Raw genomic sequence first — 57671 nt, forward strand, 5'->3', positions numbered from 1 at the left:
TGAGAAGCTGGAAATGCCAGCGCTCGAAGAGTTCAGTGCGCTGCTGGATGAGCAGAACAAAGAGATCTCGACCACAATCGCCTTTGTGCGTGCCCTGAACGTGATGCTGAAGAACAAGTCGATCAAGGATCGTCTGGTTCCGATCCTTGCCGATGAAGCGCGTACCTTTGGTATGGAAGGTCTGTTCCGTCAGATTGGTATCTACAGCCCGAACGGTCAGCAGTACACCCCGCAGGACCGTGAGCAGGTCGCTTACTATAAAGAAGACGAGAAAGGCCAGATTCTGCAGGAAGGGATCAACGAGCTGGGCGCAGGTTCATCCTGGCTGGCTGCAGCGACCTCTTACAGCACCAACAACCTGCCGATGATTCCGTTCTACATCTATTACTCGATGTTCGGCTTCCAGCGTATCGGCGATCTGATGTGGCTGGCGGGCGACCAGCAGGCGCGCGGCTTCCTGGTCGGCGGCACCTCGGGTCGTACGACCCTGAACGGCGAAGGTCTGCAGCACGAAGATGGCCACAGCCATATCCAGTCGCTGACTATCCCGAACTGTATCTCTTACGATCCATCTTACGCTTATGAAGTCGCAGTCATTATGCATGACGGTCTGGTGCGTATGTATGGCGAAGCGCAGGAGAACGTTTACTACTACATCACCACGCTGAATGAAAACTACCATATGCCAGCCATGCCGCAGGGAGTGGAAGAAGGTATCCGTAAGGGTATCTACAAGCTGGAAACGGTAGAGGGCAGCAAAGGTAAAGTGCAGCTGCTGGGTTCAGGTTCTATTCTGCGTCACGTGCGTGAAGCGGCGCAGATCCTGGCGAAAGATTACGGTATCGGCTCTGATGTCTACAGCGTGACCTCGTTCACCGAACTGGCGCGTGATGGCCAGGATTGTGAGCGCTGGAACATGCTGCATCCGACTGAAGAAGCGCGCGTACCTTACATCGCTCAGGTGATGAACGACGCACCAGCTGTTGCTTCAACCGACTACATGAAACTGTTCGCTGAGCAGGTTCGTAGCTATGTCCCGGCCAGCGATTATCGCGTACTGGGTACCGATGGCTTTGGTCGCTCTGACAGCCGTGAGAATCTGCGTCATCACTTCGAAGTTGATGCATCTTATGTGGTGGTTGCCGCGCTGGGTGAGCTGGCTAAACGCGGCGAAATCGAGAAGAAAGTGGTGGCCGATGCGATCACCAAATTCAATATCGATGCCGATAAAGTTAACCCGCGTCTGGCTTAAGAGGTAATAGAGTAATGGCTATCGAAATTAAGGTACCGGATATCGGGTCTGACGAAGTTGAAGTTACCGAGATTCTGGTGAAAGTTGGCGACAAGGTGGAAGCCGAGCAGTCGCTGATCACCGTGGAAGGCGATAAAGCCTCAATGGAAGTGCCCTCGCCACAGGCTGGCGTAGTGAAAGAGATTACGATCTCTACCGGTGACAAAGTTGAGACCGGCTCACTGATCATGATGTTTGATGCTGAAGGTGCTGCTGAAGCAGCACCGGCACCGGCCGCAGAGAAAAAAGCGGACGCGGCGCCAGCGCCAGCCGCTGCTGCGGCCACTGCCAGCAAAGAAGTGGCGGTTCCGGATATCGGCGGTGACGAAGTCGAAGTCACTGAGATTCTGGTCAAGGTTGGCGACAAAGTCGAAGCCGAGCAGTCACTGATTGTGGTGGAAGGTGATAAAGCCTCAATGGAAGTTCCGGCTCCGTTCGCGGGTGTGGTCAAAGAGATCACCATTGCGACCGGCGACAAAGTCAGCACCGGTTCAGCCATCATGGTCTTTGAAGCAGAAGGCGCAGCACCGGCCTCTGACGCGAAGCCAGAAGTGAAAGAAGAAGCGGCATCAGCACCCGCCGCTGCTGCGGGCGTAAAAGAAGTCAACGTGCCGGATATCGGTGGTGATGAAGTCGAAGTCACCGAGATCCTCGTTAAAGTTGGCGACAAAGTTGACGCTGAGCAGTCACTCATCGTGGTTGAAGGCGACAAAGCCTCAATGGAAGTCCCTGCGCCGTTTGCAGGTACGGTCAAAGAGCTGAAAGTCGCAACCGGCGATAAAGTCAGCACCGGCTCATTGATCATGGTGTTCGAAGTCGAAGGTGCTGCTCCGGCCGCCCCTGCGGCAGCGAAACAGGAAGCCGCCTCGGCGCCTGCTGCGAAATCTGATGCTAAGCCAGCCGACGCGGCACCAGCAGCCAAAGCCGACAGCAAAGGTGAGTTTGCAGAGAATGATGCTTACGTTCACGCGACCCCGGTGATCCGTCGCCTGGCACGCGAGTTCGGTGTTAACCTGGCGAAAGTCAAAGGCACCGGCCGTAAAGGTCGCATTCTGAAAGAAGACGTCCAGACTTACGTGAAAGATGCCGTGAAACGCGCTGAAGCAGCACCTGCTGCAGCAAGCGGCGGTGGTCTGCCGGGCATGCTGCCATGGCCGAAAGTTGATTTCAGTAAGTTTGGCGAAATCGAAGAAGTCGAACTGGGTCGTATCCAGAAAATTTCTGGCGCGAACCTGAGCCGTAATTGGGTGATGATCCCGCACGTTACGCATTTCGACAAAACCGATATCACCGATCTGGAAGCGTTCCGTAAGCAGCAGAATGCTGAAGCAGAGAAGCGTAAGCTGGATGTGAAGTACACGCCTGTCGTGTTCATCATGAAAGCGGTCGCTGCGGCGCTTGAGCAGATGCCACGCTTCAACAGCTCGCTGTCTGAAGATGCACAGAAACTGACGCTGAAGAAATACATCAACATCGGTGTGGCGGTTGATACGCCAAATGGCCTGGTTGTTCCGGTCTTCAAAGACGTGAACAAGAAGGGCATCACCGAGCTGTCGCGTGAACTGATGGCGATTTCGAAGAAAGCGCGTGACGGTAAACTGACAGCGGGCGACATGCAGGGCGGATGTTTCACCATCTCCAGCCTGGGCGGCCTGGGTACCACACATTTCGCGCCGATCGTTAACGCGCCGGAAGTGGCTATCCTGGGTGTCTCTAAATCGGCGATGGAACCGGTGTGGAATGGTAAAGAGTTTACGCCGCGTCTGATGATGCCGATTTCTCTCTCCTTCGACCACCGCGTGATCGACGGTGCTGATGGTGCGCGATTCATCACCATTATCGGCAATATGTTGTCTGACATTCGTCGTTTAGTTATGTAAATGTGAAGAAGGCCGGCGGATGCCGGCCTTCCTGTAACGATTCGTCGCGCCGCTGTTGGCAGTCTGTTAACAATTCTGTAAACTCTTGCGGTGAAAGTCCCGGTGGAACAAGGGCATTATAAGAACGTCTGACCCGCCGGATATCAATTAAGAGGTCATGATGAGTACAGAGATTAAAACCCAGGTCGTGGTACTTGGGGCAGGTCCTGCAGGTTACTCTGCAGCCTTCCGTTGTGCGGATTTAGGTCTGGAAACCGTACTGGTAGAGCGTTACAGCACCCTCGGTGGTGTTTGTCTGAACGTCGGTTGTATCCCATCTAAAGCGCTGCTGCACGTTGCTAAAGTGATTGAAGAGGCGAAAGCACTTGAAGAGCACGGCATTGTGTTTGGCCAGCCATCTACTGATATTAACAAGATTCGCAGCTGGAAAGAGAAGGTTATCAACCAGTTGACTGGCGGCCTGTCTGGTATGGCAAAAGGTCGTAAAGTCACCGTGGTGAATGGCCTGGGTAAATTCACCGGTGCTAACACCCTGGTGGTTGAAGGAGAAGGCGGCGCGACCACCATCAACTTCGATAACGCCATCATTGCTGCGGGTTCACGCCCAATCGAACTGCCATTCATTCCACATGAAGATCCACGCGTCTGGGACTCTACCGATGCGCTGGAACTGAAAGAAGTGCCGAAGCGTCTGCTGGTCATGGGCGGCGGTATCATCGGTCTGGAAATGGCGACGGTATATCACGCGCTGGGTTCAGAGATCGATGTGGTTGAGATGTTCGACCAGGTTATCCCGGCTGCGGATAAAGACGTGGTGAAAGTCTTTACCAGGAAAATCAGCAAGAAATTTAACCTGATGCTGGAAACGAAAGTGACCGCCGTTGAAGCAAAAGACGATGGCATTTACGTTTCAATGGAAGGTAAAAAAGCACCAGGCGAAGCGCAGCGTTATGACGCGGTGCTGGTTGCTATTGGTCGTGTGCCGAACGGTAAAGGTCTGGATGCCGGTAAAGCGGGCGTGGAAGTGGACGATCGCGGCTTCATCCGCGTCGACAAACAGATGCGCACCAACGTTCCACACATCTACGCTATCGGCGACATCGTCGGTCAGCCAATGCTGGCGCACAAAGGCGTGCATGAAGGCCACGTTGCGGCTGAAGTGATCTCTGGTCTGAAGCACTACTTCGATCCGAAAGTGATCCCTTCAATTGCCTATACTGAGCCAGAAGTTGCCTGGGTTGGTCTGACCGAGAAAGAAGCGAAAGAGAAGGGCATCAGCTATGAGACCTCCACCTTCCCGTGGGCTGCCTCTGGCCGTGCTATCGCTTCTGATTGTGCAGACGGCATGACCAAGCTGATTTTCGACAAAGAGACGCACCGTATTATCGGTGGCGCGATTGTCGGTACTAACGGCGGCGAGCTGTTAGGCGAAATCGGTCTGGCCATTGAGATGGGTTGTGATGCGGAAGATATTGCGCTGACCATCCACGCTCACCCGACCCTGCATGAGTCAGTCGGTCTGGCTGCAGAAATCTTCGAAGGTAGCATCACCGATCTGCCTAACGCGAAAGCGAAGAAGAAGTAAGTTTCTGCTGCTGAAAAAAGAAAGCTCCCATTATGGGGGCTTTTTTTTGGTCTGGATTATGGGCTGGGATTAGATGGGGTGTTGAGTGAAATCCGAACGTTAAATTTGGTGGAATTTTTGAGTGCGAATAAGTATTTAGTAATCAGGCAATAAATTTAGAGTGCTCCCCGCATAAGCGGGGGATAAACCGCCTGTAAATCATGGGTATCCCACGTGACACGTATTATTGCAACGGCAGATCTGCTGAATGACCGTGTATTATCATTTTATGCGTCTCAGGACCTGCTAATTCTAAGAATACTGACCGAAGGAGGCATAGAGTACTGTGGCAAAGTGGAGCAGCATGATTATCAACTTTGTCTGGCAATAAATGATATAGACCATACGAAGACCAAAGCGATGTCACCACAGACGAACGGCATCTGCGATGCGGTTCCACATGACGATATTGCAGGAATTATAACAGGTGACGTTCCGCAAAAAGCTGTATGGTGAACCCGACACATTAAAATCTGATCTTGATGACTGGCTGGCTCACTTAATAATTAGCGAACTCATCAGGGGAAAATGTGCCCTGGCCGGACGCTTATGGAAATATTACCTGATGGAAAAGGCCTCGGGGCTGAGAAGAATTCAATCCAAATGTACTCTGATAAATACCTGTATAAATAACGGGTAACTTCCAGGTGAAGTCTGAGCTGATAAAACTGAGTATAGCCCCATGAGGGGCTTACTGATTTGGCCGTTCAGGTAAGACCTTACCTATCAGATAGACAACCCCGATAGACAGACCAATCGCCATCAGCCGCTCATGCCAGGTTTCATAGTGAAAGAACCAGTAGCAGCACAGAAGGAGCAGCAACCCGCCTATGATCGCACCTGACACCTCTATAAGGCTATACATTATGCGTTTACCTAAGCTCAGCTTGGTAGACTCATTATCTCGCATTAGCGTTTACCTCCTTCTCTACCATTTCAATGATCCGTTCAAAAGCCGGTTGCCCTTGCGTTCGCTTCACATGGAGAGCTTCTAAGAACGGGTTCAGAGCTGGCTCAAGTAGGAAGTAGAGTAAATCATAGTTCCGCACGCGTAATGCATTATAGACTTCAGGATTGCTCTTTTGCAGCTTTTCAGAGGTGTAGACACATCTCTCTGTCATGCCACCGATGAGTAAAGCATTACCAATTAGGCCACCTCTGACCGCAACAAGAAACGAGCTACGCTGCGCAATGGTAGTTGCTAACCTTCCTGCTATTAGTGAGTTCGTAAGCGTCCGGCCAGCAACTGAAGCCATCGTTTTGCTATAGATAGCGTTCTGCCTGGCTTCAGGCACGTTCTTGTTGAAGATATTGAGTATAATCTCGATAGTCTTCATGAAGTTGTGATTTTCCAGAATGCCATGCCGGATAGCCCCGATCATCCTAATCTTCTCTGTTTCACGTTGATAGCGGCTGTCGGTATCGATGAAGCCATACCCAAGATAGCCAATGTCTGTAGGTACAGACAAGATACCGTGAACGAGCCCAATAGCAGATTCAGGTGATATGATGATTTTGGCTATACGCTTCGCGATCTCACTGTAGCTACGCATCCTGAAGCCCCTTATCCTCGCTTACTTTGACTACATAGTAGTCCCTTGCTCCCGGCACTATCCTATCAACCTTGATGCCGACTGTGCCATTGTTGATCGCATCGTAAGGAACACGGTCTATCTCAATGCTTTCAATATTGAGTAAGTGCCAATGACTCTCGCTGTCCTGTATTGTGATTTTATCAACCCTTGATACAGTAAAGTTGCTGTCAGCAGGGATTCTAAGAGAGTAAACCACCACTCGATCATAGCAGTGGTTAAACTCAAGCCGGTGAAGGCTGTGCCTAAAGTCTATGAGGCCTTCTTGCTTAAAGGCTTTACGAGCAGTTTTGACCTGCTCCCCGTTGATTAATAAACCGCGATGTTAGTAATGTCTTCATAAGCCACATGAGGACATCCCCATGAAGAAGCGATTTTCCGACGAACAGATCATCAGTATTCTCCGCGAGGCAGAAGCCGGGGTTTCTGCACGTGAACTCTGCCGTAAACACGCCATTTCTGACGCCACCTTTTACACCTGGCGCAAGAAGTATGGCGGTATGGAGGTGCCCGAGGTTAAGCGCCTGAAGTCACTTGAGGAAGAGAACGCCCGCCTCAGGAAGCTGCTCGCTGAAGCCATGCTGGATAAGGAGGCGCTTCAGGTGGCTCTGGGCCGAAAGTTCTGACGACAGACCAGAAGCGGGAAGCCGTGGAAGTCATGTGTGAGACAACGGGTCTGTCCCAACGCCGTGCCTGCAGGCTGGCCGGTCTGTCACTTTCAACCTGCCGTTATTCCGCTCAGCGTCCGGCTGCTGACGCGCAACTGTCTCTACGCATCACAGAGTGGCACTTGAACGCCGCCGGTTTGGTTACCGGCGCATCTGGCAGTTATTGCGTCGGGAGGGCCTTCACGTCAACCACAAGCGGGTTTACCGCATCTATCACCTTAACGGTCTGGGTGTAAAACGCAGGCGGCGCCGTAAGGGTCTGGTGATTGAACGGCTTCCGCTTCTTCGCCCGGATGCGCCGAACCTGACATGGTCGATGGATTTTGTCATGGATGCACTTGCCAGCGGCCGCCGGATTAAGTGCCTAACCTGTGTGGATGATTTCACGAAGGAGTGTCTGACGATCACCGCCGCTTTTGGGATTTCAGGTGTACAGGTCGCGCGTATTCTGGACAGCATTGCGCTGTTTCGTGGATATCCTGCGACGATAAGAACGGATCAGGGCCCGGAATTTACCTGCCGCGCGCTGGATCAATGGGCCTTTGAACATAGTGTTGAGTTGCGCTTAATCCAGCCGGGCAAGCCAACTCAGAACGGATTTATTGAGAGTTTTAACGGTCGCTTTCGGGATGAATGCCTGAATGAGCACTGGTTCAGCGATGTTCTTCATGCCCGGAAAATCATTAATGACTGGCGGCAGGACTATAACGAGTCCAGACCGCATTCATCGTTGAATTACCAGACGCCATCTGAATTTGCAGCAGGCTGGCGTAACGGGAAACATGAAGAAAAATCAACCGACATTACTAACTGAAAGTTGTATCTAATACTGGGAGCAGGTCAATTAAGATATAGATTACTATAGTCTGTACTCAATGATTTCTATTACTTGAGCAGCGTTCCGGCCTTCACCACAGCCTTATATAGCCCCAATCAGGGGCCTTCCAATGATCGACAATCTGGTGTTCCACGCTTGAGGGGGGATAAACCGCAGCTTAATCTTTGGAATGCGTGTTTTTTGCGTGTTCCCCGCGTCAACGGAAACAAACTCAGCCTCCTTAGCGCTCAGCTATGCGCTTTTCCTGCGCCACCCGCTCCACAAACATCTGCGCCAGTTCAGCGATGGCGCTGTTACCGGGCAGCCTCTCTTCATTGATGTACATCACCAGCGTACTACTGCGCCGGCGGCCCTGAAGCAGCGGCAGGGGACGGAGTTCACCGCTCTCTAAGAGGCCAGCGATATTCTGTTCTGGCAGCCAGCCATAGCCTAGCTGGTGCTGGACCGCTTCAATCGCTGCCGACAGGGTAGTGAATGACCAGTTCTCTGCCTGATCGCCACTCACCTCTGACTGCTGCTGTTGCTGGCGATCCAGAATGGTAATGCAGGGCCAGCGCGCCAGTGTGGCAGCATTAAGCGGGGCAGGTTCACTGTGCAGCGGGTGATCGCGATGGGCGACGGCGACAAAATCGACGCTCATCAGGCTTTCGCCAGCCAATGGCTCAGCGCCATATTGTGCCACCAGCCAGAGATCGGCCTGTTGTTCCGCCAGCCTGTCTGGTGTTTCGCTGCGGACAATTTCGCTGAACCAGATGCGCACATGTGGATAGCGTTGCTGAAATATATTGAGCACATCAAACAGCAGAGGTTTAGGAAAGGTGGCATCCACCATTAAATCAATACGCGAACGTTCACCCCGTCGCAGGGCACTGGCCTTAGCCTCAAGCGCGCTAAATCCTTCCAGTAGTGGACGTACCTGTGCAAGTAACTGATGTCCTTGAGCACTCAGGACGGCACGGCGTCCCACCTGCTCCAGTAGTTCTATGTCCAGTCGTTGTTGAAGCAGACTCAACTGATAGCTCAATGAGGACTGGCTACGATTATTCTTCTCCGCTGCCAGCGCAAAACTCCCTTCCTTTACGACGGCGTCGAGCAGATACCACTGTTCCAGCGTTGTTTTGTACATGGTGAATCATCTAAAAATTGAATTATTCAGTACTAAAAATAGCGTTATTTATCGACTTTGTAACGCGCAATAATCACCTCAGGGAAAACAAATGAGGAATTAATCATGAGCACTTTTGATAAACATGACCTGTCTGGCATCGTTGGCAAACATCTGGTTTACACTTATGACAACGGCTGGAACTACGAGCTCTACATTAAAAATGCCAGCACCATCGACTATCGCATTCACAGTGGCATGGTCGGCAATCGCTGGGTTAAAAATCAGCATGTTTATGTGGTTCGGCTGGCGCAGGATGTCTATAAAGTCTCCTGGACTGAACCCACCGGCACTGATGTCAGCCTGGCCGTTAATCTGGCGGATAAAATTTTCCACGGCACCATTTTCTTCCCACGCTGGGTCATGAACAATCCGGAAAAAACCGTCTGCTTCCAGAATAATCACCTGGAAGAGATGGCGAAATTCCGCGAAGCGGGTCCGGCTTATCCAACTGAAGTGATTGATGAGTTCGCGACGCTGACCGTGATTCGTGATGTCGGTGAAAACAACGAAAGCGTGATTGACTGCCCGCCTGATCAGCTGCCCGCCAATTTTCCGAAAAACCTGAAAAATCAACCTGCCAGAGAGTGGTCATAATGGCCTCTTTCTGATCGTTCCGGCCCCCTGCAACGTCAGTCGTTTCAGGGGGCATTTTCGCGGACGCACAGGCTGGTATGGCTGATAACCGGCGGCGAACCGCAGGGAACGCTTTACTGAGCCGCATGCGGGCCAGGTTCTATTCCTTTCGGTTATCGATCGCACCGCATCACTTCGCTTAAAATGCGGCAATATTGATCTCATCATCCTGACATTTCAGTGGAATACGCTACGCTGCCGGGAGCCATTTCAGCTCACTTCGCTGGCTGAACAGGGAAAACAGGCGGAAAGAATCGCGGCAGTGGATTATGTTGTATTTTTGTAAACAGATTAACAAACAGACGAAATCCTGCTATTCTGCCCTCCGCGAAACCGGGCACCTCAACCTGGACGAGAAAGGGAAGTGTGTTCTCCATAAGTGAGCAAGGTGGTCGGAAAGCCCTACATAATGAGAGCGAGGATAACGTCGTGCTAGAAGAATACCGTAAGCACGTTGCCGAGCGTGCTGCCCAGGGAATTGTACCTAAGCCTTTAGAGGCTTCCCAGATGGCCACGCTGGTTGAACTGCTGAAAAATCCACCTGCGGGTGAAGAAGAATTTCTGACCGATTTATTGGTCAACCGAGTCCCACCTGGCGTCGATGAAGCGGCGTATGTCAAAGCCGGTTTCCTGGCGGCTGTCGCCAAAGGCGAAGCAACCTCTCCTCTGATATCTCCTGAAAAAGCGGTTGAACTGCTCGGCACCATGCAGGGCGGTTACAATATTCATCCGCTGATCGAAGCGCTGGACGATAGCAAACTGGCGCCCATCGCGGCGAAAGCCCTTTCACACACGCTGCTGATGTTCGACAACTTCTATGATGTTGAAGAAAAAGCGAAAGCGGGTAATGAATACGCGAAGCAGGTGATGCAGTCCTGGGCCGATGCGGAGTGGTATCTGTCACGCCCTGAGCTGGCTGAGAAGATCACCGTTACGGTGTTCAAAGTTACTGGCGAAACCAACACGGACGACCTCTCTCCAGCCCCGGATGCCTGGTCACGTCCTGACATCCCTTTGCACGCCCTGGCGATGCTGAAAAATGCCCGTGAAGGTATTGAGCCGGATGAAGCAGGCAACATCGGCCCGATCAAACAGATCGAAACACTCAAGACCAAAGGCTTCCCGCTGGCGTATGTCGGTGACGTTGTCGGCACCGGCTCTTCTCGTAAATCCGCCACCAACTCGGTGCTGTGGTTTATGGGCGACGACATCCCGAACGTGCCGAATAAAAAAGGCGGCGGCGTGGTGCTGGGCAGCAAAATTGCACCCATCTTCTTCAATACCATGGAAGATGCGGGCGCACTGCCGATTGAAGTGGACGTCAATGACCTGAACATGGGCGATGTCATCGACATCTATCCGTTTAAAGGCGAAGTCCGCAACCATGAAACCAACGACCTGCTGGCCAGCTTCGAACTTAAAACCGAAGTGCTGATTGACGAAGTCCGCGCCGGTGGCCGTATTCCGCTGATCATCGGTCGCGGTCTGACCACCAAAGCGCGCGAATCGCTGGGTCTGCCGCATAGCACCGTGTTCCGTCATGCGAAAGATGTCGCGGAAAGTACCCGTGGTTTCTCACTGGCGCAGAAAATGGTTGGCCGTGCCTGTGGCGTCGCCGGTATTCGTCCGGGTGCCTATTGCGAACCGAAGATGACCTCAGTTGGCTCGCAGGATACTACCGGTCCGATGACCCGTGATGAGCTGAAAGATCTGGCCTGCCTGGGCTTCTCGACCGATCTGGTGATGCAGTCCTTCTGTCACACCGCCGCGTATCCTAAGCCGGTGGATGTGAGCACGCACCATACGCTGCCTGACTTCATCATGAACCGTGGCGGTGTCTCACTGCGTCCGGGCGACGGCATTATCCACAGCTGGCTGAACCGTATGCTGCTGCCGGATACCGTGGGCACCGGTGGTGACTCCCATACCCGTTTCCCTATCGGCATCTCTTTCCCGGCGGGCTCAGGCCTGGTGGCATTTGCTGCGGCGACGGGCGTCATGCCGCTCGATATGCCGGAATCAGTGCTGGTGCGCTTCAAAGGTAAGATGGAGCCGGGCATTACCCTGCGCGATCTGGTTCACGCCATTCCGCTGTATGCCATCAAACAGGGTCTGCTGACCGTCGAGAAGAAAGGGAAGAAAAACATCTTCTCAGGCCGCATCCTGGAGATTGAAGGTCTGCCGGATCTGAAAGTCGAGCAGGCGTTTGAGCTGTCCGATGCGTCAGCCGAGCGTTCCGCTGCGGGCTGTACCATCAAGCTGGATAAAGCGCCGATTATCGAATACCTGAACTCCAACATCGTACTGCTGAAGTGGATGATCGCAGAAGGCTACGGCGATCGTCGTACGCTGGAGCGTCGCGTTGAAAGCATGGAGAAATGGCTGGCCGATCCTCAACTGCTGGAGCCGGACGCCGATGCTGAATATGCTGCTGTGATCGAAATCGATCTGGCTGACATCAAAGAGCCGATCCTCTGTGCGCCAAACGATCCGGACGATGCCCGTCTGCTCTCCGACGTTCAGGGCGAGAAGATCGACGAAGTGTTCATCGGCTCTTGCATGACCAACATTGGTCACTTCCGTGCTGCTGGTAAACTGCTGGATAGCCACAAAGGCCAGCTGCCAACCCGTCTGTGGGTGGCTCCGCCAACCAAGATGGATGCGGCACAGCTGACCGAAGAGGGCTACTACAGCGTATTTGGTAAAAGCGGTGCGCGTATTGAGATCCCGGGCTGTTCACTCTGTATGGGTAACCAGGCACGTGTGGCTGATGGTTCGACGGTGGTCTCCACTTCGACCCGTAACTTCCCGAACCGCCTGGGTACCGGCGCTAACGTCTACCTGGCATCTGCAGAGCTGGCGGCAGTGGCTTCACTGTTAGGCCGTCTGCCAACGCCGGATGAGTATCAGCAATTTATGGCGCAGGTCGATAAAACGGCCAGCGACACCTATCGCTATCTCAACTTCGACCAGCTGGCGCAGTACACCGATAAAGCTGACGGCGTGATTTTCCAGACTGCGGTCTGATTCTTCACTTGCCAGTCATGACTAAGGGGCGATGATTCGCCCCTTTTTTACGTCTGTGCATTGAGGGCGGTTTGATCAAAAGCTGGATTTCGCCAGACAGCCTGTAATAATGCGTGACGTGTCACACTATGCCGCGCAGGCAGCGCTGACACGCATTTAGTGACGCGATGACGTTAAAAGGAACGGGCGATGGAATATGAATTTTTACGCGATGTGACCGGACAGATTAAGGTTCGTATGTCGATGGATCATGAAGCGGTCGGCCACTGGTTCAACGAAGAGGTGAAAAACGATCCAGGATTGCTGGATGAAGTGGAAGCCGCAATCGAAGACGTCAAAGGCAGCGTGCGTCAGTGGCAGCGCATTGGCAGCGAGTACACCATCCTGCTGGATGAGGAAGAGGTGATGATTCGCGCCAATCTGCTGGCACTGGAAGATGACGGGATGGAAGAGGGGATGAACTATTACGACGAAGAGAGCCTCTCCTTCTGCGGCATTGAAGATTTTCTGCTGGTGATCGCCGCCTATCGCCAGTTTGTGAACCAGTACGGTAAACCCGTTCGGTAATTCTTACGCTGATACAGGCCGGGCCACCCGACTCACCCGGCCTGTTCATTAACTCAGCGACGCACCGCCGCACATCACCAGCTGCTGACCGGTGATCGCCGCGGCCGCAGGCGAAAGCAGGAAATTGACCAGCCCGGCCACTTCCTGCGGCTGAATATAGCGCCCGATTGGCGGCAAGCGCGGTGGGGAACTGGCCCGGTCCGGCTGTTTCAGCATCGGCGTTTCGGTAGCACCGGGCGCCACGATATTGGCTGTAATGCCGCGCGGTGCCAGCTCTGCCGCCCAGCTGCGCACCATGCCGATCATCGCCGATTTGGTGGCCACATACTGACTGCGGCCCGACGCGCCGCCTGACGTGCGACTGCCCAGCAGCACGATTCTGCCGCCCGCGCTCATCCGGGGCGCAAAATGATTGGCCAGCTGTTCTGCAGCGGCAACATGCAGTTGCCACAGGCGTGTGCTGATGTTCAGATCCAGCTCCCCGAGCGGCGCGGCCTGCATCATTCCCGCTGCATGGATCACCGCCTGCGGCACCGGCAGTTTGTCCAGTAAAGCCTGCAATGCCGCACTGTCGCTGATATCGATCTGATGGCTCTGCCAGCCCGTGTCTGCCCGGTTTATCGCCGAGCGGCTCAGGCCGGTAACCTGCCAGCCCTCATCCAGCAGGTGCGCCACAATCGCCTGGCCGATGCCGGAACTGGCTCCGGTCACCAGCGCCATCTTTTCAATCACGCATCACCTCCCTGCACCCAGGACTCCCCGACCCGCACATACTTGATCGCCTGGCGATACCAGGTGTAGGCGATATGCAGTTCGCCGTTCACGCCCTGTTTGATGCTGGGATAAGAGAACTCACGGTTTAACTTCTGCTGAGAGTTATTGGTCATGCAGTAGCCGTCGCCCTCGTCCAGATTGCGCTGCAGCGGCCAGCTTTTGCCGCCATCCGTTGAGATAGCCAGCGTCATTGGCGCTCGTGGCGCACCCCAGAAGGCGGTGCACCCGCTATGCACCACCGGCTCGGCGGCAACCGCAACGTCACCGTCTTCTTCATCATCTTCAATTTCGTCATACAGTGACAACCGGCGCTCGCTGGCCCCTTCGGCGCTCATGGCGTTGAACACCAGCGCCAGATGACCGTTACGCAGCGTCGTGACCTGAATGGACGAGTTATTGTTGGGCAGCGACAGCGGTTCAGGCGCACTCCAGCTTTCACCCTGATCAAACGAGCGGCTCTGGTAGATATGGTCGGCCCAGCGGCTGCGGTAGAGCGCCAGCAGCGAGCCATCATCCAGCAGGGTCACGTTCATATGAACGCAGCCGGTGCTGTCAGGTACGCTGACGTCGCGCCAGCTCTGGCCTTTATCTTCTGAGATTTTTACCGCGCTGACGTCATAGCTACCGACCCACTTTTCGCCGGGCTGCGTCAGGCAGTAAAACACCGGCAGTAACCAGTTGCCGTTGGACAGCACGACAATCGGCTGACGAATAAAGGTGCCGGGCTTATCCAGCAGGGTTTTGATTTCGCCCCAGCGCTTGCCGAAATCGTGAGACTGGCGATAGCGCACAATCGCGGTATCCTGATTGCCCGATTTCTGCGCCGTCCAGAGCAGCCACAGTACCTGATCGGGATCGAGAAACAGCACCGGGTTCTGTTCTGAGCGACCCGGATCGTCAGAGAGCTTCTGCGCGTCACTCCAGCGATTGCTGCCTTTTGGCAGCCGGGAACACCAGACTGAGATATCGGCGATCCCTTCCTGTGTCCCGCCAAACCAGACGCAAAGCAGATCCCCATCGGGCAATGGCAGCAGGTTAGCCGCATGGTTCTGTGGGCAGGAGGAGGGCAGCATCGCAACCTGCTGCGCGCTATCCTGCGGGTGCGGCGCAACCAGGCCGGTGCGTTCTGCGGTGATGGTATCCTGAGTCATATTAGGCTCCACTATTTTGTGCATTGTGTTGCGGCTGGGACTGGCGTGACGGGATACAACGGTCAATCACCATAATAATGGCCGGCGTAATCAGCGCCACATACATATTGTCGATACCGAACGGGTTACCCATCAGGAACCAGACGGACGTGACCACGCAGGCACCAATCAGACCGGCGTTGGCACCGCGCGTGCTCTTAAACCACGGCAGATAGAATGCCATGATCGCCACCACGGTGATCGACAGGCGAATCGCGCGGGTAAAGAACGAGAGCTTCAGCACTTCCGGGAAGAACAGGACAAACAGCAGCGGGAAGAAGCCGATGCCAATGGAGATCCAGCGCGTCATTTTAAATTCGCGCTCGGGTGTCGGATTACGGTAAGGCACGTAAAAATCTTTGACGACCAGCGAGGCGATGGCCAGCGCAACGGTGCCGACGCTGACGAAAATCGAGGCCACCAGCGAGGTGGTGACAATCCCTGCCAGCCACGGTGACATATCCTGCAGAAACACTGGCAGCGCATAGAGGCTCTTGATATCGGGATGCGCAAACTTCGCCGCTACGCCAATCAGCGCCATTGCAAGACCGATCGGCAGGCAGAAGATGAAGGCGACCCAGGTGGCGCGCTTCGCGGACTTCACATCTTTGGTGGATGAGATCGCCTGGATCACAAACTGCGTACAGAAGATCGATCCCACGGTCCCGATCAGCCAGGCCACAATGGTACTGGCACCGACGTGACCATCCCATGTCCAGTAGAACGCCGGCATTTTCTCGATCATCGGGGCCACGCCGCCGGTCATCTTCAGTGCCACATAGAGAATAATCAGAATCCCGATGTACTTAATGGCGCTGTGCAGCAGCGTAACCCAGGCGACGCCTTTCATGCCGCCAAACGCAAAGTAGAAGGTACTGACCACCGCCGTGATAAAGGCAGCCTGCGTCAGGTCGATCTTCAGCACGGTGGAGATTGCCGCCGCACCGCTGATGTAGTTCCCGACATTCACCAGCAGCAGCGCATAGATCATGATCAACGAGATAATGTTCTTGGTCGAGCTGCCATATTTTTCGGCGATGGCACCGGAGATCGTGATTTTCCCGGTGTTGTAGATGCGTTTGACCAGAATCAGGCCAAACAGCGGGAACCCAATCGCCGCGCCAATCACCGACCAGGAGGCGGCGAAGCCATCCTCAAAGGCTGCCTGCGCCGTGCCGATGGTCGATTTTGCCCCGATATACTCTGACATCAGCATAATGCCGACGATAAAGGCGGGCATGGCGCGGGAGCCTTCCATAAAGTCTCCGCTGGTTTTACTGCGCAGCCGCCAGGTCAGCCAGGTGGTGAACAGGATATAGGCGAGCACCATGCCGACGATCAGTAAGGTGCTCTCAGTTGAAAATGCTTTCATCATGACCTCGATTATTCTGGCAGATGGCGACCATCAGGTTCGTTCTCATCTGACCGATAGGGTACAAAGGCGATGGACGTTATTGCAGGTAGTGGTTCACGATTTGACGGATCTGCTGCTGCTCATCGGCGCTGAACTGCACCGCATAGCGGCTTTCACCCACCTCAAAGCCCTGCAGGCTGACTGCTTTTTTCACGGCGGCTGGAGAGAAACCGATGCTGTACAGCGCGGTGCGCAGACCAGTGACGTTCTCCTGTGCCTGATGCGAACCGGCAATATCGCCGGCACTGAAGCGCGCCCAGATGGCGTTAATCGCCTCCGGTGCCACGTTTGCCAGCCCGGAAATGGAGGCGGAGCAGCCATCGACGAATCCCTGATGAATCAGCGAATCGGGGCCGTTCAGCACATCAAAGCCCTCACAGTCGGCGGTGGCCTGCAGGAATCCGCTCAGACTTTCATAGCTGCCTGCGGAGTCTTTAATGCCGATGATGTTCGGGTGCGCGGCCAGCGTACGAACGGTCTCTGGCTGCAGGGTATTGCCGGTTCGCGCCGGAATGTTGTAGAGGAACAGCGGCACTATCAGCGCGTCCGCTACGCGCTGATAGTGGTCGATCAGTTCCTGCTGTTTCAGCGGCACAAACCATGGCGTGATCGCCGAGACGGCATCCACACCCAGGCGGGCAATCTGTTTGCCGAGCCGGATCGTTTCACGGGTCGAAATCTCTCCGATGTGCGCCACGACGGCTGCGCGGCCGTTGACTTCATCGACGCAGGTGGTGGTGACGGCGATCTTCTCCTGCTCATTCAGCACAAAGAATTCACCGTTGGTGCCGCCACAGAAGATGCCGTTTCCGGCGTTGATCTGGCGTCTGACCTGCTCACGCTGTCTTACCGGATCAAAGCCACCTTCACGGTCAAAGGTGGTGACGATGGCGGTCAGTACGCCGTTGATTTTCTTATTCATGACAATCCTCATTACGCCTGGCAGGAAGGAAACAGCGTCAGGTAGACGGCGCGCACATCGTCGGCGGTGACCGCCATCGGCACGTTTTTCATCAGGCGCTGCACGTCGAGTGCCGCTTCCACTAAATAAGGCAGGTGATCCGGACCGATGCCCAGTGCTTCCAGGCTGGCAGGCAACTTCAGCCGCGCAACCAGCGCGGTGAAGTAGTCGACGAGCGCGTGTGATTTCTCTTCATCGCTTAAACGGACGTCAGCGTCGGGCAGCAGGTCATAGGCCTGAGCGAATTTGCTCACCGCGGCCGGACGGACAACGCGCATGCAGGGGGCCAGCAGAATGGCGTTGGCGACGCCGTGTGGCAGGTGATATTTGCCGCCAAGCGGATAGGACATCGCATGCACCAGATGCGTCCCGGCATGGGCTATCGATGCGCCGCCATAATAAGAGGCCCAGAGCATCTCCAGCCGCGCCTGCAGATTCTCCGGCTCGCGCAGCGTCGTTTCGATATTCGCGAACAGCTTCTTCATCCCAATCAGCGCATAGTTGTCACTGACCGGATTGGCCACGTTGGCGGTGAAGCACTCGATCAGGTGACACAGAGCATCAATGCCGGTAGACGAGGCGATGTGCGGTGGCATGCTGGTGGTGAGTTCCGGCGCCAGTGCCACCACATCGGGCAGCATCACGGGTGAAATAATACCGACTTTGGTCTCTTTCTCCGGGATCGCCAGAATCGCATTCGGGGTCGCTTCAGAACCGGTACCGGCAGTGGTCGGGATGAGCATTGAACGGGTGCGTCGCTGCGGTTTTTCGCCTGCCAGCAGGGCGTCCAGCGACGGTGCCCCGTCGAGGCACAGCACCGAGAGCAGCTTCGCCACATCCAGCACGCTGCCACCGCCGATGCCAATCACCATGTCGGCCTGGCGCTGCGAGAGCGTTTCTATAATCGCGGCCACATCATGCTGGCTCGGCTCAGGCGGAACGCTGTTGACCACGCTGATACGCGGAATCTGATCCCGGAGTTGCCCCATCAGCGCCTGTACCGCCGGAATTGCTTCAATATTCCGGTCAGTCACCACTACCGCTGTCGTTACCCCATTCAGCAGATAGCGCATGTCGTTTAACGCCTGATAACCGCTAATCACCGTGCTGTTAATGTTCATTTCATACCTTTTTTCTGTCATGACTGAGCAGATGATTAATTTTGCTCAGCGCAATGCGATGTCAGTCACTCTCTGTGGCTAATTTTATAAGGCATATCGATTTCAATTAATTTGAACTTGCTCACATATAATCAATTATGATTGAATATAATCAAATGCAGCGGCAATAGCCTGACAGGAGTGAGGATGGGCTCATCAGTATGGAAAACCCCGGTGCTGGTCATCGCCGATGACTTTACCGGTGCCAACGATGCAGGTAGTGGACTGGCACAGGCTGGCGCCCGTGTACATGTGCTGTTCGGCACCGCCGCGCCGCAGCCCGATGAGGCGGCAGATGTGCTGGTAATCAGCACCGACAGCCGGGCTGTCAGTGCCACTCAGGCGGCAGAGCGTGTCACGCAGGTGGTACAGCATTACGCAGCACAGCTTCAGCAGGGCTGGCTGTTTAAAAAGATCGACTCCACGCTGCGTGGCAATGTCGGTGCTGAAACGGCGGCGGCACTGCGCGCCAGCAGCAAAAGGCTGGCGCTGGTGGCACCGGCCGTGCCGCGACTGGGCCGCACCACACGTGAGGGCAGGGTGTGGGTCAATCAGCGGTTACTGACGGATACCGAATTTGCCAGCGATCCCAAAACCCCGATCCTCAGCGCCTGCATTCTCGATCAGATGCAGATCGACGGCATGGTGATCGATCTCGCCACGCTGCGCAGCGATCGACTGAATGCGGTATTGGTGGCGGCGCAGGGCATCGTAGTCGTGGATGCCGAAACGGAGGCCGACCTGGCGCGACTGATCGCCGCTGCGGCGCGGCTGGCAGAGAAGCCTCTGCTGGTCGGGGCCGCCGGATTAAGCGATGCGCTGGGCGCTGGGCTCTCTGTTCGCCCGTTGCGGCCCGTGCTGGCAGTAGTGGGATCGATGAGCCGTCAGGCAGAGCAGCAGATCACCACGCTGCTTAACCAGCGCGCCGTTGAGATAGTAGATGTCGGGATCCGTCAGCTGTTTCAGCAGCCCGCCTGGCCCGACCGGGAGTGCTGGATTGAACAGGCGGTTGCCGCACTGCGCGCTGGTCGCCATACGGTGATCCGCACCTGCCAGCATGAATCCCAGCGACATGAGATAGAGGATCTCTGCCAGCTGCACCGCGTGACGCGCCAGCAACTGGGCGAGGCAATCTGTCAGCTGCTGGGTGAAATGACCCTGAGTCTGTGCCAGGCACAGCTGCCGCACGCGCTCTATCTGTCGGGCGGCGACGTGGCGATTGCCGTCGCTCAGGCACTGGGGGCCAGCGGCTTTAAAATTCAGGGTCTGGTGGCGGGCTGTGTGCCGCACGGGGTCCTGCTTAACAGTGAATTTACTCTGCCGGTGATGACCAAAGCGGGTGGCTTTGGTGATGAAAACACCCTGGTAGCAGCCATTGGTTTTATTGAGGAGAAGTCGAGTGAGTAAAATTATTGCGATCACCATGGGCGATCCGGCGGGCATCAGCCCGGAAATCATCATCAAAGCGCTCTCTGAAGGTGAGCTGAATGGCATCCCTGCTGTGGTGATTGGCTGTGCCAGTACGCTGCGCCGCATTATGGCGATGAACATCACACCCCAGGCCGAGCTGCGGGTGCTGGACCGGGTAGCCGATGCGCGCTTTGCGCCTGGCATTATCAATGTGATCGATGAGCCGCTGACCGATCCCGACACGCTGAAACCTGGCGTGGTACAGAAAGAGGCCGGGGATCTGGCGTGGCGCTGCGTGAAGCGTGCCACCGAACTGGCGCTGGCCGGTGACGTGCATGCCATTGCTACCGCGCCGCTGAACAAAGAAGCAATGCATGCGGCGGGCCATCTCTATCCGGGGCACACCGAACTGCTGGCGCACCTTACCAACACCAAAGATTACGCCATGGTGCTCTACACCGATAAGCTCAAGGTGATTCATGTCACAACCCATATTGCGCTGCGTAAGTTCCTCGACACGCTCAACCAGACGCGCATCAAAACGGTGATTGGTATGGCCGATACTTTCCTGCGTCGTGTCGGCTACAGCGCACCACGTATCGCCGTCGCGGGTGTCAATCCGCACGCCGGTGAGAACGGGCTGTTTGGCGATGAGGAGATGACCACCGTTGCCCCCGCGATTGAGGCGATGAAAGCACAGGGGATTGATGTCGCCGGGCCTTGCCCGCCGGACACGGTGTTCCTGCAGTGCCAGGATGGACGCTATGACATGGTGGTGGCGATGTACCACGACCAGGGGCATATCCCGCTTAAACTGCTGGGCTTCTATGATGGCGTGAATATTACCGCAGGCCTGCCGTTTATCCGCACCTCTGCTGACCACGGCACGGCATTTGATATCGCCTGGACAGGTAAAGCGAAGTCTGACAGCATGGCGATCTCGATTAAACTCGCGATGCAGCTCGCATAGGGAAATATGAAGGGACAGAGCCGTCTTGACCAGATTATGGATTACCTGAAAAGCCATAATCTGGTGACTGTTGAGCAACTGGTCAGTGCGATTTCCGCCTCACCCGCCACGATTCGACGTGATTTAATTAAGCTGGATAAAGAGGGCGTGATCAGCCGCAGTCATGGCGGCGTCACTCTGAATCGTTTTATTCCTGCCCAGCCGACCACGCTGGAGAAAATGCAGCGGAACCTGGCCGAGAAGCAGGCGATCGCCGAGTGCGCCGCCAGCTTTGTCCGGGCAGGCGATGCGGTGGTGCTGGATGCAGGAACCACCATGCTGGAGCTGGCGCGACAGCTCACGCATCTGCCGCTGCGGGTGATTACGGCCGACCTGCACATTGCGCTGTTTCTGTCTGAGTTTAAGCAGATCGAAGTGACGATCATTGGCGGCCGGATCGACGACTCCAGTCAGTCCTGTGTGGGTGAACATGGACGGCGGTTGCTGCGCAGCATCAATCCCGATATCGCGTTTGTCAGCTGTAACTCCTGGAGCCTCGAGCGCGGCATTACCACGCCGACTGAAGAGAAAGCGGGGCTGAAACATGACCTGCTGGCCAATGCGGCGCGCCGGGTCCTGCTGGCGGACAGCAGTAAATATGGCTCATGGTCGCTGTTCTGCGCCTCGCCGGTGGGTGACCTGACCGATGTAGTGACCGACAGCCGGTTAGATGAGGATGTCTGCCGCACGCTGCGCGAGCACGGTATTACGCTGGCGCTGACCTCTGCCTGAACTGAACGCGCCGTGCTTCTCTGACCTTATCGTAAAGCAGGGCGAGAGCAGCACCGCGCGTTTATCTTTTGCCATTGCCATTAACGCGCACAGGCGTCATGCTCTTCGCACGTCATTGCCGGTGCGTCTACCGTAACCCGCTCAAACCGCAGATTCGTTACGCCCGCTATTTCGCCAGCTCCAGCGTCATCTCACTTTTCAGAAACAGCGCACTGGTCAGAAAGCGGCCAGCCGGGATCAGCACCGTGTCGCCGGCTGATGCGCTATCAATCGCTCGCTGTATCGCCTGAGTGGAAAGTGAGGTGGCGTGCGGAACGGCAGCGAAATCATTAATGTTAATTCTTGCCATTTTTTTGCCTGTAGGGGTTGAGAAATAAGCGTTCAGCGCTGAAATCTGACAGGCAAATTATTGCTGGCGATCAGGGAATTACGGCGGTTGCCGTGATGAAAAGTCGAAGGGATAAGCGGGAAGAGACGCGCAGGTTATGGGGTGTCACGCTGCGCGTCGGATCATCAGAGGGTCTTCAGGCCCACTGAAGGGATATTTCTGCCGTAATAGATCTCACGCATCTCTTTCCACAGCAGGTCAGTAATACGCTTGTGCTCCTGCGGGCTGAGATCTTCCGGGCGGGTGTTAAACAGGTAGTGTTTCAGGTCAAATTCTTTCAGCAGCATCTTGGTATGGAAGATGTTCTCCTGATAGACATTCACATCCACCATGTCATACATCGCTTTCATATCGTCAGACATGAAGTTCTGAATCGAATTGATCTCGTGATCGATAAAGTGCTTCATCCCTTTTACGTCACGGGTAAAACCGCGCACCCGGTAATCGACGGTAACGATGTCTGACTCCAGCTGGTGGATCAGGTAGTTAAGCGCCTTGAGCGGTGAGATCACGCCGCAGGTTGAAACTTCAATGTCCGCACGGAAGGTGCAGAGCCCGCCTTCAGGATGGCTTTCCGGATAGGTGTGCACGCAGATATGGCTTTTATCCAGATGTGCCACCACCGAATTGGGCAGCGGGCCAGGATGCTCGGAGTTATCGATATCTTTGGGATCGATCGGCTCTTCGCTGACCAGAATCGTAACGCTGGCCCCCTGCGGTTCATAATCCTGGCGCGCAATATTAAGTACGTTAGCCCCGATAATGGAGCAGGTCTCGGTCAGGATTTCCGTCAGACGGTTGGCGTTATATTGTTCATCAATGTAGGCGATATAACCATCGCGTTCAGCTTCAGTATTCGCATAGCAGATATCGTAAATACAAAAACTCAGGCTTTTCGTCAGGTTGTTGAAGCCATGCAGTTTTAGCTTTTGCAATTTTGTTCACCCCCTTAAAAATGCCCTGTCAGCACGCGGCCGATAGCGCATTTAACAGATATTGCGGCAGGGCAAAGCTGCCGGTATGGATCGCTGGTGTGTAGTAACGGCAGGTCAGGCCAGCGTCCCCGAAACGCGCCTGCAGGGTGGCGGTATCGAGCTGGCGCAGCGCCGGATTATCACTCGCCCAGGCAAAGGTCATGATGCCGCCGTAATAGGTCGGAATCGCCGCCTGATAGAAACTGACATCCGAAAAGTAATGGCCCAGCTTGCGATGGCTGTTTACGGCCTCATCCTGCTGCAGGAAGCAGACGCCATTCTGCGCCACGAAGATGCCATTTTCATTAAGGGCCGCTTTGCAGCCGGCATAAAATTCGGAGGTAAACAGACTCTCGCCCGGACCAATCGGATCGGTGCAGTCTGAGATGATGACATCGAACTTTTCCTGCGTCTGATTAACGAAGTTAACCCCGTCGTCGATCACCAGCGTAAAGCGCGGATCGTCATAGGCGCCTGCGCTGTGGTTCGGCAGATACTGGCGACAAAAGGTCACCACGCCTGCATCGATTTCCACCATGGTAATCTTTTCGATGTCCGGATGACGTGACACTTCACGCAGCATGGCGCCGTCACCACCGCCGATGATCAGGACGCTCTTCGCCGCGCCGTGCGCCAGCAGCGGAACGTGGGTCATCATTTCATGATAGATAAATTCGTCGCGTTCGGTGGTCTGCACCACGCCGTCCAGCGCCATTACGCGGCCCATCGCGGCATTTTCGAAAATGATTAAATCCTGATGCGCAGTCTTTTCACGGTACAGCTCTTTATCTACCGTGAAATACTGGCCAAAACCGGCATGAAGGGTTTCATACCACGTTTCATTATGGGCCATGGTGCTCTCCTCTGATGACATCGCCATGAAGATGGGCGGCACATGATAGCTAACACTGACCGTGGTTGCACGGTCAATGTACGGCAGCAGAGGGCAGAGTAATTACCTGACGTAGGCCAGCAGGCTCAGTGAGTCGCGGGCCAGTGACTTGCACTTTTTGTCGTTGGTGATGGCGATGCCGCTGAGATCGCGATAGCTATCTTCACCCAGCGCTTTCATGTTGTAGTTGCTGTAGTTGCTTAAATCCCAGCGGTTCTGCTGAGCAAAAAAGACCAGCGCTTTGCGAATCTGTGCGTCCGGTAAATCCTGATAACCACAATCATTTTTCAGATAGACGAAAACCGCCGTGAGATCGGCCAGATCTTCCGCTTCGGATTCGCTCAGGGCAAAACTGGTGGAGGAGAAGCCAAGGAGTCCCGTCAGCAGCAGGATCCTGATACTTTGCTTCATAGTCGTTCTCTTCAATGGATATTGCTCATGACGTTAGCACAGTTATTCTCAGGTTTTCGATTAATTTGGCGCTGTAAGCTGCTGCACCGCCTTTTTTCATCAGATTCTCACGGCTAACACTTGACCTTCCCATAAGGTCAGGGTTTAGGCTGTGCGCTCTGATGCCACAAGGATGATCACCATGCAACGTCGTCACTTCCTGAAACTTACCGCCGCACTGAGTGCAGCCGGAGCCTTGCCGCTCTGGAGCCGTTCGCTGATGGCAGCCACCCGTCCGCTGCTGCCGATTCCGTCACTGCTGGAAGCGGATGCCAGGGGCAGCTATAGCCTTACCGCGATGCAGGGCACCACGCAGTGGAACGGCAAAGCGGTGCCGACCTGGGGCTACAACGGCAGCCTGCTGGGACCGGTACTGAAGTTGCAGAGCGGCAAACCGGTGACGGTGAACATCCATAACCGGCTCAGCGAAGCGACTACCCTGCACTGGCACGGGCTGGAAATCCCCGGCGCGGTAGATGGCGGTCCGCAGGCAGTGATTGCGCCTGGTGCTTCGCGTCAGGTCTCTTTTACCCCTGACCAGCCCGCCGCAACCTGCTGGTATCATCCGCATCTGCATGGCAAAACCGGGCATCAGGTCGCACAGGGACTCGCAGGACTGATTCTGCTGGAAGATAAGGAGAGCGGCACGCTGCGCCTGCCCACGCAGTGGGGCGTGGATGATGTGCCACTGATTTTCCAGGATAAGCAACTGACCAAAGATGGCAGCCGCATCGATTATCAGCTCGACGTGATGCGCGCGGCCGTGGGCTGGTTTGGCGACATGATGCTGACCAACGGCGTACAGTATCCGCAGCATGCGGTGCCGCGCGGCTGGCTGCGGCTGCGTCTGCTGAACGGCTGTAATGCCCGTTCGCTGCAGGTTGCCGCCAGTGATAAACGTCCTCTTTATGTAATCGCCAGCGATGGTGGCCTGCTGGCTGAGCCGGTGAAGCTCGACACACTGCCGATCCTGCCGGGCGAGCGTTTTGAAGTGATGATCGAGACCTCTGACGGTAAAGCGTTTGATCTGGTGACGCTGCCGACCAAACAGATGGGCATGACGCTGCCGCCGTTTGACCAGCCGCTGCCGCTGGTACAGATCCTGCCGCTGCGGGTGATGGCCAGCGCCACGCTGTCGGATAAGCTGGCGACGCTGCCTGCGCTACCGTCCACCGACGGGCTGCCGACTCGCTGGCTGCAACTGATGATGGACCCGCAGCTGGATCAGCAGGGGATGCAGGCGTTAATGCAGCGCTACGGTGAGAAAGCGATGGGCAAGGGCGGTCATCATTCGATGCCGCAGACGCCGCAGAAAACGGCGGCAGAGCCGATGGAAAACATGGAAGGGATGGATCACAGCATGCACGGCATGGCGAAGCCCGCCGTTTACGATTTCCGCAACGGCAATAAGATTAACGGCCAGGCTTTTGATATGACGAAGCCGTCATTTGCGGTGAAGCTGGGTGATTATGAGAAGTGGACAATTTCAGGGGAAGGTGACGCCATGCTGCATCCGTTTCATATTCACGGCACCCAGTTCCGCATTCTCTCCGAGAACGGCAAACCGCCCGCCCCGCATCGGCAGGGCTGGAAAGATATGGTGAATGTCGACGGCTGGCGCAGTGAAGTGCTGGTGCGCTTCAACTATGTCGCCGCCGCTGAACACGCTTATATGGCCCACTGTCATCTGCTGGAGCATGAAGATACCGGCATGATGCTGGGCTTTACCGTGAGCTGATTACGCCTGATCCAGCGCCAGCCTGATGTCTTCAATCAGGTCACCGGCGTTCTCAATGCCAATCGACAGCCGCACCGTGGCGTCAGTGATACCAATACGCTGACGCACCGCCTGCGGCACGCCGGAGTGGGTGGTGCTGCCAGGATGGCTGGCCAGCGACTCGGTTCCGCCCAGGCTCACCGCCTGCTTAAACAGCGACAGCGCATTGAGAAAACGGAACGCAGCGGGCTGATCGCCGACGATATCAAACGAGAAGGTCGAGCCTGCACCGCTGCACTGCTCGCGATACGTTTTCCCTTCGGCGCTCTCTGCATCCAGATAGGGCAGCCAGTGCAGCTTCGCCACTTTCGGTTGATCACGCAGAAACGCCGCGACCGCTTCGGCATTGTGAAAGGCTTTCTCCATCCGCAACGATAATGTTTCCAGCGAGCGGCTGAGCATCCAGCTTGAGTGCGGGTCCAGCTGCGTGCCGATGGCGCTGCGCAGGGCGCGGACTTTCGCCATCAGCGCTTTGCTGCCCATCGCCGCGCCCGCAATCAGGTCAGAGTGACCGCCCACATATTTGGTTAGCGAGTAGAGCGACAGATCCGCGCCCAGCGTCAGCGGCTGCTGGAACAGCGGGCCGAGCAGGGTATTATCACAGGCGATAATCGGTCGTGAACCCTGCTGCTGATCAATCTCATCGGCGATGCGCGCCATCAGACGGATATTGACCAGGCTGTTAGTGGGATTTGCGGGTGTTTCAATCAGGATGACCGCCACCCGGCCCTGGACCATCGCCTGTTGAGCGGCCTCACGCACTTTGACCGCATCATTCCCATCGCTGAAACCAACCGCTTTAATATCCAGATTGTGCAGCGTTTTGCTGAGCAGCGTTTCGGTGCCGCCATACAGGGGCTGGGAGTGCAGGATCACCTCGCCCGGGCGGGCAAACGTCAGCAGTGCCGTGGAGATGGCGGCCATGCCAGAAGAGAAGAGCGAACAGCTCTCCGCCTGCTCATAAACCGCCAGCCGGTCTTCAACAATTTCACTGTTAGGATGGTTAAAGCGGGAATAGACCAGCCCGCCTGATTTACCTTCCGGCGGCTCACGACGACCAGAGACGTAATCAAAGAAGTCCCGTCCCTCTTCGGCGCTGTTAAAAACAAAGGTTGAAGTCAGAAACACCGGCGGCTTCACCGCACCTTCAGAGAGGCGGGGATCATAGCCATAGTTCAGCATCTGGGTTTCGGGGTGCAGCGGCCTGTCGCCAATATGCGTCTTTTTACTTGATGATGAAGTCATTGTGATCTCCGGCCAGCGGCACGAGTAGGGTAACGATATGTTGGATAAAGGCTAGCACGCAGCGAATCATGCTGGTAAATGCCAGAATGTTCTAAGGTAATGCGCATTTCAGCCAGCCGCTGGCAGCAGGTAATAATTTTCACGACGTAATCGTTTGCTCAGCTGCCGGCACAGCCCTCATGGTTGTGTCTGTGATAGACTTCGGGGCTTTTCTGACGTAACCGGGCTGAACGCAATGAAACACACTGTTGAAGTGATGATCCCTGAAGAGGCAATCGCCACGCGCATCGCTGAACTGGGCAAAGAGATTAACGAGCACTACCGTGACAGCGGCAGCGATATGGTGCTGGTGGGGCTGCTGCGCGGCTCATTCATGTTCATGGCTGATCTCTGTCGCGCCATTGATGTGCCGCATGAAGTCGACTTTATGACGGCGTCCAGTTACGGCAGCGGCATGTCCAGCACGCGTGATGTGAAAATCCTGAAAGACCTGGATGAAGACATTCGTGGCAAGGATGTGCTGATCGTTGAAGATATCATCGACTCCGGCAACACCCTGAGCAAAGTGCGTGAGATTCTGCAGCTGCGTCAGCCAAAATCACTGGCGATCTGTACCCTGCTGGATAAGCCAGAGCGCCGTGAAGTTGAAGTCAATGTCGAGTATGTCGGCTTTGCCATTCCGGATGAGTTCGTGGTGGGCTTTGGTATCGACTACGCTCAGCACTATCGCCATCTGCCTTACATCGGCAAAGTGGTGCCGCTGGAATCCTGATACTGCTCTGACCGCACATTCTTCCAAAGCCTGCACCCGATGCCTGGTGTAGGCTATGTCGCGCTTTACGCCGCGATCGGCTCAGGCCTCGCCGTTCATCTGCAGATTAGCAATGCCGTGACGATAGCGCTGTTCAAGGATCTCCCGGCTGTTTGCCGTGACATCCAGGTTACGCAGGCAGCCATCCTGAATGCCGTAAACCCAGCCGTGCAGGGAGACATCCTTGCCACGCTTCCAGGCAGATTGCAGAACGGTCGAGTGCCCCAGGTTATAGACCTGTTCAATAACGTTGATTTCGCACAGTTTGTCCAGGCGCTTATCCGGCGGGAGTTCCCCCAGCAACACGCTATGCTTGTACCAGAGGTCGCGGATGTGCAGCAGCCAGTTGTCGATTAACCCCAGCTCGGGGTTATCCATCGCCGCCTGCACGCCGCCGCAGCCGTAGTGGCCGCATACGATAACGTGTTCCACTTCCAGCACTTCGATAGCGTACTGCACCACGGACAGACAGTTCAGATCGGTGTGGATCACCAGATTGGCAACGTTGCGGTGAACGAAGAGCTCGCCCGGTTCCAGTCCGGTCAGGCGCTCGGCAGGGACACGGCTGTCAGAACAGCCAATCCACAGGAAGCGCGGTTTTTGTGCCTGGGCGAGTCGCTCAAAAAAACTGGGATCTTCTTCAACCAGCAGTTTTGACCATTCGCGGTTGTTTCTGATCAGGGTATTGATGTCTGTCATGGCGTTGAGCGACCGGTTACTGCGCAAAGTGCGCGCGCGTACTATATGCCAGGGCCTGATAAATTTAAACGGCATTGCAATGCCATCAAAACAGGGTATGGATGCAGAATGACTTATGCACTGGAACTTTCCCGGCTGACCAAGACCTATCCCGGCGGCGTGCAGGCGCTGAAGGGCATCGATCTTAACGTTGAAGCGGGTGACTTTTATGCACTACTCGGGCCAAACGGTGCCGGTAAATCGACCACCATCGGGATTATCAGTTCGCTGGTCAATAAATCCGAAGGTAGCGTGCGGGTGTTTGGCTACGATCTGGAAAAAGATGTGGTGAATGCCAAGCGCCAGCTCGGCCTGGTGCCGCAGGAGTTTAACTTCAACCCGTTTGAGACGGTGATGCAGATCGTCGTGAATCAGGCGGGTTACTACGGCGTTGAGCGTCGTGAAGCCAATGAGCGTGCGGAAAAATATCTGAAGCAGCTCGACCTGTGGGGCAAACGCACTGAGCGTGCGCGCATGCTCTCCGGCGGGATGAAGCGCCGCCTGATGATCGCCCGAGCACTGATGCATGAGCCAAAACTGCTGATACTGGATGAGCCGACGGCTGGCGTGGATATCGAACTGCGTCGCTCAATGTGGGTGTTCCTGAAAGATCTCAATGCCAAAGGCACTACCATCATTCTCACCACCCACTATCTGGAAGAAGCCGAGATGCTGTGCCGTAACATCGGCATCATCCAGAGCGGTGAGCTGGTGGAAAACACCTCGATGAAAGAACTGCTGTCCAAGCTCAAATCGGAAACCTTTATCCTGGATCTGGCACCGCGCAGTCCGCTGCCGAAACTGGAGGGCTTCCAGTACCGGCTGACCGATACCTCAACGCTGGAAGTGGAAGTGCTGCGTGAGCAGGGCCTTAACAGCGTCTTCAGCCAGCTGAGTGCGCAGGGTGTGCAGGTGCTGAGTATGCGCAATAAAGCCAACCGTCTGGAAGAGCTGTTCGTTGGCCTGACGACGCAGGGAAAAACAGGAGCAAAAGCATGACACATTTGTACTGGGTGGCGCTGAAAAGCATCTGGGCCAAAGAGGTTAACCGTTTCGCCCGTATCTGGATCCAGACGCTGGTGCCGCCGGTCATCACCATGACGCTTTATTTCATCATCTTTGGCAACCTGATTGGGTCGCGCATTGGTGAGATGCACGGCTTCAGCTATATGCAGTTTATTGTGCCGGGGTTAATCATGATGGCGGTGATCACCAACGCCTACGCCAACGTGGCATCATCGTTCTTCAGTGCCAAGTTCCAGCGCAACATTGAAGAGCTGCTCGTTGCACCCGTGCCGACCCACATTATCATTGCCGGCTATGTAGGCGGCGGTGTGGCGCGCGGCGTCTGCGTCGGCATTCTGGTGACGGCTATCTCGCTGTTCTTTGTGCCGTTCCACGTGCACTCCTGGTCGATGGTGGCGATCACGCTGCTGCTGACCGCGATTCTGTTTTCACTGGCCGGTCTGCTCAACGCCGTCTTTGCGCGCACCTTTGACGATATCAGCCTGATCCCGACCTTTGTGCTGACGCCACTGACCTATCTGGGCGGCGTATTCTATTCGCTGAGTCTGCTGCCGCCGATTTGGCAGGCTGTCTCTAAACTGAATCCAATCGTTTATATGATTAGCGGATTCCGTTATGGCTTCCTGGGTATTAATGATGTGCCGCTGGTCTTTACGCTCTCGGTACTGGTGGCCTTTATTCTGGTGTTCTACTGGCTGGTCTATGCGCTGATTCAGCGCGGACGCGGACTGCGCACCTGACAATATGTTGAATGGTAAGGGCCACGCTGCAATGAGGGCGTGGCTTTTTTTTAGTGAGTGAAAAACAATCCGAGCTACGGTGCTCCCTGGCCTTAAAAACGACGTTAAAACCTGCCTGGTCATCTCTTTTCTGTCTCTGAAGCCGCTCACGGCCTCGCTTTCATCCTTTTTCACAAAAAATAACCCTAAGTATTATCTGATAATAATCAGTCATCTTTCGCTATCTTAATGATTCTTAACTGTTAAATATTTTTTAAGAATAGGCCTAAAGTCTGGCTGTTGTTTATTTGATTATGAATTATCAAAATACTGCCGGATTAAAGTTATTCCTCTGCTCAGGGATGAACGAGTGGGTTAAGAGTCTTCTTAATAAACAAAATGGCATCTTAAACAGGGCCAGTTTTTAATCAAAGGCAGGAAAAGATGAATCGTATAACGTGGATCGATAATCTGCGGGGATTGAGTATTCTCGCAATTATTTTTTTGCATAGCACTATTGCCGTACATAATAATGCCGGACATTTTACCGCCTTCAGCAGCCTGTTAAATGAGATGCTGGCACCGGTAAGACTGGGGCTGATGTTCTTTGTTTCGGGCCTGTTTGTCGATGCCGGATTGAGAAAAGGCCTGGGTCCTTTTTTTAATAACAAGGTGCGCAGTATTCTCTATCCGTTTATGGTTTGGGTGGCGGTCTATGGCGGATTAAAGATTCTGTTCAGCTCGATGGCAAATACGCCGCAGTCACCGATGAATATTATTCTTTCGCACCTGACTGGCGGCGGGGATATGACCTGGTTCCTGCACTCGCTATTTATCTTCTTTATAGTGATTATCTTTGCCCGCCACCTGCCATTCCTGCTGGTGTTTGCTATCTGTATGGCGCTGAGCTGGGCGCTGCCGGCCATCGATCCGGATGGCGTATTGGCCAGCTTCGACAATACGCACATCAACAAATCGCTTTATCTGTTTGTCTTTTTCTACCTGGGTGATTACGTGGTGCGTAAGCAGGTGGATATCGCAGAGAAGGTACAGCATGGCCCGACGCTGTTAATCTCAGCGATCAGTTTTGTGCTGCTCTCCTGCCTGAATATCTTTATTCTGGAGCGTCATTCCCAGGCGTTATTATCACCGCTTGCACTCTTATCGGTGCCATTCTTTGTCTGGATTGCGCTGAAGCTGAAATCTGAGCTGGTCTACTACATTGGCGTCAATTCTATCGTCTTCTACCTGTCGCATTATCTGGCGATTCAGTTCTTCAGTAAGATTGTGAAGTTTGAAAGTCCGTCAGCCTGGGTGAATGACCTGAAATTCATTTCAGCGTTTCTGGTGGCGCTGGCGCTGCCATTGGCATTATGTCTGATGAGAAAACGCGGCTGGTTTAATTTCCTCTTCACGATGAAAAAGTCATCGAAGCCGATGACGACCAAAGCGGTTTAATTGCAGAAGCAGAAATAAAATGGCCGCCCATGTTAATGGCGGCCCTTTTATTGTCAGGCGATCAATTAATCAGGCAATTTGTACCGGCAATGCTTTCGCCAGACGCTTCATCTGGTTATCACCTTCAAAATAGGCGACTTTAGGCTGCCACTGACGCGCTACGGCATCCTCTACCTGCACATACGAGCAGATAATTAAAATATCGCCTTCACAGGCGCAGCGGGCAGCCGCACCGTTGACCGAAATAATTTTCGAACCACGCTCAGCCGCGATAGCGTAGGTGGAAAAGCGCTGACCGTTAGTGACGTTATAAATATCGATCGCTTCATATTGCAGAATGCCGGAAGCCTCCAGGAAATCCTGATCGATAGCGCAGGAGCCTTCGTAATTGAGGTCCGCCTGCGTCACGTTTACGCGGTGCAATTTGCCTTGCAGAACTGTGCGAATCATAGCCAGAAACCTTATCAGAGAAATAAAATAACCTGCAGCGGGCGTACTTACAGCGTCAGGTCAACAGTTTGATTATCAATCAGTCGGGCTTTACCCAGCCAGGCGGCCATCAGCACCACCGCACGCTGACTGTCCACCGTCAGCGGCTGCAGCGTTTCCGCATCACAGATTGCCAGGCCATCAGGACGCAATCCCTGTGACAGCAGAGACTCGCTGGCGGCCTCGATGATCTCTTCAATATGACGCTCGCCGTTCTCAAGTCGCTGAGCCATCTGATGCATCACCTCACTCAGCACCGGGGCCAGCTTGCGCTCATCGTCTGTCAGGTAGCCGTTGCGTGAACTCAGCGCCAGGCCATCTTTGGCCCGCACGGTTGGCACGCCAACAATCTCAATGTCGAAGCCCATATCAGCCACCATCTTACGAATGATAGCCAGCTGCTGAAAATCTTTTTCACCGAAACAGGCAATATCGGGCTGCACCAGATTAAACAGTTTGCTGACGATGGTTGCCACGCCGCGAAAATGGCCTGGACGCGTCGCCCCTTCCAGCAGGGAAGAGAGCACCGGCACCTCAACAAAGGTCTGATTCTGCGCGCCCTGCGGATAGACTTCAGCCGGGGAGGGGGCAAAGACGACATCCACCTGGTGGCGGTTCAGCTTTTCACAATCTTCCTGCAGCGTGCGCGGGTAGCGCGCTAAATCATCTGCACGATCGAACTGCATCGGATTGACAAAAATCGAGACAATGACGATGTCGCCGCGCGACCGGGCTTCATCCACCAGCGTCAGATGGCCTTCATGCAGGTTGCCCATGGTCGGCACCAGCGCAATGCGTTTACCCTGCTGGCGCCAGCGACGGACTTCCTGGCGCAGCATCAGCAGCGTTTCAATGATCAACACGGTGACTCTCCTGAATTACTGGAAACTGTGCTCTGCCGCCGGATAGGTTCCGGCCTCGACTTCGGCGATATAGTGGCGAATCGCCGCACGAACGTCGCCGGTCTCCGCCAGGAAATTTTTGGCAAATTTGGGAATGTGACCGCCGGTCACCCCCAGCGCGTCATGCATCACCAGAATCTGACCATCGGTCACGTTACCGGCACCGATGCCGATCACCGGAATGGTAAGCGCCTCGGTGATCCGCTGTGCCAGCGACACCGGCACGCACTCCAGCACCATCAGCTGTGCGCCTGCCGCTTCCAGCGCCAGCGCATCGGCCAGCAGCTGATCGGCACCGGCCTCATCACGGCCCTGCACTTTATAGCCGCCAAAGATATTCACCGACTGCGGGGTCAGCCCAAGGTGGCCACACACCGGCACGGCGCGTTCGGTCAGCATCTGCACGGTCTCTGCCAGCCAGCTGCCGCCTTCCAGTTTCACCATATTGGCACCGGCACGCATCAGCTGTGCGGCACTCTCAAAGGTCTGCTCTGGTGTGGCATAACTCATAAAGGGGAGGTCGGCGAGCAGCAGGGCCTGTGGTGCACCACGGCGCACGGCGGCGGTGTGATAGGCGATGTCGCTGACCGTGACCGGCAGGGTGGAGTCGTGCCCCTGGACCGTCATCCCTAAGGAATCACCAACCAGCAGCACCTGGATGCCTTCATCGGCAAACAGGCGGGCAAAACTGAAATCGTAGGCGGTCAGCGTCGCGAATTTTTTACCGCTGGCTTTCGCCTGACGCAGATGTGAAATCGTGGTGGGTTTCATGGCGCTCTCAACTCAGGAATTCAGATGGGCGCAGTTTACTGGATAGCGTGAAAGAGCGGAATCAGAGATGTGCGTTTGTCTGATCAGTCGTTCCATAGCGCGATGTTGCTGCTGTCGAGGGTGGCGAGAAGGGCGCGGAGTGCGCGGCCATCGGGCAGGCGGGCATCCGGCACAATCGCCAGCAGGGGCACCAGCATAAAGGCGCGATTCAGCAGGTCGTAGTGCGGCACAATCAGCCGTTCAGTGTTAATGACTGCGTCGCCAAACAGCATCAGATCGATATCCAGCGTGCGGGGCCCCCAGCGTTCGGCCTTTCGCACCCGGCCATGATCGCGTTCAATCTGCTGGGTATGGTCAAGCAGGGCTTCAGCGCTGAGATCGGTTTCCAGCGCCACGGCGGCATTGAGAAAATCGGGCTGATCGGGCGGGCCATAAGGCGGCGTGCGGTAGAACGGCGAGGTCGCGATGCGTTGCGTCAGCGGCAACGCATCCAGTGCCGTCAGCGCTGCATCAATCTGATGCAGCGGATCCGCCAGATTACTGCCTAACGCGAGGTAAACCCGTGTCATGACACGTTTTGATTGTCACGACGTGGCGCAGAAGAGCGGCGGCGCGGACGGCGCGATTTATTGCGCGGCACCGGATCGTCACCCAGATTATTCAGCATGTTTTTCTGATGCGGCGGTGCAGCGACCTGGAATTCACCCCACCACTGGCTCAGACGCAGCAGTTCCGGGTTGTTTTCCACTTCTGCGCGCAGCGCCAGCAGATCGTATGCGGCGCGGAATTTCGGATGCTCCATCAGTTTCCAGGCGCGTTTACCATGACGGCGCGACATGCGTAACTGCAGCAGCCAGATATCGCGGATCAGCGAGGTAATACGTTTTGGAATCGCCAGCGCACGGCAGGCTTCGTCCAGCGTATCATTCATCGCCATCGCAAAGGCTTCGAAGTAGGTCAGGCCACTCTCCTGCGCAATGCGTTCGGCCGCTTCAAGCTGCGGATACCAGAACATCGCCGCAAACAGGAACGCCGGATTCACGCGCATGTCGTTATGAATGCGGTTGTCGGTGTTTTTCAGCACCTGTGCCAGCATCCGCTCCATGTGACTGTCACTGTTTTCCGTGAAGTTGCGCGCCAGCGTCGGGAACAGCGGCTGGAACAGCTGATATTCACACAGCTTTAAATAAGTGCTGTAGCCATAACCCGCCTGCAACAGCTTCAGGGACTCTTCAAACAGGCGCGCAGGGGGGATATCACGCAGCAGCGAGGCCAGACGTGGAATCGGCTCGGCGGTTTCCGGCGCAATGCTCATATTAAGTTTGGCGGCAAAGCGCGCGACGCGCAGCATGCGCACCGGATCTTCGCGGTAACGGGTTTCCGGATCGCCAATCAGGCGAATGATGCCCTGTTCGAGATCGCTGATGCCGCCAACGTAGTCGCGCACGCTGAAATCAGCCACGCTGTAGTAGAGGCTGTTGATGGTGAGATCGCGGCGCTGGGCATCATCTTCGATAGAGCCGAAGATATTGTCGCGCAGCAGCATGCCGCTCTGGGCGCGCTGCGAACTGTTGCGATCTTCCGCAATCTCTTCAACCTGATGATGTCCACGGAAGGTGGCGACTTCGATCACTTCCGGGCCAAACATCACGTGTGCCAGCCGGAAACGGCGACCGACCAGACGACAGTTGCGGAACAGCTTGCGCATCTGCTCTGGCGTGGCGTTAGTGGTCACGTCGAAATCTTTGGGTTTTTGCCCCAGTAGCAAATCGCGCACGCCACCGCCTACCAGATAGGCTTCATAACCGGCTTTGTTCAGGCGATAGAGCACTTTGAGGGCATTTTCGCTGATGTCTTTACGTGAGATGGTATGGCTTTCACGAGGGATGATGGTCATCAGACGCTCTGGTTCAACCTCTGCTGGGGCTTCCTCTTCATCACGCTTCAGGACTTTCCGGCAAAAATTAGCTACTCGGGTAAAAATGGGACACCTCGACAGTGGCAATTAGGGTGTAGGTAAAATCAGCGGCTAATCATAGCCTGTTGAGAACCGTTTGAGAATGCTGTTGTCTATGCATCCGGTTTGAGGGCGTTCTGTTGCGGCATCAAAGCGATATTCCACTGTGACACCGCATCAGACAGCAGTTTGTCCTGCGTTAAGTCCTGCCAGCCGCCTGAAACAGGCTGTCCGAGGAAGCGTAATGCTGCTACCAGCAGGGGTCTGGCATCGCCATCGGGCAGCGAAGGCGCATGATTCTGCTTCGATAACTTATTGCCATCATGATTAAGCGCCAGCGGCAGGTGCAGCCAGGCCGGCACCGGCCAGCCAAACTGCTGATAAAGTGCAATCTGCCGTACCGTCGGCTCAATCAAGTCTGCGCCGCGCACTACTTCGGTAATACCCTGAAAATGGTCATCGACCACCACCGCCAGGTTGTAGGCAAACAGGCCATCGCGACGGTGAATAATAAAATCCTCCTGTGCCAGACGCCTGTCCGCCTCCACGCGACCCCGTAATCGATCGTCAAAGGCAAAGACCGGCGCATGCTGGCGTAAACGCAGCGCGGCATTCTCTGGTCCGCGTTGCCGTTCACGGCAGTAACCATCATAGAAACCGCCAATCTCCTGAATGCGACGTCGGGAACAGGTGCAGAAATAGCTCTGACGATGCTGCTGCAGCCAGGCCAGCGCGTCACGGTAGGCCTTATGACGTTGCGACTGCCACTGGACCTCGCCATCCCACATTAACCCATAGTGTTCCAGCTGATGCAGGATGCGGCTGGCGGCACCCGGCACTTCCCGTGGTGGATCGATATCTTCAATTCTCACCCGCCAGATGCCGTTTTGCGCGCGCGCGCTCAGGTAACTGCCCAGGGCAGCTATCAGCGAGCCAAAATGAAGTTCACCAGAGGGAGAAGGGGCGAAGCGACCAATGCAGGAGGATGACATAGGGTTCAGAAGTGACCACGCAGCGGACAACACAACGGTTTTTCCACTGCGTGGTAACAGGCTGGACGCGACATTAGCCGGCCATTTGTTTCTCGCGAATTTCTGCTAACGTCTTACAGTCGATGCAGAGATCGGCAGTAGGACGAGCTTCGAGACGGCGGATACCAATCTCAACGCCACAGGAATCGCAATAACCGAAGTCGTCGTCTTCGACTTTCTTCAGTGTTTTCTCGATCTTTTTAATCAGTTTACGTTCACGATCGCGGTTACGCAGCTCCAGGCTGAACTCCTCTTCCTGCGCGGCACGGTCAACCGGGTCCGGGAAGTTAGCGGCTTCATCCTGCATGTGCGATACGGTACGATCGACTTCGTCCCGCAATTGATTACGCCAGGCTTCCAGAATCTTGCGAAAATGGGTCAGCTGCGCGTCGTTCATATACTCTTCGCCAGGCTTAACCTGATAAGGCTCAACGCCAGCGATAGCGAGAATACTCAGGGACGATGTTTTACGGTTTTGACCTTCTTGCATGTTGCTTCTCCTGGATAACACGCACTATACCCTCAGACTGACATCCCGCAGGGGCGTTGCTGCCGGCCTGCATCTGATGTCTGCGGGGTACATCGATCCCCCATTGGGGAAAAAAACAGGCCGCTATAAATAACAGAAGCAGTCAGGGTTGGCAATTCTTCATGAACACACCTTGACAAACCTGTGAGGAGCAGCGTAATCAGCCCTTAGCTCAGAACATTCTTACCACATAAAATTGCAAAAGATATTACAAGGTTACGTTGATCGGCGATTTAAGAAACATTCCCGCCGCCGATAAGTCTGCCTGATACGCTAAAACCTCTACACCTTCCCGTTGCGCCTGAGCCAGTTGTTCTGCATACGCCGCATCGATGTGACGTGCCGGGGAAACGTCCTCAATCCCCGAGTGCAAAACGGCAAACAAAATAACGGCCCGATGACCTTCTGCCGCCACTGTCGCCAGCTCGCGCAGGTGTTTTTGTCCTCGAATCGTCACCGCATCCGGAAAATAGCCTTTACCTTCATGTAAAAGGGTTACGGATTTCACCTCAATATAGCAGTTGCGCCGTGCCTCTGCTTTGAGCAGGAAATCAATTCTGCTTTTTTCACTGCCATATTTCACTTCCGCCTGTCGATGCGAATAACCAGCCAGCAATGACAGCTGATCCTGGTCCAGCGCTTCAGCCACCAGCTGGTTCGCGCGCAGGGTGTTCACGCAGATCCAGTGGCCCTGTTGTGTTTCGGTCAGCTCCCAGCTGTGAGGGTATTTGCGCGTCAGGCTGTCGGACGTGGAATACCAGACTGTATCGCCCGGCGTGGCGCAGCCGGTCATGGCACCGGTGTTGGCGCAATGAATCGTCAGCAGTTCGCCTTCTGGCGTCTCGACATCGGCCAGGAAACGTTTGTAACGGGCGATCAGGCGGGCGGACTTAAGGGGCGGAAAGAAGTGCATGCGGATCCTGAGACGTTAATGGCCAGCTGGCCAGTGCGCGATAGCGGGTACGACCTCTGGAATAGTCAGAAGCGAACAGTGAAAAGGTGGAGACGCGAAAACGCCAGTGAAAGCCGCGTGGTGGCAATGCAACCGGCTGAATGGCCTGGCGTAACAGCGTGATGTGCGGATGAAACGGCTGTGGGCTTTGATAACAGCCATGCCGGGCAGCCTGCGCCCGCAGCAGGCTGGCGAGCTGAAGCAGGCCGCGAGGCGCACGCTGACAGCCGAGCCAGACCACGCCGGGACGTGGCCAGTGCCCGGCATCATCCAGGTCGAGATCGAAACCGGGCTGGACGATGCGGGAGGCCAGGGTCTGCAGGCGCTGTGAGGTTTCCGGTGCGACCTCACCCAGAAACGCCAGCGTCAGGTGCAGATTCGCTGCGACCACCGGCTGACCTGCCTCTGCAAGAAAGGTGTCGGCCCGCCAGCGCACCAGCTGTTGCTGCATTTCGTCAGGCAGGCTGATGGCAAAAAATAAGCGTTGTGTCGCCATGGCGCTCTCCGGCAAATATCACGTGCTACAATGCACGCCATCTTAGCACAGGCAGAAGCGGAGTTTGCTGTGAGCGATTTACCGGTCAGCGCGGTGCTGCCAGACATCCTGGCGGCGCTGCGTGACGCTTCTCAAATCCTGCTGGCCGCCCCTACCGGCGCGGGCAAATCGACCTGGCTGCCGCTGCAGTTGTTGCAGCAGGCGGCGCTGCCGGGACGCATCATTATGCTTGAGCCACGCCGGCTGGCGGCACGTAATGTGGCGCAGCGGCTGGCGGAGCAGCTCGGCGAACAGCCGGGTGCCACGGTGGGATTCCGGATGCGTGGCGAAAGCTGCGTTGGGCCAGAAACCCGGCTGGAAGTCGTTACCGAAGGGATGCTCACGCGCCTGCTTCAGCGCGATCCGATGCTTGAGGGCGTGTCGCTGGTGATCCTCGATGAGTTTCACGAGCGCAGCCTGCAGGCCGATCTGGCGCTGGCGCTGCTGCTCGATGTGCAGGAGGGGCTGCGCGACGATCTTAAAATCATGCTGATGTCGGCCACGCTGGATAATGCCCGGCTGGCGGCGTTGCTGCCGGATGCGCCCTTGATTATTTCAGAAGGGCGCAGCTATCCGGTTGAACGGCGTTACGCGTCGCTGAATCAGAACGTTCGCTTTGAAGAGGCTGTGGCGCGTGAAGTCGCTCAGCTGCTGCGCGATGAAGAGGGTTCACTACTACTGTTTCTGCCGGGCGTGGCGGAAATTGAACGGGTGAAACGTGAGCTGGAATCACGCATCAGTGACGATGTGGATCTGACACCGCTCTATGGCGCGCTGCCGCTGGTGGCGCAGCGACGGGCGCTCCTGCCCGCCGCCGCCGGGCGTCGCAAAGCGGTGCTCGCCACCAATATCGCCGAGACCAGCCTGACCATTGAGGGGATTCGCCTGGTAGTCGACAGTGCGCTGGAGCGTAGCGCCCTGTTTGACGCCCGCAGCGGCGTAACGCGTCTGCAGACCCAGCGCATCAGCCAGGCCTCAATGATTCAGCGCGCAGGTCGCGCCGGGCGACTGATGCCGGGAATCTGTCTGCATCTGCTGCCGCAGGAGCAGGCGTCACGTGCAGCAGCGCAGAGCGAACCGGAAATCGTGAACAGCGATCTCTCGTCGCTGTGGCTGGATCTGCTGCAGTGGGGCTGTACCGGGCCGCAACAGCTGCAGTGGCTGGATCAGCCGCCCGCCAGAAATCTGGACGCGGCACAACAGCAGATGATCCGTCTGGGTGCACTGGACAGCAACGGCCTGCTTAACACACTGGGACGGCGTATGGCACAGCTGGGTTGCGATCCGCGGCTTGCTGCTATGCTCTGTGCCGCAGGCGATGAGCCGGATGCGGTCGCCAGCGCCGCGCTGCTGGTGGCGATTCTGGAAGATCCGCCGCGCAGCGGCAGTGCCGATCTGCGTGATGCGCTGCATCGGCCTCAGGCTCAATGGCAGCGGCGGGCGCAGCAGTGGCAGCAGCGACTCAACATTCGTGGCGGACGGGTCGACGAAGATCGCTTCGCTGGCCTGCTGTCGGTGGGATTTGGCGATCGGCTGGCACGGCGTCGCGACCAGAGCGGTCGCTATCAGCTGGCCAACGGGCTGGGGGCCAGGCTCGAGGAGCAGGATGGCCTGACGCGCAACGAATGGCTGATTGCACCTGCGCTGTTGCAGGGCAGTGCGACGCCAGATGCCCGGATGTTGCTGGCACTGCCGGTCGACATTGAAACGCTGTGCCAGCAGCAGACCGCACTGATCGAGCGCCGGACTGAAGTGGAGTGGGATGAAGAGAAGGGCACGCTGCGTGCGTTCAGACGTGAGCAGATTGGCGCGCTGATCCTGAAGACTCAGCCGATGGCGCGCCCGGAGCCGGACGTGCTGCACGCCGCTATGCTGCGCTGGATCGCTGAAAAAGGTCTGTCGGTATTAGGCTGGACGCCGGATGCCGGACAGTTGCGCCTGCGCATCCAGTGTGCGGCACAGTGGCTGCCGGAAGAGAGCTGGCCCGCTATGGACGATGAAAGCCTGCTTGCGAGCCTGTCGCAGTGGCTGTTGCCACAGATGTCAGCGGTACGCGATCTCCGCAGCCTGCAGGCGGTAAACCTGACTACGGCACTCTTACATTTACTCACATGGTCACAACGTCAGCGGCTGGATAGTGTGCTGCCAACTCATTACACTGTGCCGACCGGAAGCCGGCTGCCGATTCGCTACGATGCGGATAAGCCGCCCGCGCTGGCGGTCAGGATTCAGGAGATGTTTGGCGAAGCGCAGAATCCCACCGTAGCGGAAGGACGTATCCCGCTGGTGCTGGAGCTGTTATCGCCCGCCCAGCGCCCGTTGCAGATCACCCGCGATCTGGCGGCGTTCTGGCGCGGTGCCTGGCCGGAGGTCAGGAAAGAGATGAAGGGACGCTATCCGAAACACCTCTGGCCAGAGGATCCGGCCACCGCTTTGCCAACAAGGCGAACCAAAAAAATGTCCCCGCAGGGTTGAGTCCGCTGGATTGAATTCAGAGGGTTCTGCCATGCGGCACGCGAGAAAGCAGTTAGAGTAGCGGCGCTGCCGTAAGCACTGCCTGGAGAAGAAAAGTCATGTCTGGGAACGATCGCGAACCAATAGGGCGCAAAGGTAAACCGTTGCCGCCGCGCAGTAGTGCGGGCCGGGGACGACGCAGGGATATCGAACAGGATATCAATCAGGACGATTTTAATGATGACGAGGAGGAAGCGCCGGTGCCACGTAAAGGTAAAGGTGGAAAACCGCCGCGCGGCAAACGCCGTTGGCTGGGATGGATAATAAAACTGTTCCTGGTGTTTGTGGTGGTTATGGCCGCATGGGGCATCTACCTTGACTCGGAAATCCGCAGTCGTATTGACGGTAAGGTTTGGCAGCTGCCCGCCACCGTCTATGGCCGCATGGTCAGTCTGGAACCGGGCATGGCCTACAACAAAAGTGAAATGGTGGCGCTGCTGGAAGGGACTCAGTATCGCGAAGTTTCCCGGATTACCCGCCCCGGCGAGTTTTCGGTGAAGGGCAACACCATCGATCTGCTGCGTCGCCCGTTTGATTTCCCCGACAGTAAAGAGGGGCAGATCCACGCGCGTATGAGCTTCACGAAAGATGAGCTGAGCGAGATTAAAAACCTTGAAACCGGCCGTGATTTTGGCTTTTTCCGCCTCGATCCGCGTCTGATCACCATGCTGCAGTCGCCTAATGGTGAACAGCGGCTCTTCGTGCCGCGCACCGGTTTCCCGGATCTGCTGGTTGATACGCTGATCGCCACTGAAGATCGCCATTTCTATGAGCATGACGGCATCAGCCCGTACTCCATTGGCCGCGCCTTCCTGGCGAACATCACGGCCGGAAAAGCGGTGCAGGGCGGCAGTACGCTGACGCAGCAGCTGGTAAAGAACCTGTTCCTGACCAATGAACGTTCGCTGTGGCGTAAAGCGCGTGAAGCCTATATGGCGGTGATCATGGATGCGCGCTACAGCAAAGATCGTATCCTGGAGCTCTACCTGAACGAGGTCTATCTCGGTCAGGCGGGCAGCGATCAGATCCGCGGTTTCCCGCTGGCGAGCCTCTACTACTTTGGCCGTCCGGTGGATGAACTGAGTCTGGATCAGCAGGCGATGCTGGTTGGCATGGTGAAAGGGGCGTCGCTCTATAACCCGTGGCGCAACCCGAAACTGGCGCTGGAACGCCGCAACCTGGTACTGCGCCTGTTGCAGCAGCAGAAAGTGATCGACCAGGAGCTGTATGACATGCTGTCGGCCCGTCCGCTGGGCGTGCAGCCAAAAGGGGGCGTGATCACGCCTCAGCCTGCCTTTATGCAGATGGTGCGTAACGAGCTTCAGGCAAAACTGGGCGACAAAATTAAAGATCTTTCCGGCGTGAAAATTTTCACCACGCTGGACCCGGTGTCGCAGGATGCAGCTGAAAAAGCGGTGGTTGATGGCATTCCGACGCTGAAAAAACAGCGCGGCCTGAAAGATCTGGAAACCGCGATGGTGGTGGTTGACCGCTTCAGCGGCGAAGTCCGTGCCATGGTCGGCGGTGCCGATCCGCAGTACGCCGGTTACAACCGTGCGCTGCAGGCGCGTCGCTCTATCGGTTCACTGGCGAAACCGGCGACCTACCTCACCGCGCTGAGCCAGCCAAACAGCTATCGGCTGAACAGCTGGATCGCCGATGAGCCGATTGCGCTGAAGCAGCCAAATGGCACCATCTGGAAACCGATGAACGACGATCGTCGCTTCAGCGGCAAAGTGATGCTGGTGGATGCGCTGACCAACTCCATGAACGTGCCGACGGTTAACCTCGGTATGACGCTGGGGCTGGATGCGGTGGTCGATACCTGGAACAAACTGGGCGTGCCGAAAGAGCAGCTGCATCCGGTGCCGGCGATGCTGCTGGGTGCCCTGAACCTGACGCCGGTTGAAGTGGCGCAGGCGTTCCAGTCGATCGCCAGCGGCGGTAACCGCGCGTCACTGTCTGCGGTGCGTTCAGTGATTGCAGAAGATGGCAGCGTGCTCTACCAGAGCTATCCGCAGGCGCAGCGTGTGGAACCGGCGCAGGCAGCTTATCTGACGCTCTATACCATGCAGCAGGTCGCTGACCACGGTACCGCCCGTGCCCTGGGCGCGCGTTTCCCGAATGCCCATCTGGCCGGGAAAACCGGTACCACTAACGATCTGGTCGACAGCTGGTTTGCCGGTATTGATGGTAAAGAAGTGGCGATCACCTGGGTGGGACGCGATAACAACCAGCCGACCAGACTCTATGGTGCCAGCGGTGCGATGCAGCTTTACCGTCGTTACCTCGACAATCAGGCACCGATGCCGTTGCAGCTGACGCCGCCGGAAGATGTGTCACTGATGAATGTGGATTCAGCCGGTAACTTTGTCTGCGGTACGGGCAGCAGCACCTGGCGTTCTCTGCCTGTGTGGGCGCTGGATCCGAATGCGCTGTGTCAGCAACAGCAGCAGCAGGTCCAGCAGCAGCAACAGCTGTTTGACCAGCAACAGCAGCAACAGCCGCAACAGCAACCGGCCCAGCAACCGCAGGAGCAGAAAGACAGTGACGGCGTAGCAGGGTGGATAAAAGATATGTTTGGCAAATAATTCAGTCAGACAGGTTAAGCAGGTTAAAAAGGGCGCTTCGGCGCCCTTTTTTTGTTTCTGATCGATATGGGTAAATGGCCCTGCAAACGGCGTCACTGCTGGGATTTCTGCTTGCAGTCGTCGCTGAAGTTCGCATATTATCTAAGCGTTATAATAATCATTATCGTTTCTATTCGCTCCCAGAACTTTAAGGTAGCCGGTTACACCACGGTGGATGCGGCGCTGAAGTATGATCTGGGTCGCTTCGGCCTGCCTGGCTCGACGGTAGGCGTCAACGTTAACAATCTGTTCAACCGCGAGTATGTCGCCAGCTGCTACCGTGAATACGCCTGCTACTGGGGTGCGGAACGCCAGATTGTCGGCACCGCGACCTTCAGATTCTGATTTAACCGGGCGCTCTGGCGCCCGTTCACAGGGATAATCATGCCGCATCCGCACGCAGAAGAGGCAACCTTCAGGCTGGAGAATGCCAGTTTCGAGGTGCCAGGCCGCACTCTCCTTCAGCCCCTGTCGCTGACTTTTCCACCGGGTAAAATGACCGCGCTGATTGGTCACAATGGCTCGGGCAAATCGACGCTGTTGAAAATGCTGGGCCGTCATCATGCGGCCAGCAGCGGAGAGGTTTTGCTGAATCAGCAGCCGGTCGGGCGCTGGAACAGTAAAACCTTTGCCCGCGAGGTGGCCTATCTGCCGCAGCAGTTACCGGCAGCCGAAGGGATGACGGTGCGTGAGCTGGTAGCGATTGGCCGCTATCCCTGGCACGGGGCGCTGGGGCGCTTTGGTCAGGAGGATCGCGATAGGGTTGAGGATGCGATTGCGCAGGTCGGGCTAAAGCCCTTTGCCGGTCGGCTGGTGGACAGTCTGTCTGGGGGCGAGCGTCAGCGCGCCTGGCTGGCGATGATGGTGGCGCAGAACAGTCGCTGTCTGCTGCTGGATGAACCGACCTCGGCGCTGGATATTGCCCATCAGGTTGAGGTGCTGGCGCTGATAAAAGATCTGAGTCAAAAGCGTGGCCTGACCGTGATTGCGGTACTGCACGATATCAATATGGCGGCACGCTACTGCGATCATCTGGTGGCGCTGCGTCAGGGCGTGATGATTGCCGAAGGTGACGCCGGAGCGATTATGCAGCCTGAGGTACTGGGTGCAATTTATGGCATTCCGATGGGCATTTTACCGCATCCACAGGGCGGCGCGCCGGTTAGTTTTGTCTGTTAAGGAAAGGAAGATGCCCGATCTTTATCGTCGCCGATTGTTACTGTCACTGGCGGCCTCGCCGTTGTTTTGTATGCTCCCCCTGCGTGCCGCCACGCCGAATCCGGGCCGGATTATTGCCCTGGAGTGGCTTCCCACCGAACTGCTGATCGCACTGGGCGTTACGCCCTGGGGTGTGGCCGATCTGCACAACTACAACATCTGGGTCGGAGAGCCGCCGCTGCCTGCGGGCGTGATCGATGTGGGTCTGCGCACCGAACCCAATCTTGAGCTGATGGCGCAGATGCAACCATCGCTGATCCTCTGTTCCAACGGCTATGGCCCGCCTAAAGAGAAACTGACGCGCATCGCACCCATCATGGGCTTCGACCTTCATAGCGGCGACGGAAAACCCTTCACCGCCGCGCGCGCATCGCTGCGTCAACTGGCGGCGCGCCTGGGATTAAGCGAGCGGGCGGAGCAGCATCTGCGCGAGGTCGATGATCAGCTGGCGGCGGCGCGTGAGCGACTGGCACCCTATGCCGGACGCACGCTTCTGCTGATGTCGCTGCTCGACAGTCGTCACGCCATTACCTTCGGTAAAAACAGTCTGTTCCTGGAAGTGATGACCCTGCTGGGCCTGAAAAATGGCTGGCAGGGTGAGACTAATTTCTGGGGCAGCGCAGTGATCGGCATCGAACAGCTGGCGCAGGCCGGGGAGGTGGATGTCATCTGTTTCGATCACGACAACGACGTGGAGATGCAGCAGCTGATGCGCAGTCCGCTGTGGCAGGCCATGCCGTTTGTCCGCACCAGACGCTTTCAGCGCGTCCCGGCGGTCTGGTATTACGGTGCGACGCTCTCGGCGCTGCACTTTGTTCGCGTGCTGGAACGCGCGCTGGAGACGCACTGATGCGCCATGCTCTGTTTCCCGCAGGCCTCCTCAGCCTGCTGTTTCTGCTCTCACTCAGCCTGACGCTGGTTAATCTGCACCACGCCTTGCCACAGGCTGAATGGTGGCAGGCATTCTGGTCGCCGGCTGTCGATAGCCTGCCGCAGATGGTGTTTCACTACAGCCTGCTGCCACGTACGGCGCTGGCGCTGCTGGTGGGTGCCGGATTGGGGTTAGCCGGTCTGCTGTTTCAGCAGATCCTGCGCAACCCGCTGGCGGAGCCGACCACGCTGGGCGTCTCTTCCGGCGCGCAGCTGGGCATTACCGTCGCGACGCTGTGGCATCTGCCGGGCGGGGCGCTGACACAGCAGTTTGCTGCGCTTAGCGGGGCGCTGCTGGTGGGCGCGCTGGTGTTTGGTGTGGCCTGGGGCAAACGTCTGTCGCCAGTGACGCTGATTCTGGCCGGGCTGGTACTGAGCCTGTACAGCGGCGCAGTGAATCAAATCTTCGCAATCTTCAATCACGATCAGCTGCAGAACATGTTTCTGTGGAGCACCGGCGCGCTGAATCAGATGAGCTGGGAAAACGTGCAGCAGCTCTGGCCGCGCCTGATGCTGGCGTTTGTGCTGGCGCTGGCGCTGCTGCGTCCGCTGACGCTGATGGGGCTGGATGATGGTGTCGCTAAAAACCTGGGTCTGGCGCTCTCTGTGGCGCGGATTGGCGGCCTGGGACTGGCGATTCTGCTCAGCGCACAGCTGGTCAATATCGCCGGTATCATCGGCTTTATCGGGCTGTTTGCACCGCTGCTGGCGAAGCTGCTGGGTGGACGACGACTCCTCACCCGGATGCTGCTGGCACCGCTGACTGGCGCGCTGCTGCTGTGGCTGGCAGACAGTTGCGTATTGTGGCTCAGCACGCACTGGCGCGATATCCCGACCGGCACGGCCACGGCCCTGCTTGGCGTACCGATTCTGCTGTGGCTGCTGCCGCGACTGCGCACCGGTTCAGTGCCGCCTGCGCTGAATCAGGGTGACAATGTGCCCGCCGAGCGACAGAACCTGCTGCGCTGGGCGCTGATCGGTCTCGCTGTTCTGGCGCTGCTGGGATGGGTGGCGCTCGCGTTTGGGCGTGATGCGCAGGGCTGGAGCGGGTCCGCAGGCGAGATGCTGCAATCACTGCTGCCGTGGCGCGCACCGCGCGTGCTGGCGGCGCTGGTAACCGGTCTGATGCTGGGCGTAGCGGGGAGTCTCATTCAGCGGCTGACCGGCAATCCCATGGCCAGCCCGGAAGTGCTGGGCATCAGTTCCGGGGCCGCCTGCGGCGTAGTGGTCATGATGTTCTTTGTGCCAGGCGATGCGATGGCCTGGCTGCTGCCCGCCGGTGCGGTGGGTGCCGCGCTGACGCTGCTGGTGATTATGGCGGTAGCCAGCCGTGGCGGCTTCTCGCCGGAGCGGATGCTGCTGGCAGGTATGGCGCTTAACAGCGCCTTTGTCACCCTGCTGATGCTGCTGCTGGCCAGCGGCGATCCGCGTATGGGCGGGCTGCTGAGCTGGATCTCCGGCTCGACCTATAACATCAGCGGCAGTCAGGCAGTTCAGAGCGCAATTTGCGCGCTGGTGCTGGTCTCGCTGGCCCCGCTGGCGAGTCGCTGGCTGACGCTGCTGCCGCTGGGAAGTGCGACCGCGCGCTCGGCGGGCATGGCATTAACGCCTGCACGGCTGAGTCTGCTGCTGCTGGCGGCAGCACTGACCGCCAGCGCGACGCTGACTATCGGTCCGCTGAGTTTTGTCGGGTTGATGGCTCCGCATATGGCGCGGATGCTGGGATTCCGGCGGGCTTTGCCACAGCTGTTGCTGTCAGGATTGCTGGGAGGCGGGTTGATGATGCTGGCTGACTGGTGCGGGCGGATGCTGGCATTCCCCGATCAAATCCCTGCCGGGCTGATGGCGACGTTTTTAGGTGCGCCTTACTTTATCTGGCTGCTACGGCGTTCAGGTTAAAAAAAGACCGGCGCAAGCCGGTCTCAGACTGCTGACAAACCCAATGAGTGTTGCTCTGGCAGTAATGCATTAGCTAAAAGCGCAGGGAACATGGGCAGAGGAGGAAAGCGTCCCGCGGCAGGGACAAAAACGCCGGGAGCGTTTTTGAACAACGCAACGCGTTGGCCCGTTTACGGGCGCACCTTAGGGATGAGGTGCGTAATCGCGCGGGCCGAGCGGTCATGGATGGTTTAAGCGACTTTCCGATCTGCCCGTGTTCCCTTCGCAGGCTCGGTCTCACAGCTGGGCTGGGCAGACTTTGTCAAAAATCTCAGACCGGCTGCTGCCGGTCTTCGTCTTTAGCGCCGCCGAAATTACAGCTTCGCGAAGCAACGACGCGCAGCGTCAACCGTGCGCTGAATATCTTCTTCGCTGTGCGCCAGTGACATAAAGCCTGCTTCATAGGCTGAAGGCGCAAAGTAAACGCCTTCCTCCAGCATAAGATGGAAGAAGGTTTTAAAGCGCTCTACATCGCAGCGGGTCACATCGGCATAACAGCTCACGCTGTCAGCCTCGGTGAAGAACAGGCCAAACATCCCGCCCACATGGTTGATCACCAGCGGGATATTTTGCTGTTGGGCTGCCTCGCGAAGACCCTCAGCCAGCTGGCGGGTCAGGGCATCCAGCTTTTCGTGCGTACCAGGCTGCGCGATCTGCGTCAGGCAGGCAAAACCGGCGGCCATGGCAATTGGGTTACCAGAAAGCGTCCCCGCCTGATAAACCGGACCGGTCGGGGCCAGCGCGGCCATCACGTCGCGACGGCCACCAAATGCGCCAACCGGCATTCCGCCACCGATAATTTTTCCGAGACAGGTGAGGTCAGGACGCACATTGTAGTGAGCCTGCGCGCCGCCCAGCGCAACGCGGAAACCGGTCATCACTTCATCAATAATCAGCAGTGCGCCGAACTCATCACAGAGCGCGCGCAGGCCTGGCAGGAATTCCGGCTGCGGCGGAATGCAGTTCATGTTGCCGGCAACCGGCTCAGCGATGATGGCCGCGATGGCGTCAGGATATTGCTCAAAGGCGCTGCGCACTGAGTCCAGGTCGTTAAAGGTGCAGGTCAGGGTATGTTTAGCAAAATCAGCCGGTACGCCCGGCGAGTTTGGCTGACCCAGCGTTAAGGCACCGGAACCGGCTTTCACCAGCAGGTGATCAGCGTGACCGTGATAGCAGCCTTCAAACTTGATAATTTTATCGCGGCCGGTAAAGCCACGCGCCAGACGAATCGCGCTCATGGTCGCTTCGGTGCCGGAGTTGACCATCCGCACCATCTCCATGGAGGGAACCAGCTCACATACCAGCTGCGCCATGGTCACTTCCATTTCGGTCGGTGCGCCAAAGCTCAGGCCGCGCTGGGCCGCTTCGATCACGGCATTACGGATCGCCGCGTTATTATGACCCAGCACCATTGGGCCCCATGAGCCGACGTAGTCGATATAGGCTTTGCCATCGGCATCATAGAGATACGCGCCATCAGCGTGTTCAATAAACAGCGGAACGCCGCCCACACCGGTAAATGCGCGTACTGGCGAGTTTACCCCGCCCGGGATCAGGCGTTGTGCCTCAGCAAACAGTTGTTCGGACTTACTCATTTTCGGCTCCAGCGGTTCATAAAAAATATTGCGCCATTCTACGGAAGAGGGACAGCAGACGAAAGGCGGATTCACCCGCAGCGCCCTTAATGAAGGTGAAAGCGGCACAGAGTGCGAAGGGCAGAGCTTGATTGCGCTGAGGTGCTGGCTGATAATAGCGTAATTAAGGTCGTTTTCTGACCTGGGCGTTTACCGGAGTAAAACATGAGTGATGAAGTAGTAGCACTGCCGTTGCAGTTTACCGACGCCGCAGCCACCAAGGTGAAGAACCTGATTGCCGACGAAGAGAACCCGGCGCTGAAACTTCGCGTCTATATCACCGGTGGCGGTTGCAGTGGTTTCCAGTACGGCTTCACCTTTGATGATCAGCTGAATGATGGCGATATGACGATCGAAAAGCAGGGCGTCTCGCTGGTGGTTGACCCGATGAGCCTGCAATATCTGGTGGGCGGTTCGGTGGATTACACCGAAGGTCTGGAAGGCTCACGCTTTATCGTGACCAATCCGAATGCCAAAACCACCTGTGGCTGTGGCTCTTCATTCAGTATCTGATGACGAAGGCCGTCATCGCGACGGCCTCGTTTACCACTCTATTGTGACCAGCCGGTTACTCTGTTTCACACTTCCCTGCGACTGAATCTGACTTTGGGTTACGCGTGGCTGCGCGCTTGCCTGTCTGCCGCAGTTCACCTGCGGCGCGGGCTGACCGTTAGCCGTGTTGATTTCACAGCGTGAATAGATGACAAGCCTGGCGCCTATAGAGCCATTAATCGAGCCCGCAAATGCAGATCCGGCGATCGATAGCCCTATGGCCAGCAGCAGTGCTCTGGTCATAGATGGTTCCTGGTGTTTTAAAAAAGCGCCGTGGCGCTAAAAGGACGGCAAGCATACGTGGCCGGCTCGTCTCTGGTATTGATTAACGGCAAAAAGTGCAGCAACTTTAATCATTTCGCCGACTTATTCAGCGGGATGCAGGGCCACACAGAGTTGCTGCGCCGCCAGCAGCAGTCGGGGGCCTGGCCGGCTCAGCCAGTCCTCGTTGATGGCAATCACCGGCACAGTGAGCTGTGGCCGCCAGAAGTCACGGATGTTCTCAGTCTGCTGTGCACTGCCCGCTGTCACTACGGCCTGAGGATGGCGCATCAGTACCTGCTCACGGCTGACCTGTGGCCAGCTGACGCGACTGTCGGCAAAGATATTCCTGCCACCACATAATGTAATAATCTCATTCTGCAGCGTGGCTGTGGCGGCGGTAAAGAGCGGCTGTTGTCCAAACTGCAAAAACAGCGGAACTGCAGTCAGGTGAGTATAGCGCTGACGCAGTGCGGCTTCCTGCTGTCGTAACGCCTGGGCAGCTCTGCTTGCCTGCTTCGGACTGGGACTCCAGCGGCCCAGATCGGCCAGCGCCGTGAACATTTCATCCAGCGTCAGCGGATCAATCCATTTAACCCGTACGCCGAGCTGCTGCAACTGATCGATCTGCCGCTGCGGATTACCGCCGCGCCAGGCTAAGACCAGATCCGGTTTGAGCTGCAGAATGCGTTCGGCTTTGATGCCCTGCCAGTTGGCAACCTGCTCAATCTGTTTCGCCTGCGGCGGATAGTCAGACCATGCACTGACCGCAATCGGCGTAATCCCGGCAGCAAAGGCGAGTTCGGTAAGGTGGGGAGCGAGGGTGATAACACGGGGCGGTGAGGCAAGCAGGCTGCCGCTCAACAGCAGCAGCCAGCAGAAAAGCAGCGTTTTAGCCACGCGCCAGATGCGCCAGCAGATTCTCCACTAACAGCGAAGATTGCTTCGCCGCTACGCTTAAGAACTCATCAAAGCTGAGGTGCGATTCCTTATCGGCCACATCGGAAATCGCACGGACCACCACAAACGGTACCTGGAACTGATGACAGACGTGACCGATGGCAGTCGCTTCCATCTCAACGGCAATTGCCTGAGGGAACAGGTTGCGAATGCGCGCCAGTGGTTCGGCACCATTGATAAAAGCATCACCGCTCACCACCAGACCGCGTACGGCATTCAAATCCAGCTGCTTAATGCAGGCTTCCGCCGCAGCAATCAGCTTGCTGTCTGCCACAAATGCGGCCGGACACCCCGCCATCTGACCCGGCTCATAACCAAAAGCAGTGACATCAGCATCGTGATAACGTACTTCGTCTGACACCACGATATCGCCGACGCTGAGCAACGGCGCTAAGCCGCCCGCCGAACCGGTGTTGATCACCACATCGGGTTTGCAGAGCTGCAGCAGCAGCGTGGTGCCCAGCGCCGCAGAAGTTTTACCAATGCCCGATTTCAGCAGTGCAACCTCAACGCCCTGCAGGGTGCCGGTATAGATTTCACAACCCGCCAGCGACAGCGTTTGACGGTTTTCAATTTTGTCGCGCAGCAGTGTGACTTCCTGCTCCATCGCGCCAATAATGCCTGCTTTCATAGTGAGTTCCGCTAATGTAAAGAATCAAAATTTAGGGCATAGTCTACCATGGCATCCAGGGGATTAATTCACGAAAAAGTCAGGGGTAATTCATGTCGGCGATCAATTTCAGGAAGAAGATCAGCTTCTCGCGCCCTTATACCAGTCGAAAAGATCCGGAAGGTGAATATTACATTACCCGCCATTTTGAGAGCGACCGTGGACGGATTATCAACTCAGCTGCCATCCGGCGACTCCAGCAGAAAACGCAGGTCTTTCCGCTGGAGCGCAATGCCGCTGTCCGTTCCCGACTGACGCACTCGCTGGAGGTGCAGCAGACCGGACGCTACATTACCAAAGAGATCCTGCAAACCCTGAAGATCCAGGGCGGGCTGGCGCAGTATGGTCTGGATGAGCTTGAAGGCGCATTTGAAAGCCTGATCGAAATGGCGTGTCTGCTGCATGACGTGGGTAATCCGCCGTTTGGTCATTTTGGCGAGGCAGCCATTAACGACTGGTTTGAAGAGAACCTGGCTGCCGAACTGGTCGATCCGCTGGTGGCGGGCGTTGAAGGGGATACGCAGCGTAAAGCCTTTGATGAGCTGAATGCCATGATCCGCCAGGATCTCTGCCATTTTGAGGGCAACGCGCAGGCTATCCGTATGGTGCATACGCTACTGCAGCTCAATCTTAGCTACTCTCAGGTCGCCTGTATCCTCAAATATACTGCACCTGCCTGGTGGCAGGGGGAAAAGCCCGCTGAATTTAGCGTCTTAATGAAGAAACCTGGCTTTTATCTCTCTGAGCAGGATTATATTGCGGATTTGCGTGCTGCCACCAATATGGAAGAACATCATCGCTTTCCGCTCACCTATATAATGGAAGCGGCGGATGATATCTCCTATTGCATTGCCGATTTGGACGACGCTGTAGAAAAAGATATCTTTAATGTTGAGAGTTTGTTTGAATTTCTCAATAAAGCCTGGGGGCCGGTGAAAAATAATGACGCCTTTAGCCGGACTATTGGCGAAGCCTGGCGTGAAGCCTGCAGTAAAAAACGCCGCAGCCGCAGCGATCAATTTTTTATGTCATTACGCGTAAATGTTCAGAGCGTGCTGGTCAGTTACGCGGTGAAACGTTTTGTTGATAATCTTCCTGCAATATTCGAGGGAAGTTTTAACCATGCGCTGCTGGAAGATGAGGGTGAAGAGGGCCGTTTACTGCAACTGTTTAAGACCGTTGCGCGCCAGCAGGTGTTTAATCACTCCGAAGTTGAACAGCTGGAGCTGCAGGGCTACCGCGTGATTAAAGGGCTGCTGGAGATCTATCAGCCGTTGATGCGCCTGAATTATGAAGCCTTTAGCACGCTGATGAATGAGGATTTTTTACGCCAGCACCCGATTGAAACGCGGCTTTTTCATAAACTCTCGGGGAAACACCGCAAAGCCTATTTGCACAAGATGCGTAATCTGGTTGTGGAGCATAAATATCAGCGGCTGTTGTGGGAGCGTTATTATCGCTTCCGGCTTATTCAGGATTATATTAGCGGCATGACCGATCTCTATGCCTGGGATGAGTACCGGCGGCTGATGGCAGTAGAATAAGCCGCCGATTGTAAAGAGCGCGAATAAATTTTTACCTTTGACTTAAACTTTTAAAGGAACTTCGCGCTAAAACATTTATCTCACCTTTCGACCACAGCAATGGTCTGAACAGTAATCTTATTGAGAAACGAAAAATGAAAAAAAAGACTTTAGTGTTAAGTGCGCTGGCGTTGAGCCTGAGCATGGCGCTCGCCCCTGTTACTGTTTCTGCTGCGCAAACGGCCTCTTCCGAAAGCCAGCAACTGCCAAGCCTGGCTCCCATGCTGGAGAAGGTGATGCCGTCTGTGGTCAGTATCAGCGTTGAGGGCACTACCACAGTAAAAACCCCACGCATGCCGCAGCAGTTTCAGCAATTCTTTGGCGACAATTCGCCATTCTGTCAGGACGGTTCCCCATTCCAGGATTCACCCATGTGCCAGAACGGTGGCGGTGCAGGCGGTAACGGTGGCGCACCAGCCCCTGATACCCAGCAGGAAAAATTCCGGGCACTGGGTTCGGGCGTGATTATCAATGCCGAAAAAGGCTATGTGGTGACCAACAACCACGTGGTGAATAATGCCACCAAAATTCAGGTGCAGCTCAGCGACGGTCGCCGCTATGACGCAAAAGTCATCGGTAAAGATCCCAGCTCTGACATTGCACTGATTCAGTTGCAGGAAGCCAAAAATCTGACCGCCGTGAAAATCGCTGACTCTGACAATCTGCGCGTCGGTGACTACACCGTGGCCATCGGTAACCCGTATGGACTGGGTGAAACCGTGACCTCCGGTATCGTTTCGGCACTGGGACGCAGCGGCCTGAATGTAGAAAATTACGAAAACTTTATCCAGACGGATGCGGCAATTAACCGGGGCAACTCCGGTGGTGCGCTGGTTAACCTTAACGGTGAACTGATTGGGATTAACACCGCGATTCTGGCGCCGGATGGCGGTAACATCGGTATCGGCTTTGCTATTCCAGGCAACATGGTGAAAAACCTGACGGCGCAGATGGTTGAGTTCGGACAGGTGAAACGTGGCGAGCTGGGCGTGCAGGGCACGGAACTGAACTCCGAACTGGCAAAAGCGATGAAAGTCGATGCACAGCGTGGTGCATTTGTCAGCCAGGTATTGCCAGACTCTGCAGCTGCAAAAGCGGGCATCAAAGCGGGTGACGTGATTGTCTCCATGAACGGCAAACCGCTGAGCAGCTTTGCTTCGCTGCGTGCAGAAGTGGGTTCACTGCCGGTGGGCACTACCCTGAAACTGGGTCTGCTGCGTGAAGGCAAACCGGTCGATGTTTCTGTTCAGTTGCAGCAGAGCAGCCAGGCGAAAGTGCAGTCCGCCACCATTTACAACGGCATTGAAGGGGCTGACCTTAGCAATGTTGAAACCGGTGACAAAGGCGTTCGCGTTGATAATGTGAAAGCGGGCAGTGCCGCAGCGCGTATCGGCCTGAAGAAGGGTGACGTGATTCAGGGCGTCAACCAGCAGCCGGTAACCAACCTCGGCGAGCTGCGCAAAGTCCTCGACACTAAGCCAGCCGTTCTGGCGCTGAATGTGAAGCGCGGCGACAGCAGCATCTACCTGCTGATGCAGTAGCGGAACGACTACTGATAAAGAGGCGGACTGCGGTCCGCTTTTTTATGCCCGGGATTTGCCCTGGCAGAGTGTGATGCTCACCGCAAATTCGGCAAATGACCGCCTGGCTCTGTGCAAATGCACAATGTTCAGCCTGCCTTCCATGCGTATTCTGTTTCTCCCCCTCTTTTTCAGGAGTAATGGATGGCTACCTATCACCTTGATGCCCGGCTGGCACAGGATATCGTGGCGCGCACCATGAAAATTATTGACAGCAATGTCAATGTGATGGATGCGCGGGGCCGCATTATCGGCAGCGGTGACCGGGAACGCATTGGGGAGTTGCACGAAGGTGCGCTGCTGGTGCTTTCGCAGGGTCGCGTAGTCGACATTGATGATGCGGTGGCTAAACATCTTCATGGCGTACGGCCTGGTATTAACCTGCCGCTGCGCATTGATGGTGATATCGTCGGGGTGATTGGCCTGACCGGCGAGCCGCTGGCATTGCGGCACTACGGCGAGCTGGTCTGCATGACCGCAGAGATGATGCTGGAGCAGGCGCGGCTTCTGCATATGCTGGCACAGGACAGTCGTCTGCGTGAAGAGCTGGTGCTGAATCTCATCCGCAGCGATACCCTGTCGCCACAGCTGACCGAATGGGCTCAGCGGCTCGGCATCGATCTCAATCAACCGCGTGTGGTGGCCGTTCTGGAGGTTGATAGCGGTCAGCTTGGCGTCGACAGCGCGATGTCAGAGCTACAGCAGTTGCAAACGCTGCTGACCACACCGGAGCGCGATAATCTGATCGCCATTGTGTCATTGACCGAAATGGTGGTGCTAAAACCAGCCCTGAATGGGCATGGGCGTTACGATCAGGATGATCATCGCCGCCGCGTGGGGCAGTTGCTGCAGCGGATGAAAGAGAGCGGACATCTCCGGATGCGCATCGCGCTGGGTAACTTCTTTACCGGGCCAGGCAGCATCGCACGCTCCTACCGGACTGCGCGCACCACCATGATGGTGGGCAAGCAGCGTATGCCCGAGGTGCGCAGCTATTTTTATCAGGATCTGGTACTGCCGGTGCTGCTCGACAGCTTGCGCGGCGGCTGGCAGGCCAATGAGCTCGCCCGGCCGCTGGCGAAACTTAAAAGCATGGATAACAATGGCTTGCTGCGCCGCACGCTGATCGCCTGGTTCACCCATAACGTTCAGCCGAGCGCTACCGCACGTGCGCTGTTCATTCATCGCAATACGCTGGAGTACCGTCTGAACCGGATTTCTGAACTGACCGGGCTGAATCTGGGCCATTTTGACGACAGGCTGTTGCTCTATGTGGCTTTGCAACTGGATGAGCAGGGGTAAGGGGCAGGTTTGCGACATAAAAAAAGGCCAGCAAAGCTGGCCTCTCTTGTCGGACAGGACATTAACGGCTGTTACGGGTTAATTTTTCCAGGTCCGATTCAATTTCTGAGATCTTGTGGGCGACCACGCTTTCCAGGTGACGCAGGTCATCCAGAATTTTACGTTTCAGATCCACTTCAACCTGATCGCGCTGGCAAATCTGGTCCAGTTCATCGATGACATAACGCAGATTCGGGCTGATTTCCTGAACTTCTTTGTAGCCCTGCGTCGCGTGATCGGCAACGACAGTTTTGCGCTGGCGCGGATATTTGAATTTA

50 protein-coding genes and 3 pseudogenes (2 of these 53 running past the window's edge) are annotated in these 57671 nt (G+C 56.2%); 26 read left to right on the top strand and 27 right to left on the bottom strand.

What is annotated here, in order from left to right; all coding sequences use genetic code 11:
• The 4 genes and pseudogenes from aceE to QSK07_RS06945 form a co-directional block, all read left to right on the top strand.
• Positions 1 to 1252, top strand: the end of a protein-coding gene (gene aceE / locus QSK07_RS06930; RefSeq protein WP_285721189.1) for a pyruvate dehydrogenase (acetyl-transferring), homodimeric type. It extends 1415 nt beyond the left edge of the window; 1252 of the gene's 2667 nt are visible here — the last part of the coding sequence; its start codon lies off the left edge, out of view; the stop codon is at positions 1250 to 1252.
• Positions 1253 to 1266: 14 nt separating this feature from the next.
• Positions 1267 to 3171, top strand: coding sequence for a pyruvate dehydrogenase complex dihydrolipoyllysine-residue acetyltransferase (gene aceF, locus QSK07_RS06935; RefSeq protein ID WP_285721190.1), 1905 nt, complete (start codon positions 1267 to 1269; stop codon positions 3169 to 3171).
• A gap of 160 nt (positions 3172 to 3331) precedes the next feature.
• Complete coding sequence (gene lpdA / locus QSK07_RS06940; RefSeq protein WP_275220686.1) at positions 3332 to 4756, top strand: dihydrolipoyl dehydrogenase; 1425 nt, start codon at positions 3332 to 3334, stop codon at positions 4754 to 4756.
• Between the two features lie 225 nt (positions 4757 to 4981).
• Positions 4982 to 5428, top strand: a pseudogene (locus tag QSK07_RS06945) (transposase family protein); the annotation flags it as partial.
• A gap of 266 nt (positions 5429 to 5694) precedes the next feature.
• On the opposite strand, the gene QSK07_RS06950 reads toward QSK07_RS06945, so the two are convergent.
• Positions 5695 to 6348, bottom strand: coding sequence for an Ssp6 family T6SS pore-forming effector (locus tag QSK07_RS06950; RefSeq protein WP_285721191.1), 654 nt, complete (start codon positions 6346 to 6348; stop codon positions 5695 to 5697).
• Between the two features lie 401 nt (positions 6349 to 6749).
• Between QSK07_RS06950 and QSK07_RS06955 the strand changes: the two are divergent.
• Positions 6750 to 7869 (top strand): annotated as a pseudogene (locus QSK07_RS06955) (IS3 family transposase).
• A gap of 244 nt (positions 7870 to 8113) precedes the next feature.
• Here the strand turns inward: QSK07_RS06955 and QSK07_RS06960 are convergent.
• Positions 8114 to 9019: a LysR family transcriptional regulator gene (locus QSK07_RS06960; RefSeq protein ID WP_285721192.1), complete on the bottom strand. Its 906-nt coding sequence runs from the start codon at positions 9017 to 9019 to the stop codon at positions 8114 to 8116.
• A 105-nt stretch (positions 9020 to 9124) separates the two neighbouring features.
• Between QSK07_RS06960 and QSK07_RS06965 the strand changes: the two genes are divergently transcribed.
• The 3 genes from QSK07_RS06965 (at position 9125) to yacL (ending at position 13288) form a co-directional block, all read left to right on the top strand.
• Positions 9125 to 9655, top strand: coding sequence for a phenolic acid decarboxylase (locus tag QSK07_RS06965; RefSeq protein WP_285721193.1), 531 nt, complete (start codon positions 9125 to 9127; stop codon positions 9653 to 9655).
• A 468-nt stretch (positions 9656 to 10123) separates the two neighbouring features.
• Positions 10124 to 12721: a bifunctional aconitate hydratase 2/2-methylisocitrate dehydratase gene (gene acnB, locus QSK07_RS06970; RefSeq protein WP_098051472.1), complete on the top strand. Its 2598-nt coding sequence runs from the start codon at positions 10124 to 10126 to the stop codon at positions 12719 to 12721.
• Positions 12722 to 12910: 189 nt separating this feature from the next.
• Positions 12911 to 13288, top strand: coding sequence for a protein YacL (yacL, locus tag QSK07_RS06975; RefSeq protein ID WP_061061620.1), 378 nt, complete (start codon positions 12911 to 12913; stop codon positions 13286 to 13288).
• 48 nt (positions 13289 to 13336) lie between these two features.
• Here yacL and QSK07_RS06980 read toward each other — a convergent pair whose 3' ends face one another.
• From QSK07_RS06980 to QSK07_RS07000, 5 genes are all read right to left on the bottom strand, one after another.
• Positions 13337 to 14008: an SDR family NAD(P)-dependent oxidoreductase gene (locus tag QSK07_RS06980; protein ID WP_285721226.1), complete on the bottom strand. Its 672-nt coding sequence runs from the start codon at positions 14006 to 14008 to the stop codon at positions 13337 to 13339.
• Positions 14009 to 14016: 8 nt separating this feature from the next.
• Positions 14017 to 15213, bottom strand: a complete 1197-nt coding sequence (locus QSK07_RS06985; RefSeq protein WP_285721194.1) for a sialidase family protein — start codon at positions 15211 to 15213, stop codon at positions 14017 to 14019.
• A 1-nt stretch (position 15214) separates the two neighbouring features.
• A complete protein-coding gene (locus QSK07_RS06990) occupies positions 15215 to 16624 on the bottom strand; it encodes a sodium:solute symporter family protein (RefSeq protein ID WP_275220689.1) in 1410 nt (469 codons plus the stop codon).
• Between the two features lie 79 nt (positions 16625 to 16703).
• On the bottom strand, positions 16704 to 17588 hold the full coding sequence (locus QSK07_RS06995) for a dihydrodipicolinate synthase family protein (protein WP_275220599.1): 885 nt from the start codon (positions 17586 to 17588) through the stop codon (positions 16704 to 16706).
• Positions 17589 to 17599: 11 nt separating this feature from the next.
• Positions 17600 to 18748, bottom strand: coding sequence for an iron-containing alcohol dehydrogenase (locus tag QSK07_RS07000; protein ID WP_285721195.1), 1149 nt, complete (start codon positions 18746 to 18748; stop codon positions 17600 to 17602).
• 186 nt (positions 18749 to 18934) lie between these two features.
• Here QSK07_RS07000 and dtnK point away from each other — a divergent pair, with 186 nt between their 5' ends.
• From dtnK to QSK07_RS07015, 3 genes are read left to right on the top strand one after another with little or no spacing between them, the layout of a single operon-like run.
• Entirely contained in the window at positions 18935 to 20194 is a 1260-nt protein-coding gene (dtnK, locus tag QSK07_RS07005; RefSeq protein ID WP_285721196.1) for a D-threonate kinase, read from the top strand.
• A complete protein-coding gene (locus QSK07_RS07010; RefSeq protein ID WP_285721197.1) occupies positions 20187 to 21167 on the top strand; it encodes a D-threonate 4-phosphate dehydrogenase in 981 nt (326 codons plus the stop codon). The genes dtnK and QSK07_RS07010 overlap by 8 nt, the downstream gene beginning before the upstream one ends.
• A gap of 6 nt (positions 21168 to 21173) precedes the next feature.
• The gene (locus QSK07_RS07015) at positions 21174 to 21938 is read left to right on the top strand and encodes a DeoR/GlpR family DNA-binding transcription regulator (protein ID WP_285721198.1); all 765 of its coding nucleotides are present in this window, start codon (positions 21174 to 21176) and stop codon (positions 21936 to 21938) included.
• Between the two features lie 166 nt (positions 21939 to 22104).
• Here QSK07_RS07015 and QSK07_RS07020 read toward each other — a convergent pair whose 3' ends face one another.
• The 4 genes from QSK07_RS07020 to QSK07_RS07035 all read right to left on the bottom strand — a co-directional run bounded on the left by QSK07_RS07020 (position 22105) and on the right by QSK07_RS07035 (position 24603).
• Complete coding sequence (locus QSK07_RS07020; RefSeq protein ID WP_275220606.1) at positions 22105 to 22287, bottom strand: hypothetical protein; 183 nt, start codon at positions 22285 to 22287, stop codon at positions 22105 to 22107.
• 164 nt (positions 22288 to 22451) lie between these two features.
• Positions 22452 to 23261 (bottom strand): adenosylmethionine decarboxylase, encoded by an 810-nt coding sequence (speD, locus tag QSK07_RS07025; RefSeq protein WP_003854677.1) that lies wholly within the window; start codon positions 23259 to 23261, stop codon positions 22452 to 22454.
• A 28-nt stretch (positions 23262 to 23289) separates the two neighbouring features.
• The gene (gene speE / locus QSK07_RS07030) at positions 23290 to 24153 is read right to left on the bottom strand and encodes a polyamine aminopropyltransferase (RefSeq protein ID WP_098051464.1); all 864 of its coding nucleotides are present in this window, start codon (positions 24151 to 24153) and stop codon (positions 23290 to 23292) included.
• Positions 24154 to 24255: 102 nt separating this feature from the next.
• Positions 24256 to 24603 carry a YacC family pilotin-like protein gene (locus tag QSK07_RS07035; RefSeq protein ID WP_003854673.1) on the bottom strand — a complete coding sequence of 116 codons (348 nt, stop codon included), beginning with the start codon at positions 24601 to 24603 and terminating at the stop codon, positions 24256 to 24258.
• 181 nt (positions 24604 to 24784) lie between these two features.
• On the opposite strand from QSK07_RS07035, the gene cueO reads away from it, so the two are divergent.
• Positions 24785 to 26380, top strand: a complete 1596-nt coding sequence (cueO, locus tag QSK07_RS07040) for a multicopper oxidase CueO (RefSeq protein WP_285721199.1) — start codon at positions 24785 to 24787, stop codon at positions 26378 to 26380.
• Here cueO and QSK07_RS07045 read toward each other — a convergent pair whose 3' ends face one another.
• Complete coding sequence (locus tag QSK07_RS07045) at positions 26381 to 27664, bottom strand: cystathionine gamma-synthase family protein (RefSeq protein ID WP_285721200.1); 1284 nt, start codon at positions 27662 to 27664, stop codon at positions 26381 to 26383.
• Between the two features lie 235 nt (positions 27665 to 27899).
• On the opposite strand from QSK07_RS07045, the gene hpt reads away from it, so the two are divergent.
• Positions 27900 to 28436, top strand: a complete 537-nt coding sequence (gene hpt / locus QSK07_RS07050; RefSeq protein WP_013356810.1) for a hypoxanthine phosphoribosyltransferase — start codon at positions 27900 to 27902, stop codon at positions 28434 to 28436.
• A gap of 81 nt (positions 28437 to 28517) precedes the next feature.
• Here the strand turns inward: hpt and can are convergent, their stop codons facing one another.
• The gene (gene can, locus QSK07_RS07055) at positions 28518 to 29174 is read right to left on the bottom strand and encodes a carbonate dehydratase (protein WP_033784496.1); all 657 of its coding nucleotides are present in this window, start codon (positions 29172 to 29174) and stop codon (positions 28518 to 28520) included.
• A 108-nt stretch (positions 29175 to 29282) separates the two neighbouring features.
• On the opposite strand from can, the gene QSK07_RS07060 reads away from it, so the two are divergent.
• The 3 genes from QSK07_RS07060 to QSK07_RS07070 all read left to right on the top strand — a co-directional run bounded on the left by QSK07_RS07060 (position 29283) and on the right by QSK07_RS07070 (position 32416).
• Entirely contained in the window at positions 29283 to 30212 is a 930-nt protein-coding gene (locus QSK07_RS07060) for an ABC transporter ATP-binding protein (RefSeq protein WP_033781901.1), read from the top strand.
• Positions 30209 to 30979 (top strand): ABC transporter permease, encoded by a 771-nt coding sequence (locus QSK07_RS07065; protein WP_013356813.1) that lies wholly within the window; start codon positions 30209 to 30211, stop codon positions 30977 to 30979. Before QSK07_RS07060 ends, QSK07_RS07065 begins: the two co-directional genes overlap by 4 nt.
• A 423-nt stretch (positions 30980 to 31402) precedes the next feature.
• Positions 31403 to 32416, top strand: a complete 1014-nt coding sequence (locus QSK07_RS07070; protein WP_098051461.1) for an acyltransferase family protein — start codon at positions 31403 to 31405, stop codon at positions 32414 to 32416.
• 69 nt (positions 32417 to 32485) lie between these two features.
• Here the strand turns inward: QSK07_RS07070 and panD are convergent, their stop codons facing one another.
• The 9 genes from panD to thpR all read right to left on the bottom strand — a co-directional run bounded on the left by panD (position 32486) and on the right by thpR (position 39543).
• The gene (panD, locus tag QSK07_RS07075; protein WP_098051460.1) at positions 32486 to 32866 is read right to left on the bottom strand and encodes an aspartate 1-decarboxylase; all 381 of its coding nucleotides are present in this window, start codon (positions 32864 to 32866) and stop codon (positions 32486 to 32488) included.
• Positions 32867 to 32913: 47 nt separating this feature from the next.
• Complete coding sequence (gene panC, locus QSK07_RS07080; RefSeq protein ID WP_285721201.1) at positions 32914 to 33768, bottom strand: pantoate--beta-alanine ligase; 855 nt, start codon at positions 33766 to 33768, stop codon at positions 32914 to 32916.
• A 15-nt stretch (positions 33769 to 33783) separates the two neighbouring features.
• Positions 33784 to 34578 carry a 3-methyl-2-oxobutanoate hydroxymethyltransferase gene (gene panB, locus QSK07_RS07085; RefSeq protein ID WP_275220617.1) on the bottom strand — a complete coding sequence of 265 codons (795 nt, stop codon included), beginning with the start codon at positions 34576 to 34578 and terminating at the stop codon, positions 33784 to 33786.
• Positions 34579 to 34661: 83 nt separating this feature from the next.
• Positions 34662 to 35147: a 2-amino-4-hydroxy-6-hydroxymethyldihydropteridine diphosphokinase gene (gene folK, locus QSK07_RS07090; RefSeq protein ID WP_285721202.1), complete on the bottom strand. Its 486-nt coding sequence runs from the start codon at positions 35145 to 35147 to the stop codon at positions 34662 to 34664.
• Complete coding sequence (gene pcnB / locus QSK07_RS07095) at positions 35144 to 36562, bottom strand: polynucleotide adenylyltransferase PcnB (protein WP_218832235.1); 1419 nt, start codon at positions 36560 to 36562, stop codon at positions 35144 to 35146. Before pcnB ends, folK begins: the two co-directional genes overlap by 4 nt.
• Before the next feature lie 86 nt (positions 36563 to 36648).
• A complete protein-coding gene (gluQRS, locus tag QSK07_RS07100) occupies positions 36649 to 37527 on the bottom strand; it encodes a tRNA glutamyl-Q(34) synthetase GluQRS (protein ID WP_098051456.1) in 879 nt (292 codons plus the stop codon).
• Between the two features lie 73 nt (positions 37528 to 37600).
• Positions 37601 to 38056: an RNA polymerase-binding protein DksA gene (dksA, locus tag QSK07_RS07105; RefSeq protein WP_008925615.1), complete on the bottom strand. Its 456-nt coding sequence runs from the start codon at positions 38054 to 38056 to the stop codon at positions 37601 to 37603.
• 247 nt (positions 38057 to 38303) lie between these two features.
• A complete protein-coding gene (gene sfsA, locus QSK07_RS07110; protein ID WP_098051455.1) occupies positions 38304 to 39008 on the bottom strand; it encodes a DNA/RNA nuclease SfsA in 705 nt (234 codons plus the stop codon).
• The gene (thpR, locus tag QSK07_RS07115) at positions 38986 to 39543 is read right to left on the bottom strand and encodes an RNA 2',3'-cyclic phosphodiesterase (protein WP_285721203.1); all 558 of its coding nucleotides are present in this window, start codon (positions 39541 to 39543) and stop codon (positions 38986 to 38988) included. Before thpR ends, sfsA begins: the two co-directional genes overlap by 23 nt.
• 30 nt (positions 39544 to 39573) lie before the next feature.
• On the opposite strand from thpR, the gene hrpB reads away from it, so the two are divergent.
• The 6 genes and pseudogenes from hrpB to fhuB all read left to right on the top strand — a co-directional run bounded on the left by hrpB (position 39574) and on the right by fhuB (position 48773).
• A complete protein-coding gene (hrpB, locus tag QSK07_RS07120; RefSeq protein WP_285721204.1) occupies positions 39574 to 42057 on the top strand; it encodes an ATP-dependent helicase HrpB in 2484 nt (827 codons plus the stop codon).
• A gap of 98 nt (positions 42058 to 42155) precedes the next feature.
• Positions 42156 to 44687 (top strand): bifunctional glycosyl transferase/transpeptidase, encoded by a 2532-nt coding sequence (gene mrcB / locus QSK07_RS07125; protein ID WP_098051452.1) that lies wholly within the window; start codon positions 42156 to 42158, stop codon positions 44685 to 44687.
• Between the two features lie 174 nt (positions 44688 to 44861).
• Positions 44862 to 45071, top strand: a pseudogene (locus QSK07_RS07130) (hypothetical protein); the annotation flags it as partial.
• Positions 45072 to 45110: 39 nt separating this feature from the next.
• Positions 45111 to 45905 (top strand): Fe3+-hydroxamate ABC transporter ATP-binding protein FhuC, encoded by a 795-nt coding sequence (fhuC, locus tag QSK07_RS07135; RefSeq protein ID WP_098053081.1) that lies wholly within the window; start codon positions 45111 to 45113, stop codon positions 45903 to 45905.
• A gap of 10 nt (positions 45906 to 45915) precedes the next feature.
• A complete protein-coding gene (fhuD, locus tag QSK07_RS07140) occupies positions 45916 to 46794 on the top strand; it encodes a Fe(3+)-hydroxamate ABC transporter substrate-binding protein FhuD (protein ID WP_098051451.1) in 879 nt (292 codons plus the stop codon).
• Positions 46794 to 48773, top strand: coding sequence for a Fe(3+)-hydroxamate ABC transporter permease FhuB (gene fhuB / locus QSK07_RS07145; protein ID WP_285721205.1), 1980 nt, complete (start codon positions 46794 to 46796; stop codon positions 48771 to 48773). The genes fhuD and fhuB overlap by 1 nt, the downstream gene beginning before the upstream one ends.
• A gap of 353 nt (positions 48774 to 49126) precedes the next feature.
• Here the strand turns inward: fhuB and hemL are convergent, their stop codons facing one another.
• A complete protein-coding gene (hemL, locus tag QSK07_RS07150; RefSeq protein WP_275220631.1) occupies positions 49127 to 50407 on the bottom strand; it encodes a glutamate-1-semialdehyde 2,1-aminomutase in 1281 nt (426 codons plus the stop codon).
• Between the two features lie 204 nt (positions 50408 to 50611).
• Between hemL and erpA the strand changes: the two genes are divergently transcribed.
• On the top strand, positions 50612 to 50959 hold the full coding sequence (erpA, locus tag QSK07_RS07155) for an iron-sulfur cluster insertion protein ErpA (protein ID WP_008925625.1): 348 nt from the start codon (positions 50612 to 50614) through the stop codon (positions 50957 to 50959).
• A gap of 30 nt (positions 50960 to 50989) precedes the next feature.
• Here the strand turns inward: erpA and QSK07_RS07160 are convergent, their stop codons facing one another.
• From QSK07_RS07160 to mtnN, 3 genes are all read right to left on the bottom strand, one after another.
• A complete protein-coding gene (locus tag QSK07_RS07160; protein WP_098051447.1) occupies positions 50990 to 51241 on the bottom strand; it encodes a hypothetical protein in 252 nt (83 codons plus the stop codon).
• A 123-nt stretch (positions 51242 to 51364) separates the two neighbouring features.
• Positions 51365 to 52159, bottom strand: a complete 795-nt coding sequence (gene btuF / locus QSK07_RS07165) for a vitamin B12 ABC transporter substrate-binding protein BtuF (protein WP_285721206.1) — start codon at positions 52157 to 52159, stop codon at positions 51365 to 51367.
• Positions 52152 to 52850: a 5'-methylthioadenosine/S-adenosylhomocysteine nucleosidase gene (gene mtnN / locus QSK07_RS07170; protein WP_098051445.1), complete on the bottom strand. Its 699-nt coding sequence runs from the start codon at positions 52848 to 52850 to the stop codon at positions 52152 to 52154. Before mtnN ends, btuF begins: the two co-directional genes overlap by 8 nt.
• Before the next feature lie 92 nt (positions 52851 to 52942).
• On the opposite strand from mtnN, the gene dgt reads away from it, so the two are divergent.
• The 3 genes from dgt (at position 52943) to QSK07_RS07185 (ending at position 57354) form a co-directional block, all read left to right on the top strand.
• The gene (gene dgt, locus QSK07_RS07175; protein WP_098051444.1) at positions 52943 to 54433 is read left to right on the top strand and encodes a dGTPase; all 1491 of its coding nucleotides are present in this window, start codon (positions 52943 to 52945) and stop codon (positions 54431 to 54433) included.
• A 134-nt stretch (positions 54434 to 54567) separates the two neighbouring features.
• Positions 54568 to 56013, top strand: coding sequence for a serine endoprotease DegP (gene degP / locus QSK07_RS07180; protein ID WP_098051443.1), 1446 nt, complete (start codon positions 54568 to 54570; stop codon positions 56011 to 56013).
• Between the two features lie 183 nt (positions 56014 to 56196).
• On the top strand, positions 56197 to 57354 hold the full coding sequence (locus tag QSK07_RS07185; protein WP_285721207.1) for a CdaR family transcriptional regulator: 1158 nt from the start codon (positions 56197 to 56199) through the stop codon (positions 57352 to 57354).
• A 61-nt stretch (positions 57355 to 57415) separates the two neighbouring features.
• Here QSK07_RS07185 and QSK07_RS07190 read toward each other — a convergent pair whose 3' ends face one another.
• Positions 57416 to 57671 carry the 3' portion of a DUF3461 family protein gene (locus QSK07_RS07190; RefSeq protein WP_033731626.1) on the bottom strand. Its footprint extends 137 nt past the window's final position, so the window shows 256 of its 393 coding nt (coding positions 138-393); its start codon lies beyond the right edge, outside the window — the gene reads right to left on this strand; it ends in the stop codon at positions 57416 to 57418.

The sequence above is a fragment of the Pantoea sp. QMID4 genome, assembly GCF_030270445.1.
GTDB lineage: Bacteria > Pseudomonadota > Gammaproteobacteria > Enterobacterales > Enterobacteriaceae > Pantoea > Pantoea vagans.

Bases quoted from the DNA above. Each gene is read 5' to 3' on its own strand.
- fhuD (WP_098051451.1), top strand. From the start codon at position 45,916: ATGCCCGATCTTTATCGTCGCCGATTGTTACTGTCACTGGCGGCCTCG.
- QSK07_RS07060 (WP_033781901.1), top strand. From the start codon at position 29,283: ATGACTTATGCACTGGAACTTTCCCGGCTGACCAAGACCTATCCCGGC.
- yacL (WP_061061620.1), top strand. From the start codon at position 12,911: ATGGAATATGAATTTTTACGCGATGTGACCGGACAGATTAAGGTTCGT.
- QSK07_RS06960 (WP_285721192.1), bottom strand. From the start codon at position 9,019: ATGTACAAAACAACGCTGGAACAGTGGTATCTGCTCGACGCCGTCGTA.
- aceF (WP_285721190.1), top strand. From the start codon at position 1,267: ATGGCTATCGAAATTAAGGTACCGGATATCGGGTCTGACGAAGTTGAA.
- QSK07_RS07045 (WP_285721200.1), bottom strand. From the start codon at position 27,664: ATGACTTCATCATCAAGTAAAAAGACGCATATTGGCGACAGGCCGCTG.
- dksA (WP_008925615.1), bottom strand. From the start codon at position 38,056: ATGCAAGAAGGTCAAAACCGTAAAACATCGTCCCTGAGTATTCTCGCT.
- degP (WP_098051443.1), top strand. From the start codon at position 54,568: ATGAAAAAAAAGACTTTAGTGTTAAGTGCGCTGGCGTTGAGCCTGAGC.
- QSK07_RS06980 (WP_285721226.1), bottom strand. From the start codon at position 14,008: ATGGCGCTGGTGACCGGAGCCAGTTCCGGCATCGGCCAGGCGATTGTG.
- QSK07_RS07020 (WP_275220606.1), bottom strand. From the start codon at position 22,287: ATGGCAAGAATTAACATTAATGATTTCGCTGCCGTTCCGCACGCCACC.
- dtnK (WP_285721196.1), top strand. From the start codon at position 18,935: ATGGGCTCATCAGTATGGAAAACCCCGGTGCTGGTCATCGCCGATGAC.
- erpA (WP_008925625.1), top strand. From the start codon at position 50,612: ATGAGTGATGAAGTAGTAGCACTGCCGTTGCAGTTTACCGACGCCGCA.
- QSK07_RS07015 (WP_285721198.1), top strand. From the start codon at position 21,174: ATGAAGGGACAGAGCCGTCTTGACCAGATTATGGATTACCTGAAAAGC.
- can (WP_033784496.1), bottom strand. From the start codon at position 29,174: ATGACAGACATCAATACCCTGATCAGAAACAACCGCGAATGGTCAAAA.
- QSK07_RS07035 (WP_003854673.1), bottom strand. From the start codon at position 24,603: ATGAAGCAAAGTATCAGGATCCTGCTGCTGACGGGACTCCTTGGCTTC.
- QSK07_RS07065 (WP_013356813.1), top strand. From the start codon at position 30,209: ATGACACATTTGTACTGGGTGGCGCTGAAAAGCATCTGGGCCAAAGAG.
- hpt (WP_013356810.1), top strand. From the start codon at position 27,900: ATGAAACACACTGTTGAAGTGATGATCCCTGAAGAGGCAATCGCCACG.
- panB (WP_275220617.1), bottom strand. From the start codon at position 34,578: ATGAAACCCACCACGATTTCACATCTGCGTCAGGCGAAAGCCAGCGGT.
- cueO (WP_285721199.1), top strand. From the start codon at position 24,785: ATGCAACGTCGTCACTTCCTGAAACTTACCGCCGCACTGAGTGCAGCC.
- sfsA (WP_098051455.1), bottom strand. From the start codon at position 39,008: ATGCACTTCTTTCCGCCCCTTAAGTCCGCCCGCCTGATCGCCCGTTAC.
- dgt (WP_098051444.1), top strand. From the start codon at position 52,943: ATGTCGGCGATCAATTTCAGGAAGAAGATCAGCTTCTCGCGCCCTTAT.
- QSK07_RS06985 (WP_285721194.1), bottom strand. From the start codon at position 15,213: ATGACTCAGGATACCATCACCGCAGAACGCACCGGCCTGGTTGCGCCG.
- speE (WP_098051464.1), bottom strand. From the start codon at position 24,153: ATGGCCCATAATGAAACGTGGTATGAAACCCTTCATGCCGGTTTTGGC.
- QSK07_RS06950 (WP_285721191.1), bottom strand. From the start codon at position 6,348: ATGCGTAGCTACAGTGAGATCGCGAAGCGTATAGCCAAAATCATCATA.
- QSK07_RS06995 (WP_275220599.1), bottom strand. From the start codon at position 17,588: ATGAATAAGAAAATCAACGGCGTACTGACCGCCATCGTCACCACCTTT.
- panD (WP_098051460.1), bottom strand. From the start codon at position 32,866: ATGATTCGCACAGTTCTGCAAGGCAAATTGCACCGCGTAAACGTGACG.
- QSK07_RS06965 (WP_285721193.1), top strand. From the start codon at position 9,125: ATGAGCACTTTTGATAAACATGACCTGTCTGGCATCGTTGGCAAACAT.
- lpdA (WP_275220686.1), top strand. From the start codon at position 3,332: ATGAGTACAGAGATTAAAACCCAGGTCGTGGTACTTGGGGCAGGTCCT.
- fhuC (WP_098053081.1), top strand. From the start codon at position 45,111: ATGCCGCATCCGCACGCAGAAGAGGCAACCTTCAGGCTGGAGAATGCC.
- mrcB (WP_098051452.1), top strand. From the start codon at position 42,156: ATGTCTGGGAACGATCGCGAACCAATAGGGCGCAAAGGTAAACCGTTG.
- QSK07_RS07185 (WP_285721207.1), top strand. From the start codon at position 56,197: ATGGCTACCTATCACCTTGATGCCCGGCTGGCACAGGATATCGTGGCG.
- folK (WP_285721202.1), bottom strand. From the start codon at position 35,147: ATGACACGGGTTTACCTCGCGTTAGGCAGTAATCTGGCGGATCCGCTG.
- hemL (WP_275220631.1), bottom strand. From the start codon at position 50,407: ATGAGTAAGTCCGAACAACTGTTTGCTGAGGCACAACGCCTGATCCCG.
- gluQRS (WP_098051456.1), bottom strand. From the start codon at position 37,527: ATGTCATCCTCCTGCATTGGTCGCTTCGCCCCTTCTCCCTCTGGTGAA.
- QSK07_RS07070 (WP_098051461.1), top strand. From the start codon at position 31,403: ATGAATCGTATAACGTGGATCGATAATCTGCGGGGATTGAGTATTCTC.
- QSK07_RS07160 (WP_098051447.1), bottom strand. From the start codon at position 51,241: ATGACCAGAGCACTGCTGCTGGCCATAGGGCTATCGATCGCCGGATCT.
- hrpB (WP_285721204.1), top strand. From the start codon at position 39,574: ATGCACGCCATCTTAGCACAGGCAGAAGCGGAGTTTGCTGTGAGCGAT.
- QSK07_RS06990 (WP_275220689.1), bottom strand. From the start codon at position 16,624: ATGAAAGCATTTTCAACTGAGAGCACCTTACTGATCGTCGGCATGGTG.
- fhuB (WP_285721205.1), top strand. From the start codon at position 46,794: ATGCGCCATGCTCTGTTTCCCGCAGGCCTCCTCAGCCTGCTGTTTCTG.
- mtnN (WP_098051445.1), bottom strand. From the start codon at position 52,850: ATGAAAGCAGGCATTATTGGCGCGATGGAGCAGGAAGTCACACTGCTG.
- thpR (WP_285721203.1), bottom strand. From the start codon at position 39,543: ATGGCGACACAACGCTTATTTTTTGCCATCAGCCTGCCTGACGAAATG.
- QSK07_RS07000 (WP_285721195.1), bottom strand. From the start codon at position 18,748: ATGAACATTAACAGCACGGTGATTAGCGGTTATCAGGCGTTAAACGAC.